Raw genomic sequence first — 56,121 nt, forward strand, 5'->3', positions numbered from 1 at the left:
CAAACTAAAGGGCAATCAGAGCGCGCAACGGGTGTTGACCCTGATGCTGTTGTGGCGGCATGGGGTGATCAATTTCAACGTTAAGCAGGATGCCGTGAAAACGGCGATGCCTTGGCTCATTACACAAACGGCGCCAAGCGGGATCGGTTGGGAAGACTGTCAGGATGCGTTTCGCTGAGAACGACGAAAGCCCGTAAACATTGGGTCGAGGGCAATTTTGGAAGAGAATTCGGTGCAGGCGGACTTCCGACTTTAACGGCACATTGCCTGCACGCCAAGGGCTATTCGTCACTCTGAAAAATAAACTTCAAAAAAACGTCAAAGTACTTTTTTCTGTCATGGGTTTTGGAGTATTACGAAGACAGACCGCCGAAACCTGCAACACAGGTGGCGTCTTCCAAGACCCAGCTTGATGCAGTTCACTTGAGTCCCCGCAGGTGAATTCGGTGGCCACTTCGAGGCGCAGCACTGTCACGGTATTGCGTCGACTGGCTCCCACAAAGGTGACCGAGTATGGATGATCACGGACGTAGTTCTTCCTCCAACCAGCCAATCCTTTATGTACTCGATACCAACGTATTGATTCACGATCCAAACGCCCTGCTTAACTTCGAAGAACACCACGTCGCCATCCCGATGACCGTGCTTGAGGAGCTCGACAAGCTCAAGAGCGGGCATCACAGTGTGGCTGCAGAATGCCGCCAGGCGATTCGCCTGATCGACAAAACCTTGGGCGATGCCAGCCCCGAAGATGTCGAACTCGGTGTGCCGATCCAGCGCGGCAAGAGTGGGCCCAAGGGTTTGCTGTCAATTTTGATGAGCAAACGTGCCGAACCAAACATCATTCTGCCCGAGCACCTGAACGACAACATCATCATCAACCAGTTGATCGACCTGCACGCGCGCGAACCAAAACTGCCCGTGGTGCTGGTTACCAAAGACATCAACATGCGCCTCAAGGCCCGGGCTTGCGGGATTGCGGCCGAGGACTACAGCACCGACCAACTGGTCGATGACGTGTCGCTGCTGCCCAACGGTTATCACAACATGACCGGCTCCTTCTGGGATCGTGTGAGGAATGTCGACACCCGTCAGGATCATGGCCGCACCTGGCACCAGGTGCAGTTGATCGACAACCTGCCGGCGGTGCACATCAACGAGTTCATCATCGACGAACAGGGTTTTGTCGGCTGGATCAAGGAGATCGAGGAAGACAAGCTGCTGATTCTCGACCTGCATCAGGAACCTCTGTTGCACCAGGAAGCCTGGGGCCTGAAACCGCGTGACATCTATCAAAGCCTGGCGCTGTACGCCTTGCTCGACCCGGATATCCACCTGGTCAACCTGACCGGGGCAGCAGGTTCCGGTAAAACCATCCTCGCACTGGCGGCGGCGATCGAGCAGACCATGGTCAGCAAACGCTATCGCCGGATCATCGCGACCCGTAGCGTGCAGGGCCTGGACCAGGAGATCGGTTTCCTGCCCGGCACTGAAGCGGAAAAAATGGAGCCTTGGCTGGGCGCCATCACCGACAACCTCGAAGCCTTGCACATGGATGACGAAAACACCCATGGCAGTGTCGATTACATCCTCAGCAAAGTGCCGTTGCAGTTCAAATCCCTCAACTACATTCGAGGCCGCAGCTTCCAGCAGAGTCTGATCCTGATCGATGAATGCCAGAACCTCACGCCGCACCAGATGAAAACCATCATCACCCGTGCCGGCGCCGGTTCCAAAGTGGTGTGCCTGGGTAACCTGGCGCAGATCGACACCCCTTACCTGTCCGCGACCAGTTCCGGGCTGACGTACCTGACAGAACGCTTCAAGGATTTCCCCAACGGTGTGCACATCACCCTGCAAGGGGTGCCACGTTCGATTCTGGCCGAATACGCCGAATCGCATTTGTAACTGCTTCATCCGAACCGGGCGGCCGCAAAGTCGCCCGGTTTTTTATGCCCCACACATAACCCTTGTGGGAGCGGGCTTGCTCGCGAAAGCGGTGTGTCAGCCACATTAATATTGACTGAAACGACGCATTCGCGAGCAAGCCCGCTCCCACAAGGGGTTGTGGTGGTCTGATAATCAAGCGTGCGGAATTTTGACCCGCAGGTTTACAATCGGTGCTCCTGATCAGGAGTATCCCTGTGCTGACTCATCTCGATTCCCAAGGTCGCGCCAATATGGTCGACGTCACTGAAAAAGCCGTGACGTTCCGTGAAGCAACGGCCCAAGCCCTCGTGCGAATGCTGCCCGAAACCCTGCAGATGATAGTCAGCGGCGGTCACCCCAAGGGTGATGTGTTCGCCGTGGCGCGTATCGCCGGCATTCAGGCCGCGAAGAAAACCAGCGATCTGATCCCTCTGTGCCATCCGCTACTGCTCACCGGCGTCAAGGTCGAGCTCAGTGCCGAAGGCGACGACACCGTGCGCATCGTCGCGCGCTGCAAGTTGTCTGGGCAGACCGGCGTAGAGATGGAAGCCCTGACCGCCGCCAGCGTCGCGGCGCTGACTATCTACGACATGTGCAAAGCCGTGGATCGCGGCATGACTATTGAAAGCGTGCGGCTGCTGGAGAAGCTCGGCGGCAAGAGCGGCCATTTCCAGGCGGATCAACCATGAACGTCACCGTGAAATTTTTTGCCCGTTACCGTGAAGCGCTCGGCGTGGACTCGGTGAAGGTCGAAGGCAACTTCGCCACCGTCGACGATGTGCGCGCGCTGCTGGCCCAGCGTGACGGTGCCGAAGTGTTGAGCGAGCAAAACCTGATGTGCGCCCGCAACGAAGACCTGTGCCAGCTCGATGAGCCGGTGAGCGATGGCGATGAAGTGGCATTTTTCCCGACCGTGACCGGAGGCTGAGCCATGGCGATTCGTGTGCAGTCCACGGCGTTCGATCCGGGTGCTGAAGTCAACGCCATGCACGCCGCCAATGTGGGCGTCGGTGCGGTGGTGAGTTTTGTCGGCTATGTTCGCGACTTCAATGACGGGCTCGACGTCGCCGGGATGTTCCTTGAGCACTACCCGGGCATGACCGAAAAAGCCCTCGCCAAGATCGCCACAGAGGCCGAGCAGCGCTGGCCGCTGCTCAAGCTTGAAGTGCTGCATCGCATTGGCGCCCTGGAGCCGGGTGAACCGATCGTCTTCGTCGGCGCCGCCAGCGCCCACCGACAGGCCGCGTTCGATGCCTGCGCCTTTGTCATGGACTACCTGAAAACCCGTGCTCCGTTCTGGAAGAAGGAAAACACCCCTGACGGGTCGCGTTGGGTTGAAGGGCGTGACAGCGATCATGCGGCGGCGGATCGCTGGAAGCAGTAGTTCCTGCGGTGTCTGCAAGAGGCCATCAGCAACACCAAAAATCCCAATGACCCACCGCCCGACCACCGCCCCACACATCCTCGATCGCCCTGATTGACGGCCTATACATAAAAGTCCAGTATGGAATTATAAGTACAAAAAGCGCTTCCCCGTTTTTGCTCTTTCTTCTGTCTTGCCAAACCAACAACAACCCGCGAGAGAACGAACATGAAGAAATTCCCCCTCATCACCGGTCTGGCTCTGAGCCTGTTGGCGTGCAGCAGCCTGTTCGCCGCCGATAAAACCCTGCGCATCGGCATCGAAGCGGCTTATCCACCGTTCGCGTCCAAAACCGACAAAGGCGAGATCGTCGGTTTCGACTACGACATCGGCAATGCCCTGTGCGCGCAGATGAAGGTCAAGTGCGTTTGGGTCGAAGGTGAGTTCGACGGTCTGATTCCTTCCCTTAAAGTGAAGAAAATCGACATGGCGCTGTCTTCCATGACCATCAACGAAGACCGCAAGAAGTCGGTGGATTTCACCCACAAGTACTACTTCACCTCATCGCGTCTGGTGATGAAGGACGGCGCAGTCGTGGATGACCAGTACGCCAGCCTCAAGGGCAAGACGGTCGGTGTGCAGCGCGCAACCACTACCGACCGCTACGCGACTGAGGTGTTTGAACCGAAGGGTGTCAACGTCAAGCGTTACGGCAACAACGAAGAGATCTACATGGATCTGGCTGCCGGTCGCCTCGATGCCATTTTTGCCGACACCATCCCGCTGAATGACTTCCTGACGATGCCTCGTGGCAAAGGTTATGCCTTTGTCGGGCCGGAGCTCAAAGATCCGAAATACGTGGGCGAGGGCGCCGGGATTGCGGTGCGCAAGGGCAACACCGAGTTGGTCTCCGAGCTGAACACGGCCATCGACGGCATTCGCGCCAGTGGCGAATACCAGAAGATTTCAGAGAAATACTTCAAGTCTGATATCTATGGCGACTGATCAATCGCTAGCGGGGGCTTTCTTTTGAAAGCCCCCGCGCGGTGCCGATTTTTGAAAAATGCTTCAAAGTTAATCCCTTCTTAACCGGCTCGTCGTCTATTCCCCGATACCCAGCTGTGCGCGCCGGACTCTCAAAGGTCAGGGCCAGCGTGTAGACTTCTGGGCAATCGAAATTTAGAAGGGAAACGCAATGAGCGAGGAAACGATGCGGTTGGGCCGCGAACGGCGCTATCTGGTGTTGCTGGGCATCATCTGCCTGGGGCTGATCGGTGGCGCGCTGTACATGCAAATTGTTCTGGGCGAGGCGCCATGTCCGCTGTGCATCCTGCAACGTTATGCGTTGCTGCTGATCGCGCTCTTCGCGTTCATCGGCGCGGCCATGCGCAGCCGCCGCAGCATCACGGTATTTGAAACCCTGGTGGTGATCTGCGCCCTTGCAGGCGTCGGAGTGGCCGGGCATCACGTCTATACCCAGTTCTATCCGGCGGTCAGCTGCGGCGTCGATGTACTGCAACCGATTGTCGACGGTTTGCCACTGGCGAAGATCTTCCCGCTGGGCTTCCAGGTCGACGGTTTCTGCTCCACGCCGTACCCGCCGATCCTCGGTCTGTCGCTTGCACAGTGGGCGCTGCTAGCCTTTGTGCTGGTCGTGGTGCTGGTGCCGCTGCTCACGTCGCGTAACCGCAAAGCCCTGCGCTGAAGTCATCCGCCGCATCGCTGCCATACAAAAAAACGCCCCGGCCCTCGTTGAGGGGGCCGGGGCGTTTTGCATTTCAGGGCGCAGGCAAAATGACCTTGATGCGCGACAAGTATGGGTGCGGCACGTGTGCGACATGTTGTCACAGCGGGAGTGTCGCAAGGCATTTCCAGGCGCCGAATTGGTACACCGTCGCGCAACAAAATTGGCCTTTTTTAGTGTCTGGCGACTTCAGCCCCAAAAATCCGGAACAGGCAGTTTTAACAGGCCCTGGCGAATTGCCAGAGCCCTTGTCATATGGGGGCTAGGGCAGAGTCGAAGGAAGGCGCAGAGCCTTCGATACTGTCTGAACTGCCTGAGGTAGACCTACAATTTTTGGTGTTTTTGTTGAGAATGAATTTCGATACCATGGCGCACTTTTGCAAATACCGTTAATGATTGTTGCTGGAATGGATAAAAATTATTTCGGGATGAGACATGGTTTATAAAACGTTACATATCTACAATCGCCCGCACTGAATTCCCGGCACTGCTCATCCCTGAGCAGGAATAGGGCGTCGAGAGGCCCGTTGGCTTCATGCGACTCCCAGGTGTCGGTGCCTTCCAATTATCCGCACCAAATGGAATTGGTCTGTAACAAGGCCTTTGACCACGAATTCGAATAAGAACTCAACGCTGGCCCAGGATTTGTCGAACTGCGTCTGACGCGCGACGGGCAGCCACTTATTCAATCCAAGAAAAATGCCAACCCTTGGCAGGGTGAAGTGTTGGCGATCAAAACCCAACTGCATTGCGCAAGCTGCTTTAGAGGTCGTGAGATGAGTAAAAACAGGTACCCCAGACTACTAGGCTTATTGCCGCTGATCGGCACGTTGTTGCTGTCAGGCTGCAACATGACCTTGCTCGATCCCAAGGGCCAGGTCGGCCTGGACGAGCGAAACCTGATCATCACCGCAACGCTGCTGATGCTGTTGGTCGTGGTTCCGGTCATCGTCATGACCTTCCTGTTCGCCTGGAAATACCGCGCGTCCAACACCGACGCCGTCTACACGCCGAAATGGTCGCACTCCACCAAGATTGAAATCGCAGTGTGGGCTGTTCCAGTGCTGATCATCATTGCCCTGGGTTATGTCACCTACAAGTCGACCCACGCGCTGGATCCTTACAAGCCGCTGGAATCCAACGTCAAGCCGATCACCATTGAAGTGGTCGCGCTGGACTGGAAGTGGATGTTCATCTATCCGGAGCAAGGCATCGCCACCGTCAACAAGATCGTGTTCCCGGCGCACACGCCGATCAACTTCAAGGTGACTTCGGACTCCGTGATGAACTCGTTCTTCATCCCGGCCCTGGGCGGCCAGATCTACGCGATGGCCGGCATGCAGACCAAACTGCACCTGATCGCCAACCAGAACGCTGAAATGGACGGTATCTCCGCCAACTACAGCGGCGCTGGTTTCACCGGCATGAAATTCAAAGCTATCGCCACCTCTCAGGAAGATTTCGACGCCTGGGTCAGCGAAGTCAAAAAGGCACCTAAACAGCTTGAAAAAGCTGAATACGAAGCCCTTTCCAAGCCAAGCCAGAACAACCCAGTCGAGCTCTACTCCTCGGTCACGCCGAACCTGTTCCAGATCATCGTCGACAAGTACGAAGGCATGAATCCGGGCAAGCCAATGCACCACGAGAAGAAAGAGCACGAAATGGCCGCCATGGAAGGGATGGACATGAGTTCGCATTCAGCTGCCGGGGCAGAGGAGTAAACGATGTTTGGTAAATTAAGTTGGGAAGCGGTCCCGTTCCACGAACCGATCGTGATGATAACCATCGCCATGATCGCGCTCGGTGGTCTGACGCTGTTCGCTGCAATCACCTATTTCAAGAAGTGGACCTACCTGTGGTCCGAGTGGCTGACCTCGGTCGACCACAAGAAAATCGGCGTGATGTACATCATCGTGGCCATGGTCATGCTGCTGCGCGGTTTTGCCGACGCCATCATGATGCGTACCCAGTTGGCCATGGCCACCGAGGGTTCGCCTGGCTACCTGCCGCCTGAACACTATGACCAGATCTTCACCGCTCACGGTGTGATCATGATCATCTTCATGGCGATGCCATTCTTCACCGGCCTGATGAACCTTGCCGTGCCGCTGCAGATCGGCGCGCGTGACGTTGCCTTCCCGTTCCTGAACTCCCTGAGCTTCTGGCTGCTGGTGTCTGGCGTGGTGCTGATCAACCTGTCCCTGGGCGTCGGCGAATTCGCCAAGACCGGTTGGGTTGCCTATCCGCCGCTGTCGGGCCTGCAATACAGCCCGGGCGTGGGGATGGATTACTACATCTGGGCGCTACAGCTATCCGGGTTGGGTACGACGCTGACGGGGGTCAACTTCCTGGCCACCGTGCTGAAAATGCGTACCCCGGGCATGAAGCTGATGGACATGCCGATCTTCACCTGGACCTGCACCTGGGCCAACGTCCTGATCGTGGCCTCGTTCCCGATCCTGACCGCCACCCTGGCACTGCTGACGCTTGACCGTTACATGGATTTCCACATTTTCACCAATGAACTTGGTGGCAATCCGATGATGTACGTCAACCTGTTCTGGGCCTGGGGTCACCCCGAGGTTTACATCCTGATTCTGCCGGCGTTCGGGATCTTCTCCGAAGTCATCTCGACCTTCACCGGCAAGCGTCTGTTCGGCCACCACTCGATGGTCTACGCATCGGGCGCGATCTCGATCCTGGGCTTCATGGTCTGGCTGCACCACTTCTTCACCATGGGTTCGGGTGCCAGCGTCAACGCCTTCTTCGGTCTGGCGACGATGCTGATTTCGATCCCGACGGGGGTGAAGCTATTCAACTGGCTGTTCACCATTTACCAAGGGCGTCTGCGTTTCACCAGCCAGGTTCTGTGGACCCTGGGCTTCATGGTGACCTTCGCCATCGGCGGCATGACCGGCGTACTGCTGGCCATTCCGGGTGCGGACTTCGTCCTGCACAACAGCCTGTTCGTGATCGCTCACTTCCACAACGTGATCATCGGCGGCGCGGTATTCGGCTACATCGCAGGCTTCGGCTTCTACTTCCCTAAAGCGTTCGGCTTCAAGCTGCACGAAGGTTGGGGCAAGGCAGCGTTCTGGTTCTGGATTTCGGGCTTCTTCGTCGCGTTCATGCCGCTCTATGCACTGGGCTTCATGGGCATGACCCGTCGTCTGAACGCCACCACCAACCCTGAGTGGGTGCCGTACCTGTACGTTGCCATGTTCGGTGCGGTGATGATCGCGGTCGGTATCGCCTGCCAGCTGATTCAGCTGTACGTCAGCGTGCGTGATCGCAACAAGCCGGAAAACATGTGCGAACACGGTGACCCGTGGAATGCGCACACGCTGGAATGGTCGACCTCGTCGCCACCACCGTTCTACAACTTTGCCGTGCTGCCAAAAGCGGAAACCATCGATCCGTTCACCGAAGCCAAGGAAAACGGTACCGCGTACAAGGCTCCGGCCCGTTACGAACCGATCCACATGCCAAACAACACCGCGACCGGTGTGGTCATGGGTGCTCTGTTGACCGTGTTCGGTTTCGCGATGATCTGGCACATCTGGTGGTTGGCCATCGTTGGCCTGGTTGGCACCGTGGGCTACTTCGTGATCCACGCTGCCCGCGATGATCAGGGCTATATGGTGCCGGTCGACGTGATCGAGCGCATCGAAGCCGAGCAGCACAAGCGTCTGGTAGCGGCCGGAAAAGTTCCAGCCACCGCCACCCGTGTTGAAACCTCGTTGGAACAGGCTTAAACCATGTCGAACTTAGTGACCACTGCTGGACACGCCCATGGCACGGACCATGGGCACGACGACCATCACCACGACTCGGGCGAGATGACCGTATTCGGTTTCTGGCTCTACCTGATGACCGACTGCATTCTGTTTGCGTCGATCTTCGCGGCGTACGCGGTACTGGTTAACAACGTAGCGGGTGGCCCGTCGGGCCACGACATCTTCGAACTGCCATACGTACTGGGCGAAACCGCTCTGCTGCTGTTCAGTTCGATCACCTACGGCTTCGCCATGCTGGCGTTGTTCAAGGGCAAGAAGAACCAGGTCCTGGGCTGGCTGGGCATGACCTTCCTGTTCGGTGCCGGCTTCATCGGCATGGAGATCAACGAGTTCCACATGCTGATCTCCGAGGGCTTCGGTCCAAGCCGCAGCGGCTTCCTGTCCGGGTTCTTCACCCTGGTCGGCACCCACGGTCTGCACGTGACCAGCGGTCTGATCTGGATGGCGATCATGATGTATCAGGTGCAGAAAAACGGCCTGACGGCGACCAACAAGACGCGTCTGAGCTGCCTGAGCCTGTTCTGGCACTTCCTGGACGTGGTGTGGATCTGCGTATTCACCGTTGTTTATCTGATGGGGACTATGTAAATGGCTAACGCTCATTCCCACGATAGCCACGACGCCAGCCACGGCAGCGTCAAGTCTTACGCTATCGGCTTCATTCTGTCGGTGATCCTGACGGTCATTCCTTTCGGCCTGGTGATGTACCCATCGCTGCCGAAAGCCCTGACCCTGTGGATCGTACTGGCCTTCGCAGTGATCCAGGTGCTCGTGCACCTGGTGTACTTCCTCCACCTGGACCGCTCCGCTGCCCAGCGTAACAACGTGATCGCGTTTGTCTTCGCTGCACTGGTAATCGTTCTGTTGGTAGGCCTGTCGCTGTGGATCATGTTCAGCATCCACTCCAACATGATGGCGCACTGAGGAAAGTCCGGATGTCCTTTAAGCACTTTATCCAAATCACCAAACCGGGGATCATTTTCGGTAACGTGCTTTCTGTGGCGGGCGGATTTTTCCTGGCCTCGAAAGGGCATGTCGATCTGGCCATTTTCCTGGCCGCCATGATCGGCACGTCGCTGGTGGTGGCTTCCGGTTGCGTGTTCAACAACTGCATCGACCGCGACATCGACCTGAAGATGGAACGCACCAAAAACCGGGCGCTGGTCCAGGGCTTGATCTCCCTGAAACTGGCCCTGGCTTTTGCGACCGTCCTGGGTGTTTTCGGCGTTGCACTGTTGTACAAAGTGGCCAACCCGTTGGCCGCGTTGTTCGCGGTGATCGGCTTTGTCATCTACGTCGGTTTCTACAGCCTGTACCTCAAGCGTAAGTCGGTTCACGGCACGCTGGTGGGCAGTCTGTCGGGCGCCATGCCGCCGGTGATTGGCTACGTTGCTGTGACGAACAGCTTCGACATGGCCGCACTGACGTTGCTGGTGATGTTCAGCCTGTGGCAGATGCCGCATTCCTACGCCATCGCGATCTTCCGCTTCAACGATTACCTGGCTGCATCGATTCCGGTGTTGCCGGTGAAGCGCGGGATTCAAGTGGCGAAGAAGCACATCCTGCTCTACATCCTGGCGTTCCTCGTGGCGACCTTGATGCTGACCTTCAGCGGCTACGCCGGCATGAGCTACCTCGCCGTCGCCGCGGCCATGGGCATGTACTGGTTGTACATGGCCTGGACCGGCTACAAGGCAGTGGATGACACGGTCTGGGCACGCAAGCTGTTCGTGTTCTCGATCTTCACCATTACCGCGTTGAGCGTGATGATGTCGCTGGACTTTAAAGTGCCGAGTGAGCTGTTGCTGACGTACGCACCTTAAGATCCGGATGCTGCACAAAAAGCCCCGCCCTCGAGAGAAGCGCGGGGTTTTTTGTTGGGGGGGCTCTGGTGGACCGAGTTGCCCCATTCGCGAGCAGGCTCGCTCCCACACTGGATCTGCGTTGCCGCTAGTTATGGGTACGATGCTGAGCCCCTGTGGGAGCGAGCCTGCTCGCGAAGGCCGCACCGCGGTGTATCAAGAGATGGCGTTTCAGGGATATTGCTCAGCTATCGAGCAATCGAAAAAACCGCTCCCGCACCTGGCTGTTATCGCTGTGCTCCACGTTGAAACGCAGGAAGTGGCTAGCGCTCGGCGCTTTGCTGAGCAGGGTGCCGGGCGCCAGCACGAGGTCGATTTCAAAGCCGATCCACCGTGCGCCGGGTATTTTTGGCATAGCTGCCATCACTGAGCATCGTGCAGATAATCTGCTCTGCCAGTTTCGAGGTCATGCCGCCGGTGGCCATTTTGAGCGAAACCAGCCGTGCGGCCAGTTGCGGTGACAGTACCGCGTAGCTGACGCGGCTGTTAGCCGTCAGGGTCATGTAGAGCACGGGACGATGGGCAATCAGCAGTCGCTCGAAGGCCTCAAGGTCCATGCGGTCGCTCCCGCGGGGGATGGTGATGTCCCTGACACCATGCAAGGCCAGATTGGTGTGCATGGTGAAGTAACACGGATCGTCGAGCAGCACCGTGTCGCCGGGCTTGACCAGCAGGCGCATCAGCATGTCGATGGCCTGCACGGTACTCAATTTGATCCAAGCTGATTTTCATAGGCCAGCCCCCGAGTCGAGATCTTTGGGCTAATCTGTCAAAAAAATGGATCCAATTTTTTATCGGGGAGGAGAGATGACTGAACACATGACCTGCGATGAACGATTCATCGCACTGGCAAAAGAGCTCGGCTACGATATCTACGGCGAGAATACGGCCGGCGGGCATTACTCGCTGTTAGTGCGGCATCACGATGAGCTTTACATCAGCGGTCTGGTGCCGCGGATGAATGGTGAAATTCAGTATCCGGGCAGGGTAGGCCTGGATCTGACGCTGGCAGATGCACAGAGCGCTGCCAGCATCAGTGCGTTGCGCGGTCTGGCATTGATTGTTGATGCCATCGGTTCGCTGGACAAGATCAAGTTGCTATTGCGCATCACGGTTTACATAAAGTCCACCGCGGATTTTGTCGATTTGAGCGAAGTGGCCAACGGTGCGTCGGACGTTTTCAGTCATGTACTGGGCGATGCCGGTAAACATACACGAACCACGATCGGCGTTTATCAACTGCCGAAAGACGCAGCCATTGAAGTTGACATGATCGTGGCGATACGGCCAACAACGCTCTAACGATGAAGCTGCAGGCAATAGAAAGGCCCGCGCTGAATCTCAGTGCGGGCCTTTTCAGTCATCGATGGCGTGTGTTACTGCGCGGCGATGCTGTAGCCATCGAACGCAGTTTGCTGCTGAAGCGCGGTGATGATGTTCTTGCGGTTAACCGCTTGTTCGGCCCCGGCATTGTCCAGGAAGGTCTCGCTTTCCAGCTCCGCTTCTTCGCCTTCGCCGACGAAGGTGAAGCCCAGGAACTCCAGCGCTTCACGGTCAACGTTCAGTCGCGAACGCGGGGTGCGCAGTGGCAGCGTCACGCTGATGCCATCTTTGCTGATGGTGAACACTTCGACATCTTTCTTGGCGCGAGCCGCTTTGCTTTTGCCACTGCTCGGGTTGCTGATGGCCTGGTGGGTCTGGTTCAGCACTTTCAGTGCGAGGCCATAGACCAATTCCTGAAATGCCGGGTCGTCCTTGAAACTGGAGAGAATCCGGCTGATCGGGAATTTGCTGCTCAAGTCTTCCAGAGCAGCAATGTCGGCAGCCTCGGCGTCCTTGAGCTGCTTGAGTTCGCCCATCAATTCGTAGGCTTTATCGTCGTCGAAGCTGTCGTGAGCGTGGCGAATCGCGGCGCGCAGCTCGCGGATCTGGTCGCTTTCCCGGGTGGACTGGAAAGCGTCCAGGACCATCTCGCTGATGGTCTTGGCCTGGGGCACGTGCTGTGAAAGATTGATGGAGTTTTCGTATTCCGCTTTGGACGACAAGGTGACTACGGATTCAGCGGTATTGGAATCGGACATTGAAATTTCACTACTTCTTTTAACTTGGGTTGAGGCGAGAAAGCTCTAGGCCTTTTCAAACCGCCTAATCTATTGGACCGAGGCGGCGTTGTCACGGATGAACAGGCGGCTGGTCATCATTTTTGGTACAGCGGCTTTTAACTGGCGACTATCGGGGGGCGTTTTGCCTGAAGTGTCAGCAGCCGATAAAACTTCAACGCCCGACCGCTGATCAGTCCACAGACAAAACCCGAAGCCGACGCCTTGAGCAGCAACATATCAAGGGTGGCGGCCAATTCCGGGTGAACGTCATCCTGGTAGCCGAAGTAATAGTTCACCGCAAAAAACAGCAGGTAGAGCGCCAGGATTTTTGCTGTGCCCGGCACGATCAGGTCGGTTTGCGGACCATCAAGCTCAATGCCCTTGCGTGGGAAAATCAGCAGCGCCGCGAGGCTGCCCAGGATGACGGCGGCCAACCAGCAACTGACCGACAGCTGGGGATTCAGCGTCAGGTTCAGCGAATACAGTGACCAGCTCAGTAATATCGGCGCTGTGACGAGCAATGAAGTTTTGCTTTCACGGGTCGGGGACAGGGCTTTGACACCGTAGTAGCACAGCAGCAGAAATATCGCGTAAACCCACAGCGGGGTGTTTTGCAGGGTGTTGAGCATCGCGCAGCGTCCTTGCCGAAATGGGAGCCGGGATATTAGCCGTTGCTGTGGCCCAGGCTGTCGACTATTTCCCCAGCGTATTCAGATTCATCGACCGAACCGACAATTGCTCGGCCGTTTGCTGATCCACCGGTAACGAAAAGCGGAAGGTCGCGCCGCGTCCGGGAACATCAATCAGCTGGATCTCGCGGCCATGCAATTGCAGGATCCGGTGCACGATCCGCAACCCCAGTCCGCCGTCACGGCGTGCGCCGCCAATGTTGAACGGGCGCAGGAACAGACCTTCGCGCAGTTCGGCAGTGATGCCGGGGCCGGTGTCGCTGACGGTGACTTCAATAAAAGGTCCTTGAGGGCGCAGGCTGAGCTCGATTTCCCCCCCTTGAGGAGTATGGCGCAGGGCATTGTCGAACAGGTTGGTGAGCACCCGCTCGATCAATCCAAGGTCGGCGCAGGCCGCTGAAACATTGGGTGCGAAGGTGGCCTTCAGTTCGACGTGACGTGCCTCGGCCGTCAGTTCGAACTTCTGGAAAATGTCCTGCACCAGATCGGTCAGCGAGAAGCGCTCCAGCACCGGTTGCACGAAACCATGTTCCAGGCGCACCAGCTCCAGCAGCGATTGCGCCAGTCCACCGACCTTGCGGCTTTGATCCAGCGCGATGCCCAGGTAACGGCGGCGGTCGGCGGGTGACAACGTGGCGTCCTTGAGCGACAAGGTTTCCAGGTAACCGTGCAGCGAGGCCAGAGGCGTGCGCAGGTCGTGGGAGATGTTTGCCACCAGTTCACGGCGTTCCTGATCCTGGCGGGTCAACGAACGCCATTGCTCGCCGAGGCGCGCCTGCATCTGCCGGAAGGTCGCGTCGAGTATGGCAATTTCATCGTGGCTGGCGGCTTTTTCCACCGGGACGGATGCCGGCGGCGTTACCGGAGCGCCATCAATGTCGAACTGGCTGACGGTTTCGGTCAAACGGCGCAAAGGTCGGGTGATGAGGGCGAATGCCGTGAGACCGGCAATCAGGCACAGCAGCGCCACCAGCCCGATGGACAACAGCGCGGTATTCAGGGCGGCGCTGGTGGCGCCGCGTTCGGCGAAGCGGTCGTGCTCTTCGCTCAGCAGCACCACATAGAGATAGCCCACCGGTTTTCCATTGACCTGCAATGGCGCGGCGCTGAACACTTTGCGGCCATCGACGCTGCGCGGATCGTCACCGAGAACCGGCAGGGCATCGCCATTGAGCAGACGCTGGATCGGCGCCAGATCGACCCGCTCCCGGCGGATCCGACCCTCGGGCGCAGCACTGCCGACAATCCGGCCCTCGGGGTCGAGCAGATAGACCTCGACACTGGGATTGACCAGCATCAGTTGGCTGAACAGGTCGCGCACGGCGTCGGGCATCAGGCCTTTGGTGTCCATCAGCACGGTGTCGTGGGCGATGTGCCGGGCCAGATCCCGCGACAGTCCTTGCACCACTTCCAGCTCATGCATCTTGTTGGAGCGCACCTGCATCCATGCCGACGTGCCGCAGCACACCAGCAGCAACACGGCGAATACCAGTGACAGGCGCTGAGTCAGGGTCAGTCTCACGGTTGCTCCTCCCTGGCCGCGAATTTGTAGCCTCGTCCCCACACCGTGAGGATACGCGCCGGTTGCGCTGGATCGGCTTCGATCTTTGCCCGCAGGCGGTTGATGTGAGTGTTGACGGTGTGCTCGTAGCCTTCATGGCTGTAACCCCAGACGGCGTTGAGCAGGTCCATGCGCGAGAACACTTTGCCGGGCTGACGGGCGAAGAAATACAACAGGTCGAACTCCCGTGGCGTGAGGTCGAGGCGTCGACCGTCAAGGGACACATCGCGCGTGATCGGGTCGATGGAGAGGCCGTCCGTGATCAGGCTGCCGGCGTCCATTTTCAGGTTGCGGGCCATGGCGTCGACCCGTCGCAACAGCGCTTTGACCCGGGCCACCAGTTCGAGCATGGAAAAGGGTTTGGCCAGGTAATCGTCGGCGCCGAGTTCGAGCCCGAGAATCCGGTGCACTTCGCTGGAGCGCGCACTGGTAATGATGATCGGTGTGTAGCGGGCCATGGCGCGGGCACGGCGGCAGATTTCCAGGCCGTCGACGCCGGGCAGCATCAGGTCGAGGATCAGTGCGTCCCAGCTTCCTTGCTGCAGCAGTCGCATGCCTTCATCGCCGTCGGCGCAGTGCACCACCTCGAATTGCTCATCGCGTAGATGCAGGCAGATAAGGTCGGCGATATGCAGGTCGTCCTCGACCACGAGGACGCGTTTGGTCTGTTCCATCAAGCTCAATCCTTCGGCGCAATGAGCGCATTGTGCGGGTTTTCCGGGGCCTGAGTTATCACGAATTGTTTAACTTCTCGTGAGGATTTGGCGATCAACCCAAGCCTAGGCTGTGTTCCATGACAGGCACCTGGATTTTTCGGAGACGACCATGTTTTCACGGCGACAGTTTCTCGTAGCAAGCGGCGGGCTAGGCGCTGCAGCCCTGGTCATCGGTGTATTGCCAAAATTTGCCGCGCGTTCTGCGCTGGTCAGTGACGCCAGCGCGGCGGAGGTATTCGAGGTGACTCACAGCGACAGCGAATGGCGCGCCATGCTCAGCGCCGAGCAGTACGAAATCCTGCGCGAAGAGGGCACCGAACGGGCCTACAGCAGCCCGCTGAACAACGAGCACCGTGAAGGTACTTTTGCCTGTGCCGGTTGCGACCTTCCGCTGTTTTCTTCCGCGACCAAGTTCGACAGCCGCACCGGTTGGCCGAGCTTCTGGGCACCGCTGGACAAGGCTGTGGCCACTCGTCAGGACCGCTCCTTCGGGGTGCTGCGCGAAGAAGTCCACTGCCGGCGTTGTGGCGGTCATCTGGGCCATGTCTTCGACGATGGGCCCAAACCCACCGGCTTGCGCTACTGCATGAACGGCCTGGCGATGACTTTTGTGCCGCAGGCGGCTTGATCCGCGGGTACTTCCTTTCATTCATTCAGGAATCAGCCTTATGAAAACCCTATTCACCTGGCGCCGCACCCTGTTGGGCGTGGCCGCTGCCGGCGTCATCGGCCAATGCCTGGCGTTCTCCTTCGGTGCGGCGGAAGACGCGGTCATTATTCCTCCACCCACCCTCGACGAAACCACCCAGGCCGACAGCGAAAGGGCGGTCTTTGCCGGCGGTTGCTTCTGGGGCGTCCAAGGCGTGTTCCAGCATGTCAAAGGGGTGAAGAAAGCGGTCTCTGGTTACGCCGGCGGTGCAGCCAACACTGCTCAGTACGAGCGGGTCAGCAGTGGCGATACCGGTCATGCGGAATCCGTCGAAGTTACGTTCGACCCCCGTCAGGTCAGCTACGGCACCTTGCTGCAAATCTACTTTTCGGTGGCTCACAACCCTACCGAACTCAACCGTCAGGGACCTGACAGCGGCACTCAATATCGCTCGGCGCTTTTCCCGGAAAACAGCGAACAGCAGCGCGTCGCTCAGGCCTACATCGCCCAGCTCGGCGCCGCCCATTCGTTCAACAAACCGATAGTCACAAAACTGGAAACCTATAACGGTTTCTACCCGGCGGAGGAGGAACATCAGGACTTTCTGACCGAGCACCCGACCTATCCGTACATCGTGATCAACGATCTGCCGAAGGTCGCGCAATTGAAGCAGCTGTATCCGGATCGGTATCAGGAGAAACCGGTTTTGGTGAAGGCGGGGATGTGAGAAGTGAAGGGCATAGCCCTTACCCCGATATCACATTCTTGCCCGCGATCTTCGACCGATACAGCGCCTGATCAGCCCTGGCCAGCAGTCCGGTCTGTTGTTCTTCGTCAAAGCGCTGAACCACGCCAAAACTCATGGTCACTTGAAAGTCCCCCACTGGCAGCAGGCTTGCAAGGCCATGGCGGATACGTTCGGCGAGGGCCCGGGCATCGGCGAGGGCTGTGTTGGGTAGGATCAGGATGAACTCGTCGCCACCCCAACGCGCGAGAAGATCGCCTTCACGCACGCAGTGCTTCACGCAATCGACCACCTGCACCAATGCCGCATCGCCCAGCGCGTGGCCATAGTGATCGTTGATGTTCTTGAAGTCGTCGATGTCCATGGCGATCAGCGACAGCGGTTGTCGAAAGCGCTGGGCGCGGTCGCATTCCTGGGGCAGGGCTTTTTCCAGGCGATAGCGGTTAGCGATCGATGTCAGTGCGTCGGTTTCCGCCAGTTTGCGGTTTTCTTCAAGTTGGATTTGCAGTTGCTGATTGACGCGAGACAACTCTCGGGTGCGTTCTTCAACGATTGCTTCAAGGGATTGGTTGCGCCGCTCAAGCGCTTCGTACAGACGCTTCTTGTCTTCGATGCTGCGGTGCGCGCCGACCATCCGCGCCACCGAGCCGTCGGCATTGCGTGCCAGTACGTAGCCACGGTCTTCGATCCAGGTATAGCTGCCATCCTGCATGCGGCAGCGATACTCGGCCTGATAGCCGGGGGCGCGCTGATTCAGGTAGTCATCGAACAGTGCCATGACCTGCTGGTAATCGTCGGGATGGATCACGTTTTCCCAGGTCAACACGTTGTTATCCAGGGAATGATGCGGGTAGCCGAGCATCTCGTACCACCCGGGGTTGCGATAGACGAACCCGGTGTTGGCGTTCCAGTCCCAGATGCCGTCGCTGACCAGTTCCAGAATGGTGTGCAGCATGTCTTCGTTCAAATCCGACAGATTGAACTTCAACGGCTCAATATTCGACGCTTCACCCATCTCCGCACTCCCTGCCGCCCTGATATCTAAGTGACCCGCCTGTCGAGGAGATTAGTCGATGGCGTATTGAGCCGGCTAGTGCTTACCCCATCTCTGCAAGGCAAAGTCGACGAAACTACGCAGTTTTGGCAAACGGTAGCGATCCTGGGCATACATCAGGTTCATCGGTCGGCTCGGCGGCAGGTAATTCTGCATCAATGCCACCAGTTTTCCGTCCTTGAGATCTTGCTCCATCAACGCATCAGGCAACACCACGATGCCCATACCGGTTCGCGCCGCTTGATGCAGTCCTGCCGAACTGTTGATCAACATCGGTCCATTGACCGCTACTGCCACTTCTCCCTCGGGACCGGTCAGGCGCCAATGTTTTTCCACCGACTGCCAATCATCCCCGGCTGGATAGGCAAAGGATAGACAGTCGTGGTGTTGCAGATCATCAGGTTTCTCCGGTGTGCCTTTGCGCGCCAGGTACTCCGGTGATGCGCACATGGTCAGGCTGTAGTCGAGGAGTGGACGGGCGATCAAGTTGGTCTCCACGGTATTTCCCAGGCGAAACGCCACGTCGAAACCGTTTTCGAGCAGGTCCGGACGGCGATTGGTGAGGACTACATCCAATTTGACGTGTGGACACAGCAGGGCGAATTCACTCAGGGCAGGTGCCAGTTTTTCTGTGCCGAACGTCAGCGGTGCGGTGATGCGCAAGGTGCCGCTCGGCTCGTCGAGGGCCTGTTCGGCGAGGCGCTCGGAGTCGGCCACCAACCCCAGGACTTCGCGGCAACGTTGATAGTAGGCCGTGCCGAATTCCGTTAACCGCTGGCGACGCGTTGTTCGGTTGAGCAGGCGCACGCCCAAGCGTTGCTCCAGGGCCCGCAGGTGATTGCCGACCATGGTGGTGGACATTTCGCACTGCAACGCGGCGGCGGTCATGCTGCCGGTTTCCACCACCCGGACGTAAACAGTCATTGCCTGGAACAAATCCATTATCAAGCTCAGCTTTAAAATGATTGAAGTGTTGCAGCGTTTATCTAGCTCAGGTGGCTAACCATACTGCAAAAACACCGACTATTGATGGAGCTTGATGTCATGACTGCCGCCTGCCTGATGAGCACTTACCAACCCTTGGCCTTGAGTTTCACCAAGGGCCTGGGCACGCGCCTGTGGGATCAGGCCGGTCGTGAATACCTGGACGCGGTGGCGGGCGTGGCAGTGACCAACGTCGGTCACTCCCATCCGAAAATAGTCTCAGCCATCAGCGAACAGGCCGGGTTGCTGTTGCACACTTCCAACCTCTACAGCATCGATTGGCAACAGCGGCTGGCGCAGCAACTGACGCAATTGGCGGGCATGGAGCGAGCCTTCTTCAACAACTCTGGTGCTGAAGCCAACGAGACCGCGCTGAAATTGGCGCGGCTGTATGGCTGGCACAAAGGCATCGAACAACCGCTGGTGGTGGTCATGGAGAACGCCTTTCACGGCCGGACCCTCGGCACTTTGTCCGCCAGTGATGGCCCGGCCGTGCGCCTGGGCTTCAACGAGTTGCCGGGGGACTTCGTCAAAGTGCCATTCGGTGACCTCAAGGCGCTGGACAAGGTGCAGCAAGCCCACGGCCCGCGCATCGTGGCGATCCTGATGGAGCCGATTCAGGGTGAAAGCGGTGTCCAAATGGCCCCGCCTGGTTACCTGAAAGCCATTCGCGAACTCTGCACCCGGCGCTCGTGGCTGCTGATGCTCGACGAAATCCAGACTGGGATCGGCCGCACCGGCCATTGGTTTGCCTTTCAGCACGAAGGCATCGTTCCGGACGTCATGACCCTCGCCAAAGGCCTGGGCAACGGCATCCCCATCGGCGCCTGCCTGGCCCGAGGCAAAGCCGCCGACCTCTTCACCCCCGGCAGTCACGGCAGCACCTTCGGCGGCAATCCACTGGCCTGCCGCGTGGGTTGCACTGTTCTGGAGATCATCGAAGAACAAGGGCTGCTGGAAAACGCCAAGCTTCAGGGCGAGCGTTTGCTGGCCAGATTGCGCATCGAGTTGGCGGACGACCCGAACGTATTGGCGATCCGTGGACAGGGATTGATGATTGGCATCGAACTCAAACAGCCGATTCGCGACCTGACCCTGATCGCCGCACGGGATCACGGCTTGCTGATCAACGTGACACGGGGCAAAACCATTCGCTTGCTGCCACCGCTGACGATTGATGAGCGGGAAGTTGAGATGATCGTGAGAGGGGTTTGCCGGGCACTGAGAGTGGCCTGACATCCCTAGGCATCACGCAAACCTCTCGTAGGAGCTGCCGAAGGTTCGGGCCGCGTTCGGACGATCTTTTGATCTTGATTTCGGCCGGAACTGAAATCGCTGAAGATCAAAAGATCGCAGCCTTCGGCAGCTCCTACATGATCGGCGTTTCCGTCGGTGTAATTGGCTTGCCGATACTGGTTGTTCCTGTCCTCAAAGTAGCGATCGACTCGAGCAAACGTTTCGCATTGGCTTTCGAACTCAAAAGGTAAGCGGTTTCATCACTTGCTTTGAAGTTGGCAGCACAGCCTTTTCCAAAGTGATTGCTATCTGATTGTTGGGTGGTTTGCATCGTTTTTTCCGCATTTGACAGACGCTCAGTATCCATCGACTTACCAAAAGACGTTTCCGTGATCGATGTAATCCCGATCCGAATAACAAGCCATCTCTTGGCTCAGTGGCTTACGGACGTAAACGGCCGCTCCCCCAAACTCTCCACCAGGCGAACCAGATAACCGTCTGGGTCCTGCACCAGAAATTCGCGCTGGCCGACTTCTACCGCATCGGCGCGATACCAGACATCGGCGCTTGGACGAAACAGCGGCCATTCAACGTTGGCCAGGCGCTGGAGTATCGGCTCGACGACATCGACCGTGATTTGAAAGTTTATGCCTCGACCGAACGGCGCTTGCAGTGCGCCGGTCATCCACTGGCCTTCGGCCGGGTCGTATTGCTCCAACATGATCTGAACGCCGTTTTGATCGAGGTAGGCAAAACCGACTTCGGGACGTTCATAGGCGATTTGAAAACCGATCAGGGATGTCCAGAAGTGAAGGCTTTTCTTGATGTCCGTGACCATTAATTCGGGGACTAATTTGCTCCGTGCAAACATACGTATCCTTGGTAAACAGCGTGAGTTAGTTGGCTTGTAACACGGTGTTCGTGAATGTTGTGATTTCGGTTCGATCCCTGAGTTTGAGTTTCGAACCGCCAAACCCTTCGAACAGACGCTGATGCGCGGCAAATCCACTGGACTCTTCGCGCGTACGATAGCTGCCGGCCCAGTCGAGCAATGCAATCAACAACTCGTCATTCTTGTCCCGCTGCGCCTCTCGCTGACGAACATTGGCAACACATTCCTCATCTTCAACACACAGCCAGATCAGTGCTGTCGCCCGGGGCAAGAGTTCGCTGATGATCCAGCCGTAAACGCCTTCGATCACCCAGCGCTCTTCACTGGCCACCACCCGTGCCATGCCCAACGCCTCGGCACGGGGGCGGGCGATGCTGTGTTCGTCGGACAACCAGTGAATCGAGTCGAGATCGACCCATGGCACTTGCAGGTGCTTGGCCAGTCGTTCGGCCAGCCAGCTTTTGCCGGAACCGGAGTTGCCGATGATCAGGGTTCGGGTGAGGTTCATGAGCGACACCGATCATGTAAGGGAGCCGTAATCCGATCGCATGCCTTCAGTCGTCATTCTCAGGCGCAACCATCCGCGTCTTCGGCGAACCGTTCGAGTTGTGCTGATAGATCTCCTGCGGCTGTCCTTTTTCATTAAAGAACACTTGCCCGATCCCCGCCGAATTCCACAGCCGTTCACCCGCTTCAGCATGTTCTGGGACATGCGGAACAATGCGCATACGTCGGCGTTTGGTCAGCCAGTTGAGCGGCGAGCGGGGCGAGTAGAGCCAGCGGTTGAGGCGGTCGAACCACTCGAGCAGCGCGGGAGGGAATTCGTTTTTGATGCCGCTGCTGGTGATCTGCCAGATTCGCGGGCCGGCCTTGCGGTGTCGGATCAGTACTTCGTAGACGAAGGAATAATGCACATCGCCCGACAGCACCACGTAATTACCGGGTGTGCGCGAGTGTCGGAAAATGTTCAGGATCACCTGGGCCGCACCGCGATGGGCCATCCAGTTTTCGGCGTCCACCAGCAGGGGATAACCGCACCAGCTGAAGACGCGCTGCACGGTTTCGATCAGTTTGACGCCGAAGATCGGCGCCGGCGAAACGATGATGGCTGATGGGTGATCGAGCAGTTCCTGTTGCAGTTCGCTGAGGGCTTCCCAGTCAAGCAAACCCGAAGGCTGCTTGAGGTTCATCTCGCTGCGCCAGCGCCGGGTGCGGGTGTCGAGTACTACGATGGCCGGGCTGGTGGGCAGCACGTAATGCCAGTTCTGAAATCTCAGCAGTTCGTCAATCAACGCGTCCTGAATGTCACTGTCGAGGTAGCGGTCATGCCCGGTCGCGCTCAATCCACCGGTCTTCTTCAGCACTGCGCCGAACGCATCCGGGTTGTTGCCCCAGCCTTGGCACAGCATATAAGCAATCAGCGCGTTGCCGATGATGCGCCTGGAGAACGGATGGCCGTAGGCCGTTTCCTCCCATTGCGCGGAAAGATTCCAGTCATCGGTAATATCGTGGTCGTCGAAAATCATCAGGCACGGCAGGTGCGCGAGTGCTCGGGCGACGCCTCCCAGACCGGCCTTGAAGCCATCGATGCGCGTCTGCTCAAGCGCATAACGCTCGCGTCTTGCAGGCGTCAGTGCCGGCGGTTGCGGGGCGATCAATGTCCAGGGTGTCGGCGACCAGACCAGCAGATACATGGCCATGACTTCGGCGAACGTCACCAGATGGTTGTCGGCACTGCTGCTGGTGAAAATCGGCTTACGCGCCCCACCGAAAAATCGCTCGCGCAGGGTTTTGTTGCTCTCCAGCGCCGGTAACAAATCCGCACGATGGTAGTAGCTGGCGGGGTGCTCGTAGAGCTTGGCGCTGTCGCTGACCACCGCGCCTTCGAGGTGCTCTTCGAACAGCCCAAGCCGCTTGATCAAGGCATGGATGGCTCGCAGCATCGGCCCCGCGACATCGTCCGCGTAGACCTGATCGCCGCTCATCATCAACAGCGCCGGGCGTTTGTGTGCGTCCGGCTCCGCCTCCAGCAAACGATCGACGCACAGCAAACCGTCCGGGGCCGGATGGTGAGGTTTGCGGCAGGAACCGTGCAACAGATGATCGGCCCGTTTACGCAGGACGAAGTTTGGGCAACGGGCGTCTCCGTACAGCAAGTGCGGGGCCCAATCGGCGATGCCTGTGCCAGCGTCGTCAATCAGCAGGTCGTATTCGATTAACGTGTCGCAGGGCAGGACGGCGTCCAGCGACACATCGATCAAATGAACAAAAGCCTGGGTGCCCACCGCAATGACCGTGCACTGACTCGCGTCGAGGTGGATAGCGTCGCGATCTTGCAGACGCAACGTCAGCGACAGCGCCCGCGACCCCACCAGCCACATCACCAATCGCGTGGGCTCCAGACGCCGTAACAGCGGCCCGACCAGGACTGGGGGCAGGGATTGATGATCGTCAGGCAGTGGCAAAGACATGGACATCCGGGTTTTTGGAACAGAGAAGCGCGGAATGATAACGCAGCTGATGTCAATGAAATGCAACGGGCTTGAATCCGACAGTCAAGGCAAAAACAGGCTGCCCGCCCGCCAAGCGCAGCACAATTGAAAGCCCCGAAAACTCGGGGCTAATCCCAAGGGATCGTATGTGAACTTAAGCCTCCCAGCCCGCCCCACTGACCGCCGCCTGCGCCAGTGGGTGCAAGTCTGCCCCCTGATGCTCCGTCTGCCAGGCCAACAACTCCTTGCGCATACCGGGCGTCCAGTACATCTGCAGGTGATTACGCACGCCGAGCACGGCCTGTTGCTGGTCCGGTTGGCTGGCGAAGTACTGGGCGATCTGGTTGGCCATTTTGATCAGATTGGCGGTGCTCATCGGCGTACCTCGGCTTTAGTGCCACGCGCCTGACGACGATCTTTGAGCAAACGGTCCTGTTCGTCGCTGAATTCCTGATAGCGTTTTTGCCACTCGGAAGGGTGGTAAACGCGGCTGACTTCCACGGCGGTGACCTTGTACTCCGGACAGTTGGTGGCCCAGTCGGAGTTGTCGGTGGTGATCACGTTGGCCCCCGATTCAGGGAAGTGGAACGTGGTGTACACCACGCCCGGGGCGACCCGTTCGGTGACCCGCGCACGCAGTACGGTCTGGCCGGCGCGGCTGCCGATGCCGACCCAGTCACCTTCGTTGATGCCACGGCTCTCGGCGTCGGTCGGGTGGATTTCCAGACGGTCTTCGTCGTGCCAGGCGACGTTTTCGGTACGTCGGGTCTGGGCGCCGACGTTGTACTGGCTGAGGATGCGCCCGGTGGTCAGCAGCAGCGGATAGCGATTGTTGACCTTTTCGTCGGTGGGCACGTAGCCGGTGAGCATGAAACGCCCCTTGCCGCGCACGAATTCCTCGATGTGCATGGTCGGCGTGCCGTCCGGTGCCGCGGCGTTGCACGGCCATTGCAGGCTGCCGTGGCGATCCAGTTCGGCGTAGCTGACGTTGGTGAAGGTCGGCGTCAGACTGGCGATTTCATCCATGATTTCTGATGGGTGCTGGTAGTTCATCGGGTAGCCCAGAGCGTTGGCCAGGGCCACGGTGCCTTCCCAGTCGGCCTTGCCGCCCAGAGGGTCCATGACCTTGCGCACTCGGGAGATGCGTCGCTCGGCGTTGGTGAAGGTGCCGTCTTTTTCCAGGAACGAGCAGCCCGGCAGGAACACATGGGCGAACTTGGCGGTTTCGTTGAGGAAAATATCCTGCACCACGATGCATTCCATGGCCGACAGGGCTGCGGTGACGTGCTGGGTATTCGGGTCGCTTTGGGCGATGTCCTCGCCCTGGCAATACAGGCCCTTGAAGCTGCCGCTGAGGGCGGCTTCGAACATGTTGGGAATGCGCAGGCCCGGATCGGGTTGCAGGGTGACGTTCCAGGCCTGTTCGAATTGTGCGCGAACGACCTCGTTGGAGATGTGTCGGTAACCGGGCAGCTCGTGGGGGAAGGAGCCCATGTCGCAGGAACCCTGAACGTTGTTCTGACCACGCAGCGGGTTCACGCCCACGCCTTCGCGGCCGATGTTGCCAGTGGCCATGGCCAGGTTGGCGATGCCCATGACGGCGGTGCTGCCCTGGCTGTGCTCGGTGACGCCCAGGCCGTAGTAGATCGCCGCGTTGCCGCCGGTGGCATACAGACGCGCGGCGGCACGGATGTCGGCTGGGGCCACGCCGCAGATCTCACCAAGCACTTCCGGCGAGTTTTCCGCGCGGCTGACGAACTCGCGCCAGTGAGCGAAATCAATGTCCTCGCAACGGGCGTCGATAAAGGCCTGGTTGAGCAGGCCTTCGGTGACGATGACGTGGGCCAGGGCGTTGAGCATGGCGACGTTGGTGCCCGGGCGCAGGGCCAGGTGCAGTTCGGCGCGGGCATGCACCGAGTCCACCAGATCAATGCGTCGTGGGTCGATGACGATCAGTCGCGCGCCTTCACGCAAGCGGCGTTTGAGCTGGGAGGCGAACACCGGGTGGGCGTCGCTGGGGTTGGCGCCCATCACCAGAATCACGTCGGCCTGCATCACCGAGTCGAAACTCTGGGTGCCGGCGGACTCGCCGAGGGTTTGTTTCAGGCCATAGCCGGTCGGCGAGTGGCAGACCCGCGCGCAGGTGTCGACGTTGTTGTTGCCGAAGGCGGCGCGCACCAGTTTTTGCACCAGGTAGGTTTCTTCGTTGGTGCAGCGGCTGGAGGTGATGCCACCAATGGAATCGCGGCCGTATTTCTGTTGCAGTCGGCGGAATTCGCTGGCGGCGTAGGTCACCGCTTCATCCCAGCTGACTTCCTGCCAAGGGTCGTTGATGTGCTGGCGGATCATCGGCTTGGTGATGCGATCCGGGTGGGTGGCGTAGCCCCAGGCAAAGCGCCCTTTGACGCAGGAGTGGCCGTGGTTGGCCTGCCCGTTTTTGTCTGGAACCATGCGCACCAGTTTGTCGCCTTTCATCTCGGCGCGGAACGAGCAGCCCACGCCGCAATAGGCACAGGTGGTGATCACGCTGCGTTCAGGCTGGCCGAGTTCGACCACGCTTTTTTCCATCAAGGTCGCGGTGGGGCAGGCTTGCACACAGGCCCCGCAGGACACGCATTCCGAGTCGAGGAAGTTCTCGCCACCGGCGGCCGCGACCCGGGATTCGAAACCGCGCCCGGTAATGGTCAGGGCAAATGTGCCCTGGGTTTCTTCGCAGGCACGGACGCAACGGTTGCAGACGATGCATTTGCTCGGGTCGAAGTCGAAGTAGGGGTTGGACGTGTCCTTCACTTCGGCCAGATGGTTGTCGCCTTCATAGCCGTAACGCACCTCCCGCAGGCCGACCTGGCCGGCGACGGTTTGCAGTTCGCAATTGCCGTTGGCCGAGCAGGTCAGGCAGTCCAGCGGGTGATCGGAGATGTACAGCTCCATGACATTGCGGCGCAGGGTCGCGAGCTTCGGGGTCTGGGTGTGCACGGTCATGCCTTCAGTGACCGGCGTGGTGCAGGATGCCGGGTAGCCGCGCATGCCGTCGATCTCCACCAGGCACATGCGGCACGAGCCGAAGGCTTCGAGGCTGTCGGTGGCGCACAGTTTGGGAATGGTGGTGCCGAGCAGCGCAGCGGCGCGCATCACCGAGGTGCCTTCGGGCACGCTGATGCTGCGACCGTCGATGTTCAGGGTTATCTGCACGTCGCTGTCGCGGGCCGGCGTTCCAAGATCGATATCGGTGTTCGGGTCGAAGAGAGTGATCATTGGTCGGCCTCCGAGGATTGCAGACCGAAGTCGGCGGGGAAGTGCTTGAGGGCGCTGGCGACCGGAAAGGAGACCATGCCGCCCAATGCGCACAGCGAACCGTATTGAAGGGTGTCGCACAGGTCCTTGAGGATGATCACCTGCTCATCGCGACCGCTCTGGTCAGGCGCAGCCAGCAGGCGGTCGATCACCTCCACGCCGCGGGTCGAGCCGATGCGGCAGGGGGTGCATTTGCCACAGGATTCCTCGGCGCAGAACTGCATGGCGAAGCGCGCCATGTGAGCCATGTCCAGGCTGTCGTCAGCCACCACCACACCACCGTGACCGAGCATCGCGCCGATGGCGGCGAACGCTTCGTAATCCAGCGGCGTGTCGAATTGCGACGGCGGCACCCAGGCACCGAGCGGGCCGCCGACCTGAGCGGCTTTCAGTGGTCGGCCACTCGCGGTGCCACCGCCGTAGTCTTCCACCAGTTCGCGCAAGGTCAGGCCAAAGGCCCGTTCCACCAGGCCGCCGTGACGAATATTGCCCGCCAGCTGGAAAGGCATGGTGCCGAGGGAGCGGCCCATGCCGTAATCGCGATAGAACTGCGCGCCCTTGGCCAGAATCAGCGGCACCGAGGCCAGGGTCAGCACGTTGTGCACCAGCGTCGGCAGGCCGAACAGGCCCTTCAAGGCCGGGATCGGCGGCTTGGCGCGGACGATCCCGCGCTTGCCTTCGAGCGAGTCCAGCAGCGCGGTTTCCTCACCGCAGATGTAAGCGCCGGCACCGACTCGCACTTCCATATCAAAGGCCTGGCCGCTGCCGCCGACATTGGCGCCGAGATAACCGTTGGACCGGGCAATCTCCAGCGCTGCGCGCAGTGTCGCCACGGCAGCCGGGTATTCCGAGCGCACATAGATGTAGCCGTAAGTCGCCCCAACGCACAGACCGGCAATCGCCATGCCTTCGATCAGGAGGAACGGGTCGCCTTCCATCAGCATGCGGTCGGCGAAGGTGCCGGAGTCGCCTTCGTCCGCGTTGCACACAATGTATTTCTGCGTCGCCTGGGTGGCGCGCACCGTGCGCCATTTGATCCCGGCGGGGAAGGCTGCGCCGCCACGGCCACGCAGGCCTGAGTCGAATACCTCCGTCGCGGTCTGTTCGCCACCGATCGTGACCGCTCTTTTCAAACCCTCGAAACCACCATGATCCCGATATTCATCAAGGTACAGCGGCTGGGTGATGCCGGCGCGGGCAAACAGCAGGCGTTGTTGCGTCTTCAGATAGGGCAACTCTTCCACCAGGCCCAAGGCCAGCGGATGAGCAGACGGATCGCCACGCAGGGCTTCGAGCACCGACGGCACATCGGCCGCGGTCAGCGGGCCGAAGCCGATACGGCCTCGCGGGCTGTCCACTTCCAGCAGCGGTTCCAGCCAGTACAGGCCACGGGAACTGGTGCGTTGCAACTCCAGAGGCACAAAGCGTCCCCGGGCATGGGTGATAAGGGCTACCGCAACCTCTTCGGCACCCACGGCACGGGCCAGCGAATCACCGGACAGATAGAAAACTGGCATCAAGCGTCCTCCCGGCAAGCATCAAGCAAGGCGTCCAGACGCTCGGCACTGAGCCGCGCATGCACCTGACCATCCAGCTCCAGGGCGGGCGAGCAGGCGCAGGCGCCGAGGCAATACACCGGCCGCAAACTGATGCTGCCGTCGGCGCTGCTGCCGTGGTCGTCCAGTTGCAGACGTTCGCGTAACTGCGCCGCGAGCTGCTCAGCGCCGCGACTCTTGCACGACTCGGCGCGGCACAGACGAAGGATATGCCGGGCCGGAGGCGCGGTACGGAAGTCATGGTAAAAGCTGATCACCCCGCGAACCTCGGCCTGACTCTGATTGAGGGCGTGGGCAATCTCGGGAATGGCCGCATCGGGGATGTAACCGATGCGTTCCTGAATATCATGAAGGATGGGCAACAGTGCGCCCGGGGAGCCCTTGTGGCGCTCCAGCAGGCTGTTGACCATAGGCAGGTGCAACATCTCATCAGGCATTCAGCAATCCTCACGGTCACGGACAAACCAGATGGTTGTCGGTCGTCCGAAAGTGTCGGCTGCGGCACTCACACCACGTCACGGTATCGTGGCAATTTCAGGCCGTTGGCCAGGGCACCCTGAGCGGGCATCTTGTTGTGCCCGGCGCGGTCTTTGCCGCACCTCTTAAAGGGCATAAAAGGCAGATTGCCACGCTGCCTTTGATTTAACTGCACCAAAGCGACGTGTTCGGTTCTGTCTACGACTACCTATTAAGTCTAGAAGAGCGCAGCCCGAGGCGTTCGCTCACTGAGTATTTTTCAGGTAATCCTTGAGTGCGATGAGCGGGGCATCGAGCTCGCTTGTGCCAAGCTGAAGGGGTGTTGGAACGCCGTGCATTCAATTGCCGGTCAGGCTAACCCCCAAGGGGTCCATGACATGAACACCACTCATGCATCGCACGTCCGTCGAGAGTTCTACAAAGCAGTCAGGTTCTACTTTCACGTTGTCTGGCCAATTTTTTCCATCCTGCTGTTTTTGATTGTGCTGTTCGGCCTGATCATCAGCTATCTGGAGGGATGGGATCCTTTTGACGGGATCTACTTCGCGTTCGTGACCGGCCTGACCATCGGTTATGGAGAACTCGTCCCCAAGCTGGCCGTCTCGCGGGTGCTGGCGATTTTGCTGGGATTTAACGGGGTGCTGATGACGGCGATATTTGCGGCGATTAGTATTAGGGCGATTGAGATTGCTGTGCGGGCGACGGGGCAGGGGGAATAGCGGAAGCCGTTGGCTTGGTCGGTTGTGCTGGAGCATGGTTGAGAACTGATCAGTGCAATTGATCGAAGGTGACGGTGTGGCCTGGCGGGTGAGTGGGGTGAGGCGGAGGATCCATGTTCACATCAAAGGAGCGTAACTGATCCATAAACCCCGCCAATCCAAGCAGACGGCGCGTGAGATTGGAGTGAAATCAAATCATGCTGGCGGTTCGTGGCGCAGTTACTTCATTTTTTGTGGCCTGATATCCACCACCATCTCCACCTGTACGTTTTTGATCGGTGAAAGCAAGTGCGGCGAAATATTCCAGCGCTGGCCGTTGTCGGTTGCCACAGTGACGGTTTTGCGGTTGAACTTCATGACCGTGCCAGACAGGCGCTCACCACTGGGTGAGTCGAAGCTTACCCGTGCTCCTGGATGGAATTGCATCATCGATAATTGATGATTCGACGTCAGTAACTCATCGACACTCAGATGATCAATATTGATACTCATGATGCCCTCCAATTCCAGGGTAGCAGCGCCTCAAAGTCTTCAACCAACACAGCCTGCGGTAATCGCTCCAGTACGTGGCGCAGTCACGTATAGGGCTCCTGACCGTTTGCCTTGGCAGTCTCGACCAAACTGTAGATCTGCGCACTGGCGGTGGCACTCTTGGGCGTGTCACTGAATAACCATGCTTGCGACCGATAACAAACGGCTTGATTGCTCTTTCGGCGGCATTGTTGTCTATCGGTAAAAAGCCGGCCTCGATGTAACGCTCCAGCCGGGATGGCCCCGCGAGACAATGGCCTCACGGGGGAATGGGTAAATTATTTAGAGAACAGCACACTATGGAAGTTGGGCAGTCATGATAACGTCAGATCACATTTAACAATACTGGCTGAGCGATTCGTCCCGGTCCTGCTTCACTTAGCATCTGGCGTAACTTAGCGACGTTGCTTTGGAATCCCGCCTTGTTGGTTGCCAATTGATCAAGCAATGAAGTCGTCATCATGATTGAGTCAGCATTGGTTGCGGCAGGGTTCCTGATATTGACACCGGGCTTGAACAGCTCCCCGATGTGAGCCCCCATCAAATTACTCGAGCGATCAACAAATTCCCGGCCTTTGGACAGGTTCATAAGTTCCCTGACGTCGACATCACCCGGTTTGGTCCTGTTCTCCAGTTGCCTGCCGGCATAAGCGTAATCGAAGGTGTGCGGCTTGCCGTGAGAGATTTCATGGAGCAGCGCATCGGACATGGCTGAAGTACTAAAGCCAGTTTCCTTGTGGTAGCCACAGATTCGAGAGGTGTACATATTTATGAACTTTTCGTTGTTCGACGGCGCCCCCGCCCATACCTTGTAGTTAGCCTGCGACAGTGATGCCATCGCCATGTCGTCAGGAAGGCTGGACTTGATATTGATATTGTCAATGGATACTTTTTTCAAGTCGTTGCTCATGTTTTCGAGCGCAGTTCTGTATGACTTTAAACCGTCGGCTGTGTCAGTACCCAGAAAAGTCTTGGTAATAAACTTAACATCCGATGCCTCTTCGAGGTTGTCGAGCATGCTCAACGCGCTCTTCGCCTTGTTTCTCGCGCCTGGCAGCGCATGGATCATCACTGATCGTACGTAGCTTGTGGGGAACAGTCTCGCTTTCAAAGGCAAATGGGCAGCGTCACTAGACAGGAAGTTACTTAGTTTCTTGCCCCAAGGCTTGCCGGTGGCGAGATTGAGTGCATACCAACTGTCCTGACGCTTGATGGCCAGAAGGCTGATCGACTCGGAACCGTTCTCAATTGACTTCCACATTCCGGGCACAACATCGCTACGGTTGGCTGCTTTAATTAAGTCATAACTTTGCGGACTGCCTGTCAGTCGCCGAATTTGGTAAGTGGCTAAGTCAATCGTATTGGCCCCGTTTTTGCTCAGCTGTATGACACCTTTTTTGAAAAGGCGTGCACCGCCGTGTACTAGCGACGGCACGCCGTCGAGCGGATTGAACATCGACACAGCAAAGCTGCTGCTGACTTTGACGATACTCAACACCTTAGAGGTCAGAGGTCCGCTTTTGGCCGCGATACTGGCGATCTTGCCACTGACGCCAATCAGCCCCCCTATGAGACCCAATCCATCAAGTATGCAGCCTTTCACACCGTCGACAATACGCTCGTCTTCGCCAGAGGAAATATCTTCGATGCACTTTTTGAACGGTACGATCATATCGATCACTGCCGTTTCTAATGCTTCATCTCGCGCTCGGTCTTCCTCCATTTTAGTTACACCTTTCGCCGAGGCATAGAGTTCTGGACGTGTGGCTATCGGGTTGTACTTCAAGAGCGAGTAAGCGACTTCACCCACTTGCGGCATAAAAAATGTAACAGTCTGGCTCGTTGGAATTGGGTTGATGTACTGCTGGTCCGGGAACACATCACAGAGTTTTTCAACCACCACCCATGAGTGCTGATCGGAGCGTGCCGATCCACCATCCATATAGGCCTCGATATCTAGCGGCCATTGCAAGACTTCAACTTTTTCATGAGAGGCTGTAGACGTCACGCTGGGTGTGGCATTGATGAGATTGTTGGCGATCAGTAATCTAACCAAGTCTGGTCGATAACGACATTCGCCCCTTAGTGTGAATAACTCATAGGCGCGGATTTGTCCTTTGTATTCACTTGAGATAATAACGCCGTAGCGGCCTCTGATGGCATTTCGGTCATTTAGTGTTTCATATTTCCAATAACTCTTTCTGACGGTGTAGCATTTCAACTGGCCTTGAGTGATGAACAGTCGGTCCTGCTCCGGCAAGTTCGACAAGGCGAGCTTTATGCTGGTCGCCAGACCTGTTATCAAGTGCGTGTAATATTGATCGAACGCCTGTTCAAATTGAGGCGCTATGGGTTTTAAGTTGTGAAGGTATTTCAGTGCCCTGGACGCCTCTGGCTGTTTGCCGTTGAGCTTAAGTTTTGGAGAGAGTTTCCCATTAATTACCAATTCGCCGGACATGTGCAAGTCGACGATTGAATAGTTAATATATTTTGTATCGGTGAACATCCCCTCTAAGAAGTTTGTGTCAACTTCCATGCTGAGCGTATCTTTTCCTAAATAATCGCCCTTAGGAAGTTCTCGATGCAACTCGTTGAGGGTTATCTCTCGCCGACTGGGCAATGGGCTGGCGAGCGCGTCTATAGATTGAGCCAGTGCCTCGGCATAAGCGTTATAACGAGAGAGCGCCCACTTGAGCTGGTCTTCGCCGTATTCTCCTTGCGCGTTATACTTCAGAAAGTCATTCATGACAGCCCAATCGATAATCGGATACATTGCCAGGCTATCAAGGAGCAGTGCATGGGACTGGTTCAGCGGTGCAATAGCAGACACCTCCAACAATTCGGAGTAGGTCATCGAGCGCGAAGCCCCGGGTTCGTTTATCTCCACAATGCTTACCGCGCGACACAGCGTAATCCAACCCGGTGTACCAACAAGTACGACAGACGAAAGGTTTTTTATCAATAGTTCAGGTGCCGTACCCGCGAGTAAAACATGTGCTGCAAGCGGGGCTGCGAAAGGAGGGACCCCTGCATGGACAATCAGGTGATCCTCAATATCGCAGAGCACGTCTTCGGTCGTGCGCCCCAGGTTGGAGGGCTGATAAAGATCGTACCCAGCGACCATGTTTCTCTGTCCCCCGGCCGAAGGGTCGAAGTCGATAATGAGGGCGGCCAGGACAGATAGTGCGAGGTGTTCATCATTAGCGGCTTCATCATCAGTAATCATTTGCCAACCAAGGCGCTCATGTATTTTTCGCCCCAATGCCTTTGCAGATGCTCGTCGCAACACGCTCTGCAATATTGCCTCGGCATTTTCTCTCATCTGTTCACGAGTAATCAGCGATATATTTGTGTAGCTGATGTATTCCAGTAGGCTTCTCTTGCCCGCGGTCAGTTCCTTAATCAACTCTGCGATGACACTTTTGTCCTCGGAGGTTAACTGTAGTGCCGATTCGGTGGGGGACATCAAGGGCGCCCAATAGTTTCCCGACGGGGGGCTGGGAGGAAGTTGCAACTTTAGAAATGCAATCAGATTTTCTGTCTGGGCGATGCTTGCTGGTAGTGGGTATCCGTGAAATTCGAGCCACTGCTCAACGAAGAAGAAGTTATCCCAGCATACGCGGTCGCCCGTCAATTTCGCGCCTTCAGCGATTACTGACAAATCATCCAGAAGTGTCGGTTTGTTTTTGACGTAGCTTGTAATGTCAATAAAATCGACTGCACGTGCAACAAAGATGCTGCCCGCGGCGTCAACAAAGACGGGGTTGTAGTCGGGAACGCTAACCTGTTGCAAGATTGCTGTGAATTCTTCTTTCTTCTTCATTTTTGCCAATATGTGGAAGAAGGGGGCTTGGGTCTCGCAAAGGCTGGAGCCTTCGACAGGTAAAATGGACTGTTCCCGCCAAATTACGGTTATGTTTCTTTTTTGGTCGGCAAGTGCCGAGTACAATACGTTAATGATTTGTAGTTTTTCACGATCATCGCCTTCTTTGGAGGTTTTAGAGTGATGCAGGTGGTTAGTTGATTGCAAGTTTAATTGGGTCATAAATAAGGTCTGCCTGTTCAGTAATTTGGAAGTGTGAATATTGTTGTGTTGTGTGTGGTGATTTGCTGAGGTAGTGCTGCTGAAGAATGCGGGTGTTTAATTCAATAAGGAAGTCAGAATGCTTGTCGTGTTGTTTCGTGGTGTTGGTGTTGGTGTTGGTGTTGGTATTGTGTTGTGGGGTTTATATAGCTAGGACGCTGAAGTTGCTTTGTGACAGAGATTAGTGTGTGACGTTGTGTTTGAGGCTGGCTTGCAGCGTATCTTCTACCCAGTTCCTCACATGAAAGGGCTGCTGGCTGTTCATGCAAACTTTGGGCAATACGTTATTCGATGAGTGGTATGTAAAAAAAGGCGATGTCAGACGCGTTACCAGTCATTCCTGGCCGGTTCCTCTGATCGGACTTATTGCTGAGTTATTCACTGCCGATAATTGAACGTCAGTTGCAGGCTGCGTGTTAGAGCATGCAAGCTCATGTTCGGAGGCAGCAGTGATGCGTTGCAAACCTACCAGGTTCTAGTGGCGCAAGGGGGAGTGTTAGCGATCTGAGATTATGAGCGATTTAAATCAAGCGCTTGGTGGTGTACGGGATTGCCCGTCCACGCAGGCGATGAAGATGCCTTTTACTCTGCGTGTTTGAAGCTCTGTGACTACTTTCAGCCAGAATTTGGAATCTTCAGTCCATGCGATCCACAATTCTAGTGCTTCTTTTCGATCGTCCATATTGACGCCAATGGCCAAGTAAACCGCCTTGGTTCTGACCGCGCCGCTGTCGCGCACTTTGCCGTGAATGCAATCGAGGGCTCGAACATTCCCTGGCGATCACGGGGAATTTTCAGCGGTAGCTCGCCAAAGTCGCCCTTGAGCGTTTTGCTGCTATGGCCGTTGCGAGCATTTCCTTCGGCATTGGTAACCGCTGCGCTTTTGTCATGACCCAGGTGCTCGGTCATTTCAGCTTCCAGGGCTCGTTCGACGAGCATCTTGGTGAGCTGTTTGAGCAGTTCGCGCTTTATAGGCCGCCTGCCTTCATTCATTGAATTTCTTTCAGATAATCCTTGAGCGCGATGAGCGGTGCATCAAGCTGCTGCATCGTCCGCGCATTGCTGAAATCAGCTGACAACTTGTGTAGTTCGCGCCCCAACGGCGTCCCCATACCACCCAAAGCCTCCATCGCCAAACCCACACAATGCGCCACTCTAAACTGGATCGCGTCAACATCCCCCCGACGCACCAACAACCCAAACACCTCCCGCTCATAATCACTCATGATCGGATCGTCCCGCAAAATCGGACTTTCACCTTCCGACTCATAAGCCAGCTTGAGGGCGAAAAGGGCAACGGTTTCCAGTGGCAATTCCATTGTGTGAATCCTTGATTCGTTAGCCGAGCGGTTTGGGTTGTTGCGCCTCAAAGCAAGATCAAAAGATCGCAGCCTTCGGCAGCTCCTACGGGGTGGCGGGGTGGGCTCACTTTCCTGCAGACGAAAAAAAAGGCCTTGCAAAGCAAGACCTTTCTTAATTTTGGTGCCCCGAGGGAGACTCGAACTCCCACTTCTTGCGAAAACGGATTTTGAATCCGCCGCGTCTACCAATTCCGCCATCAGGGCTCAATGGCGGCGAAGTATAGAGATGAGATAACCGTCGGTCAATCAGGTACATGGAGAATTTTTGATATTTCCGCTAGACTTCCCGGCCCTGCTAGACGAACCCCATCATGCGCGTTGCTGACTTTACCTTCGAGCTCCCTGATTCGCTGATCGCCCGCCATCCTTTGGCCGAGCGTCGCAACAGTCGCCTGTTGACCCTTGATGGGGTCAGCGGCGCCCTGGCACACCGTCAATTCACTGATTTGCTCGAGCATTTGCGCCCGGGCGATTTGATGGTGTTCAACAATACCCGGGTGATTCCGGCGCGGCTGTTTGGCCAGAAGGCTTCCGGCGGCAAGCTGGAAATCCTGGTGGAGCGGGTGCTCGACAGTCATCGCGTGCTGGCCCATGTGCGGTCGAGCAAGTCGCCGAAGCCGGGGTCGAAGATCCTGATTGATGGCGGTGGCGAAGCCGAAATGCTGGCGCGCCATGACGCGTTGTTTGAGTTGGGGTTCGCCGAAGAGGTGTTGCCGCTGCTCGATCGCGTCGGGCACATGCCGTTGCCTCCTTATATAGACCGCCCGGATGAAGGTTCGGACCGCGAGCGTTATCAGACGGTCTACGCCGAGCGTTTGGGCGCGGTAGCGGCGCCGACGGCGGGGCTGCATTTCGATCAGCCGCTGATGGAAGCGATTGCCGCCAAGGGCGTCGAGACTGCGTTCGTGACCTTGCACGTCGGCGCTGGCACCTTCCAGCCGGTGCGCGTCGAGAAGATCGAAGACCACCACATGCACAGCGAATGGCTAGAAGTCGGCCAGGATGTGGTCGATGCCGTCGCAGCCTGCCGCGCTCGCGGTGGTCGCGTGGTGGCCGTGGGGACCACCAGCGTGCGTTCTCTGGAAAGCGCCGCGCGCGATGGCGTGCTCAAGCCGTTCAGTGGCGACACCGACATCTTTATCTACCCGGGCCGGCCGTTCCATGTGGTCGATGCCCTGGTCACCAACTTCCATTTGCCCGAATCCACGCTGTTGATGCTGGTTTCGGCGTTCGCCGGTTATCCCGAAGCCATGGCTGCCTATAAAGCAGCGGTGGAGCATGGTTACCGCTTTTTCAGCTACGGTGATGCGATGTTTATCACCCGTAATCCGGCGCCACGCGGCCCTGAGGAAACAGTATGAGTCGTATGTCGTTTGAGTTACTTGCTACTGACGGCAAGGCTCGTCGCGGTCGTTTGACCTTCCCGCGCGGTACCGTCGAGACCCCGGCGTTCATGCCGGTGGGCACGTACGGCACGGTCAAGGGCATGTTGCCGCGGGATATCACCGCCACGGGCGCGGAAATCATTCTGGGCAACACCTTCCACTTGTGGCTGCGTCCTGGCACCGAAGTGATCAAGAAGCACGGCGACCTGCACGATTTCATGCAGTGGAAAGGCCCGATTCTGACCGACTCCGGCGGTTTCCAGGTGTTCAGCCTGGGCGCCATGCGCAAGATCAAGGAGGAGGGCGTGACCTTCGCCTCTCCGGTCGACGGCGCCAAAGTGTTCATGGGCCCGGAAGAGTCGATGCAGGTCCAGCGTGATCTGGGCTCGGACATCGTGATGATCTTTGACGAATGCACCCCGTACCCGGCTGACGAAGACGTCGCGCGGGTATCGATGGAGCTGTCGTTGCGTTGGGCCAAGCGTTCGAAAGAAGCCCATGGCGACAACACGGCGGCACTGTTCGGCATCGTTCAGGGCGGTATGCACCAGGATTTGCGCATGCGCTCCCTGGAAGGTCTCGACAATATCGGCTTCGATGGTCTGGCCATTGGCGGTCTGTCAGTGGGCGAGCCGAAACACGAGATGATCAAGGTCCTGGATTACCTGCCGGGTCAGATGCCGGCTGACAAACCTCGTTACCTTATGGGCGTTGGCAAACCGGAAGATCTGGTTGAGGGTGTGCGCCGCGGTGTGGACATGTTCGATTGCGTGATGCCAACCCGTAATGCCCGCAATGGGCATCTGTTCATTGATACAGGCGTGCTGAAGATCCGTAACGCGTTCCATCGCCATGATGATACGCCGCTGGATCCGACGTGCGATTGCTACACCTGCCAGAACTTCTCCCGTGCTTATCTGCACCATCTGGACAAGTGTGGCGAAATGCTGGGTAGCATGTTGAATACCATCCACAATTTGCGCCATTACCAGGTGCTTATGGCTGGTTTGCGCGAGGCTATTCAACAGGGTACATTGGCCGCCTTTGTCGATGCCTTCTACGCCAAACGCGGGCTTCCTGTTCCGCCTTTGGACTGAGTTTTCTGACCCCAAGATTCAACATTTGCAACTGGAGTGCTAAATGAGCTTTTTTATCTCTAATGCCATGGCTGACGCGGCTGCACCTGCTGCAGGCCCAATGGGTGGCGGCTTTGAGTGGATTTTCCTGGTCGGTTTCCTGGTCATCTTCTACCTGATGATCTGGCGTCCACAGGCCAAGCGCGCCAAAGAGCAGAAGAACCTGCTGAGCAGCCTGCAGAAAGGCGACGAAGTTGTGACCACCGGTGGTATCGCCGGCAAGATCACTAAAGTGGCAGACGACTTCGTTGTTCTGGAAGTTTCCGACACCATCGAAATGAAGTTCCAGAAAGGCGCCATCGCCGCCACGCTGCCAAAAGGCACGCTGAAAGCGATCTAAGTTTCAACTTCTACTCAATCGACGGGGCGCGCAAGGCGCCCCGCGTCATAAGCGGGCGGCGTGATGCTGAACAAATACCCTCTGTGGAAATACATTCTGATCCTGGCGGTGCTGGCGGTCGGTCTGATTTATTCCGCTCCCAATCTATATCCTGATGACCCGGCCATTCAGGTCAGCGGTGCAAGCACTGCGCTGCAAGTCAATCAGGCTGATCTGGATCGTGTGAGCGCAGCGCTCAAGGAATCCGGTATCAACGTCAAGGCTGCCACCCTGGCAGCAAACGGCAAGGGCGGTCTGATTCGTCTGACCAAGGCTGAAGATCAGCTACCTGCCAAAGACGTCGTGCGCAAGGCATTGGGTGATGACTACGTCGTTGCACTGAACCTGGCACAAACCACCCCGCAATGGCTGCGTAGCCTGGCCGCGCACCCGATGAAGCTGGGTCTGGACTTGTCCGGTGGTGTGCACTTCCTGCTGGAAGTGGACATGGACAAAGCCCTCGACGCTCGCTTGAAAGTGTACGAAGGCGATGTGAAGAGCCTGTTGCGTAAAGAGAAACTGCGCTATCGCAGCCTGCCGCAACTCAACGGTGCCATTCAGCTGGGCTTCACTGATGAAGCAGCCCGCGAACAAGCCCGTACGCTGATCCGCAAGAGCTTCAACGATTTCGACATTGTTCCGGCCGACCTCAATGGCCAACCGGTACTGCGTCTGGCGATGACCCCGGCCAAGCTGGCGGAAATCCGCGAATACTCCATCAAGCAGAACTTGACCACGGTACGTAACCGCGTCAACGAGCTGGGTGTTGCCGAGCCAATCGTTCAGCGTCAGGGCGCCAACCGCATCGTGGTTGAGCTGCCGGGCGTGCAGGACACCGCCGAAGCCAAGCGTATCCTCGGCAAGACGGCCAACCTTGAGTTCCGTCTGGCTGCTGAGCCGGGTGCTTCGAAAGCTACCTCCGAAACCTTCGAGTTCCGTGAAGGCAATCGTCCGTCAGCACAGATCGAGCGTGGCTTGATCATCACCGGTGACCAGGTGACTGACGCCAAGGCTGGCTTCGGCGAGCACGGCACGCCAGAAGTGAACATCCGTCTGGATGGCCACGGTGGCGAGCTGATGAGTCGTGCGACCCGCAGCAACGTCGGTCGCAGCATGGCGGTGATCTTTATCGAGCAACGTCCGGTTACCACTTACGTCAAGCAAGTGGTTAATGGCGTCGAGAAAGACGTGCCGGTCCAGACGTTCAAGGAAGAGAAAAAGATCATCAGCCTGGCGACCATCCAGTCGCCGCTGGGTGCTCAGTTCCGCATCACTGGCCTGAACGGCCAGGGCGAGTCGTCCGAACTGGCGCTGCTGCTGCGTGCCGGTGGTCTGGCTGCCCCGATGTACTTCGCTGAAGAGCGCACCATTGGCCCGAGCCTGGGTGCCGACAACATCGTCAAAGGTATTGATGCATCGCTGTGGGGCATGCTGTTTGTCTCGCTGTTTATCATGGCCATCTACCGCTTCTTCGGCATCATCGCCACCGTCGCTCTGGCGGTGAACATGGTGCTGCTGCTGGCCCTGATGTCGCTACTGGGTGCAACGCTGACCCTGCCGGGTATCGCCGGTATCGTGTTGACCATGGGTATGGCCGTCGACGCCAACGTTCTGATCTTCTCGCGGATACGTGAAGAGATTGCGGCGGGTATGACCGTACAACGGGCAATCAACGAAGGCTTCGGCCGGGCATTCACCGCGATTCTCGACGCCAACCTGACAACCTTGTTGGTCGGCGGGATTCTCTTTGCGATGGGCACCGGTCCAGTCAAAGGTTTCGCAGTGACCATGTCCCTCGGGATCTTTACCTCGATGTTCACGGCCATCATGGTGACCCGCGCGATGGTCAACCTGATTTTTGGCGGTCGTGACTTCAAGAAGTTGTGGATTTAAGGGGCTGCCATGTTACGTACAATCAACTTCATGGGCGTTCGCAACTTTGCGTTCGGCGTCACATTGTTCCTTACCGCACTGGCGTTGTTCAGTGTTGCCACCAAGGGCATGAACTGGGGGCTGGACTTCACCGGCGGTACGCTCATCGAGCTGACCTACGAGCGTCCGGCCGATGTCACCAAGGTGCGTGAGCAGCTGGCTACATCGGGCTATCACGAGGCGATCGTACAGAGCTTCGGTGCGACTACCGATTTGCTGGTGCGTATGCCTGGCGAAGACCCGCAACTGGGTCATCAGGTAGCTGAAGCGCTGCTGAAGGTCGGCGGCGATAACCCGGCGACGGTCAAGCGCGTCGAATTCGTCGGCCCGCAGGTCGGTGAAGAGCTGCGCGACCAGGGTGGCCTCGGCATGCTGATGGCGCTCGGCGGCATCCTGATCTACCTGGCTTTCCGCTTTCAGTGGAAGTTCGCGATCGGTGCCATCGTTTCGTTGATTCACGACGTGATCGTGACCATCGGTATCCTGTCGTTCTTCCAGATCACCTTCGACCTGACGGTGCTGGCGGCGGTGCTGGCGATTATCGGTTACTCGCTCAACGACACCATCGTGGTATTCGACCGGGTTCGTGAGAACTTCCGCGTACTGCGCAAGGCGACCCTGATCGAGAACATCAACATCTCGACCACGCAAACCCTGCTGCGGACCATGGCAACGTCGATCTCCACTTTGTTGGCGATCGCGGCCCTGTTGTTCTTCGGTGGCGACAACCTGTTCGGCTTCTCTATCGCGCTGTTTGTCGGTGTGTTGGCGGGTACCTACTCGTCGATCTACATCGCCAACGTCGTGCTGATCTGGCTGAACCTGAGCACCGAGGATCTGATTCCTACAGTGGCTACCGATAAGGAAGTCGACGACCGCCCATAACGGCTATCGTTTTCCAGCTGTCGGCCGAAAAGGCGCGAGTATTGAACTCGCGCCTTTTTTTATGCTCCAAGGCTGGGAGAAGCGCGGGCTTGTCCCGTATGTGATGGTCAGGAGGTTCATGTGAACAAGTCGTTGCTGGTTGGTGCGGTATTGGGTGCTGTCGGTGTAACTGCCGGGGGTGCTGTTGCCACCTACAGCCTGGTTAAAAGCGGCCCTGAGTATGCGCAAGTTCTAGCCGTTGAGCCGGTCAAGACACAAATCAAAACGCCACGTGAAGTGTGCAAGGACGTTGCAGTAACCCGGCAAGCGCCGGTGAAAGATCAACACCAGATCGCCGGTACCGTATTGGGTGCCGTGGCGGGTGGTTTACTGGGTAACCAGATCGGTGGCGGTACGGGCAAGAAGATTGCCACCGTTGCAGGTGCGGTCGGCGGCGGTTACGCCGGCAACAAGGTTCAGGAAGGCATGCAGAATCGTGATACCTACACCACGACTCAAACGCGCTGTAACACGGTGAATGACATCAGCGACAAGGTTGTAGGTTACGACGTCCGTTATTCGCTGGATGGCAAGGAAGGCAAAGTGCGGATGGATCGCGATCCGGGCAACCAGATTCCGGTCGACAAGGAAGGCAAGCTGGTTCTGGGGCAGAATGAGCCGGCTCAGTAAATAGCTGAAATTCAGATTCAAAAAGAAGCACCCTGCGGGGTGCTTTTTTTGTGCTCGCTATTTTCGCTGCACCACTAACCCCTGTGGGAGCGGGCTTGCCCGCGATGGCGTCATCATCTGCACCATTAATGGTGGCTGACACTCCGCCTTCGCGGGCAAGCCCGCTCCCACAGGGATCTACGGTGTTCTTGTGGGCAAATTTCAGGCATAAAAAAAGCACCCCGAAGAGTGCTTTTTTTGTGGCTGCTCGCTTAGCGCTTCAGCGAGGCCGGCAGGTGCGGCTGGATGGCCGTCAATACTGCTTTGAAGCACTTGGTGTTACCGGCAACGACGTGGCCTTTCTCAAGGAAGTCGTGGCCGCCGGTGAAGTCGCTCACCAAACCGCCGGCTTCCTGGATCAGCAGGGCGCCTGCAGCCATGTCCCATTCGGACAGGCCCGACTCCCAGAAGGCGTCGAAACGGCCGGCCGCAACGTAAGCCAGGTCCAGGCTCGCCGAGCCAGCGCGGCGGATGCCGGCGGTCTGGCCAACCAGGGCGCGGAACATGCCCAGGTAGTTGTCGAGGTTGTCCATTTGGTCATCGCGGAACGGGAAGCCGGTACCCAGCAGGGCGCCGTCCAGGCTGGTGCGGCCGCTGACGCGCAGGCGACGACCGTTCAGTTGGGCGCCGCGACCACGGCTGGCGGTGAATTCTTCCTGGCGAACCGGGTCCAGAACAACAGCGTGTTCCAGGCGACCGCGGTATTTGCAGGCGATGCTGACAGCAAAGTGAGGAATGCCGCGCAGGAAGTTGGTGGTGCCGTCCAGTGGGTCGATGATCCACAGGTAGTCTTCGCCTTCGCCGCTACCCGGGTGCATGCCGGTTTCTTCACCGAGAATGCCGTGGGTAGGGTAGGCCTTGCGCAGCGCGTCGATGATTTTCTGCTCGGCGGCGCGATCCACCTCGGATACGTAATCCTTGGCGTCTTTTTCGTCGACCTTGATGGTATCCAGGCGCTCGATGGAGCGGAAGATCAATTCACTGGCGCTGCGGGCGGCGCGCAGCGCGATATTCAGCATGGGCTGCATGGATGTGTCACCTAAGGTTGTTAAAGAAAGCCGGGCATTCTATCAGAAAGTTTCTACAGGTGAAGGTCAGTGTTCGCTTTCATAGCTTAACGGTAGGTTGAGCTGTAAGATTCTGCTCCCCATTAAAGTGTTCGAGAGCGCCTCCCTTGCTGCAAAACATTCGTGTCGTCCTGGTCAATACCAGCCACCCCGGGAATATCGGCGGTGCTGCGCGTGCCATGAAGAACATGGGCCTGTCGCGGCTGGTGCTGGTCGAACCGCGGTTGTTCCCGCATCACGAAGCCGATGCTCGTGCTTCCGGTGCCGGTGACATCCTTGAAAACGCGCAAGTCGTCGCCACCTTGGAAGATGCCTTGGTCGGCTGCAATCTGGTGCTCGGCACCAGCGCCCGTGACCGTCGCATTCCCTGGCCATTGCTCGATCCCCGCGAATGCGGTGTGAAAGTGGTCGAGGAAGCAACGCAGGGCGCTGAAATCGCCTTGGTCTTTGGTCGTGAAGATTCCGGTCTGACCAATGAAGAGCTGCAGCGATGTCATTATCACGTGCACATCCCATCAGACCCTGAGTTCAGTTCGCTGAACCTTGGGGCGGCGGTGCAGGTGTTGAGCTATGAAGTGCGTATGTCCTGGCTCGCGGCCCAAGGTCAGCCGAGCAAAGTCGAGAAGGATGAAGTGGCGTCCACCAAAAGTGGTGAGCTGGCGACCATGGATGAGCTGGAGCGATTCTATGAGCACCTGGAACAAACCCTAGTGGCCATTGAGTTCCTCGATCCGGAAAAGCCACGGCACTTGATGGCGCGCCTGCGCCGGTTGTACGGACGCAGCTCGGTCAGCCGGGCGGAAATGAATATATTGCGTGGCATCCTCACGGAAACCCAGAAAGCGGCCCGTGGTGAGCTTCTTAAGCGGAAGGATTAAAAATGTTCGAGCGTTTGCGTGAAGATATCCAGAGTGTTTTCCATCGTGATCCGGCAGCGCGTAACGCTTTTGAAGTACTGACTTGCTACCCCGGCATGCACGCCATCTGGATCCACCGCCTGTCGTCGGCCCTGTGGGGCATGGGCTGGAAGTGGCTGGCGCGACTGGTGTCGAACTTCGGTCGCTGGTTGACCGGGATCGAGATCCATCCGGGCGCCAAGGTCGGTCGTCGTTTCTTTATCGACCATGGCATGGGCATCGTCATCGGTGAAACCGCTGAGATTGGCAATGATGTCACTCTTTATCAGGGCGTGACCCTGGGTGGCACCAGCTGGAACAAGGGCAAGCGTCACCCGACGCTTGAAGATGGCGTGGTGGTCGGGGCGGGGGCAAAGGTGCTTGGTCCGTTCACGGTCGGCGCCGGCGCCAAGGTCGGTTCCAACGCCGTGGTCACCAAGGCGGTTCCGGCAGGAGCGACGGTGGTCGGCATTCCTGGTCGGATCATCGTCAAGTCTGACGATGAGCAGGACGCCAAGCGTAAGGCCATGGCCGAGAAGATCGGTTTCGATGCCTATGGGGTCGGCGAAGACATGCCTGATCCGGTGGCTCGTGCCATTGGTCAGCTGCTTGATCACCTGCAAGCCGTCGACGGCCGTCTGGAAGGGATGTGCGGTGCGTTGAAGGATCTGGGCAGTAACTACTGTGCCAAGGATCTGCCTGAGTTGCGTGAAGAAGACTTCGCCTGTGTGAAGGACAAGGATCAGAGCCAGGCCAGTTAAACCGCGCCGACCCCTTCGCGAGCAAGCCCGCTCCCACATTAGATCTTCAGCGGGCACGGATTTGTGTTCGACACAGACCAAGTGTGGGAGCGGGCTTGCTCGCGAAGAACGATAACGCGCAATTGCTGGCTGTAACCGGCCAGCCTTTGCTATGATGCGCGCGCTCTTTTGCGGGTAATCCTGACTAAAGTACTAGGTCTTATAGTTGACTTAAATACTCGGGAATTGCATACTCGCCCCATTCTGAACTCCGTGGTAATTGTCCATGCGACTGACTACAAAAGGCCGATACGCCGTGACCGCCATGCTTGACCTGGCGTTGCATGCGCAGCACGGGCCGGTGTCCCTGGCCGATATCTCCGAGCGCCAAGGTATCTCCCTGTCCTACCTCGAACAGCTCTTCGCCAAATTGCGCCGTAGCAATCTGGTGTCCAGCGTCCGTGGTCCAGGCGGCGGCTATCAGCTGTCGCGCGACATGCAGGGCATCCAGGTCGCCCAGGTGATCGATGCGGTGAACGAATCGGTCGATGCCACCAAATGCCAGGGCCAAGGTGATTGCCATCAAGGCGATACCTGTCTGACCCACCACTTGTGGTGCGATCTGAGCCTGCAGATTCACGAATTTCTCAGCGGTATCAGCTTGGCTGACCTTGTCACTCGCCGTGAGGTACAAGAAGTAGCCCAGCGTCAGGATCAGCGCCGTTGCAACAGCAAGGCGCCACGCCTGGACAAGATTGAAGCGTCCGCCGTCGAATGACAGCCAAAGAGCTAGCGGCACGCCAGCCAGCCTGATTTAGGAGATAGTCCATGAAATTGCCGATTTACCTTGATTACTCTGCGACCACCCCGGTTGATCCGCGTGTAGCGCAAAAAATGAGTGAATGCCTGCTGGTCGACGGAAACTTCGGTAACCCGGCGTCCCGTTCCCACGTGTTCGGCTGGAAAGCTGAAGAGTCCGTCGAAAACGCTCGTCGTCAGGTCGCTGACCTGGTCAACGCCGACCCGCGTGAAATCGTCTGGACCTCCGGTGCCACCGAGTCCGACAACCTGGCAATCAAGGGTGCGGCGCATTTCTATGCCACCAAAGGCAAACACCTGATCACCACCAAGATTGAGCACAAGGCTGTCCTCGACACCATGCGCCAACTGGAGCGTGAAGGCTTCGAAGTCACCTACCTCGAGCCTCGCACTGATGGTCTGGTCACTCCGGAGATGATCGAAGCCGCCCTGCGCGACGACACCATCCTGGTTTCGGTCATGCACGTGAACAACGAAATCGGCACCATCAACGACATCGAGGCCATCGGCGAACTGACCCGTTCGAAGGGCATTCTGTTCCACGTCGATGCTGCTCAGTCCACCGGCAAGGTCGATATCGACCTGTCGAAGCTGAAAGTCGACATGATGTCGTTCTCTGCCCACAAAACCTACGGCCCTAAAGGCATCGGCGCACTGTACGTGAGCCGCAAGCCGCGTGTTCGCATCGAAGCGACCATGCACGGCGGCGGTCACGAACGCGGTATGCGTTCGGGCACCCTGGCGACCCACCAGATCGTCGGCATGGGCGAAGCCTTCCGCGTAGCCAAGGAAGACATGGTTGCCGAGAACGTGCGTATCAAAGCCCTGAGCGACCGTTTCTTCAAACAGGTCGAAGGCCTGGAAGAGCTGTACATCAACGGCAGCATGACCGCTCGTGTTCCGCACAACCTGAACCTGAGCTTCAACTACGTTGAAGGCGAGTCGCTGATCATGGCGCTCAAGGATCTGGCGGTTTCGTCCGGTTCGGCCTGCACCTCGGCTTCCCTTGAGCCTTCGTACGTGCTGCGCGCCCTGGGCCGCAACGACGAACTGGCACACAGCTCGATTCGCTTCACCTTCGGCCGTTTCACCACCGAAGAAGAAATCGACTACGCCGCGCAGAAAGTCTGCGAGGCCGTTACCAAGCTGCGCACTCTGTCGCCGCTGTGGGACATGTACAAAGACGGTGTCGACATTTCGAAAATCGAGTGGGCGGCACACTGATTTCAAGTCGCCGCAAACCGGCCCTGTGAACCCTCGGGTGCAGGGCTTCAAGAGCGACTCTCTGATGAGTGAGGATTAAGAATCATGGCTTACAGCGAAAAGGTCATCGACCACTACGAGAACCCGCGCAACGTCGGCAAGATGGACGCGGAAGACCCTGATGTCGGCACCGGCATGGTCGGCGCCCCGGCGTGCGGCGACGTGATGCGTCTGCAGATCAAGGTCAACGAGCAAGGCATCATCGAAGACGCCAAGTTCAAGACCTACGGTTGCGGTTCGGCTATCGCCTCCAGCTCCCTGGCGACCGAGTGGATGAAAGGCAAGACTCTGGATGAAGCAGAGACCATCAAAAACACTCAGCTGGCTGAAGAACTGGCTCTGCCGCCAGTAAAAATTCACTGCTCCGTACTTGCTGAAGACGCTATCAAAGCGGCCGTTCGCGACTACAAGCAGAAGAAAGGCTTGATCTGACTTTCAAGTTTTGGCGACGAGTAAGGAGTCACCGATGGCTATCAGCATGACAGAAGCGGCTGCTCAACACGTGCGACGCTCCCTCAACGGGCGCGGCAAAGGTGAAGGGATTCGTCTGGGTGTTCGCACCACAGGCTGTTCCGGCCTTGCCTACGTGCTGGAGTTTGTCGACGAGGTGGTTGCAGAGGATCAGGTGTTCGAAAGTCACGGCGAGAAAGTGATCATCGACCCAAAAAGCCTGGCCTACCTGGACGGCACCGAACTCGATTTCGTCAAGGAAGGGTTGAACGAAGGCTTCAAGTTCAACAATCCCAACGTACGCGGTGAATGTGGCTGCGGCGAAAGCTTCAACATCTGAGGCTGCGCGTGGGTACTCCTTGTCATTTCGCTTTATTTGAGCTGAAACCGAGCTTCCGTCTGGATCTCGATCAGTTGGCCACGCGCTACCGTGAGTTGGCGCGCGGTGTTCATCCGGACCGCTTTGCAGACGCTTCCGAGCGCGAGCAGCGGCTGGCGCTAGAGCAATCCGCGAGCCTCAACGAGGCCTACCAGACGCTCAAAAGTCCCCCAAAGCGCGCGCGTTACTTGCTCGCCATGGGCGGTCGCGAGCTGCCGCTGGAGGTCACGGTGCATGATCCGGAGTTTCTTCTGCAGCAGATGGAGCTGCGTGAAGAGCTCGAAGACCTGCAAGACAGCGCCGACCTGGCGGGTGTTGCAGTGTTCAAGCGTCGCCTGAAGACTGCGCAGGATGAACTGAACGAAAGCTTCGCAGCCTGTTGGGATGATGCAGCGCAACGTGAACAGGCCGAACGCCTGATGCGGCGCATGCAGTTCCTCGACAAGCTCACCTACGAAGTGCGCCAGTTAGAAGAGCGCCTCGACGATTAACCCAGTGCCGCTCCGGTCGCACGCCTGATATACAGATAAGTCCTGATAACGATGGCCCTACTGCAGATCGCCGAACCCGGCCAAAGTCCTCAACCGCACCAGCGTCGTCTGGCTGTGGGGATCGACTTGGGCACTACCAATTCGCTGGTCGCTGCATTGCGCAGTGGTCTTTCCGAACCTCTGGCTGACGCTGACGGGCAGGTCATCCTGCCGTCTGCCGTGCGCTACCACGCCGATCGTGTCGAGGTCGGCGAGTCGGCCAAACTGGCTGCCGCCACCGACCCTTTGAACACTGTGCTGTCGGTCAAGCGCTTGATGGGTCGTGGTCTGTCCGACGTCAAGCAATTGGGCGATCAACTGCCGTACCGCTTCGTCGGCGGCGAGTCGCACATGCCGTTCATTGACACCATTCAGGGCCCGAAAAGCCCGGTCGAAGTTTCCGCCGATATCCTGAAAGTGCTGCGTCAGCGCGCCGAAGCGACGTTGGGTGGTGAACTTGTGGGCGCGGTGATCACCGTTCCGGCCTATTTCGACGATGCTCAGCGTCAAGCCACCAAGGATGCAGCCAAACTGGCTGGTCTGAATGTGCTGCGACTGCTCAACGAGCCGACCGCCGCTGCTGTGGCTTACGGCCTGGACCAACATGCTGAAGGCCTGGTCGCGATTTATGACCTGGGTGGCGGCACCTTCGATATTTCGATTCTGCGCCTGACCGGCGGTGTGTTTGAGGTTTTGGCTACCGGCGGCGACAGCGCGCTGGGCGGCGATGACTTCGACCATGCAATCGCTGGCTGGATCATCGAGAGCGCCGGTCTGTCCGCCGACCTCGATCCGGGTGCGCAGCGCAATCTGCTGCAAGCCGCTTGTGCGGCCAAAGAAGCCCTGACCAATGCCTCGTCCGTTGAAGTCGCTTATGGCGACTGGAAAGCCGAGCTGACCCGTGAAGTCTTTAATGCGTTGATCGAGCCAATGGTTGCCCGCAGCCTGAAAGCCTGTCGCCGCGCTGTGCGTGATTCCGGCATCGAGCTGGACGAAGTGCACGCGGTGGTCATGGTGGGCGGTTCGACACGCGTGCCTCGTGTCCGCGAAGCCGTCGCTGAAGCCTTCGGCCGCGAACCGTTGACCGAAATCGATCCGGATCAAGTGGTGGCCATCGGTGCCGCGATCCAGGCCGATACGCTGGCTGGCAACAAGCGCGATGGCGATGAGTTGCTGTTGCTTGACGTGATTCCGTTGTCCCTGGGGCTGGAAACCATGGGTGGATTGATGGAGAAGGTGATTCCTCGCAACACCACCATCCCTGTCGCCCGTGCTCAGGACTTCACGACTTATAAAGATGGCCAGTCGGCCATGGCGATCCACGTATTGCAGGGTGAGCGCGAGCTGATCAGCGACTGTCGTTCCCTGGCACGTTTCGAATTGCGCGGCATTCCGGCGATGGTGGCTGGTGCGGCGAAGATTCGCGTGACCTTCCAGGTCGATGCCGACGGTCTGCTCAGCGTCGCGGCACGCGAACTGGGTTCGGGCGTTGAGGCCAGCATCCAGGTCAAACCGTCCTACGGTCTGACGGATGGCGAAATTGCCAAGATGCTCAAGGATTCGTTCCAGCACGCCGGCGACGACAAAGTTGCCCGTGTTCTGCGTGAGCAGCAAGTCGATGCCCAGCGCCTGATCGAAGCGGTGCAGGGCGCCCTCGATGTCGACGGCGAGCGCCTGCTCGACGCTGAAGAGCGCATGGTTATCGAGTTGCAGATGCAGGAACTGACCGAACTGATGAAAGGTACCGATGGTTATGCCATCGAGCAGCAGACCAAGCGTCTGTCGCAAGTGACCGACGCCTTTGCTGCCCGCCGCCTGGACTCGACGGTGAAAGCCGCTCTGGCGGGGCGCAACCTGAATGAGATTGAGGAATAACGATGCCGCAGGTCATTTTTCTGCCACACGATAAGTTTTGCCCGGACGGCATGGTTGTGGAGGCTGAGCCTGGCACTTCCATTCTCGAGCTGGCCCACGAACACCATATCGAGATGGAAAGCGCCTGTGGCGGCGTCTGCGCCTGCACCACCTGCCACTGCATCATCCGCGAGGGTTTCGACTCGCTGGAAGAGGCGGATGAGCTGGAAGAAGACTTTCTTGATCGGGCCTGGGGTTTAGAGGCGCAATCGCGTCTAGGCTGTCAGGCGATCGTCGGAAATGAAGACCTGACCGTCGAAATTCCGAAATACTCGCTCAACCATGCGGCCGAAGCAGCGCACTGATTCAAGGAACTGAAATGAGTCTGAAATGGGTTGATGTGCTGGAAATCGCGATCCAGCTGGCTGAATCCAAGCCGGATACGGACCCGCGTTACGTGAACTTCGTCGATCTGCACAAGTGGGTGCTGGCATTGCCGGAGTTCAGTGATGATCCGACCCGCGGTGGCGAGAAGGTGCTTGAAGCCATTCAGGCTGCCTGGATCGAAGAAGCAGACTGAGTCTGCGCCGTACGCAGTTAGGCAATACCAAAGAACCCGCGTATAATTCGCGGGTTTAATTTTTCACAAATTACCGTTTCTGGAGTTACACCATGGCTGTTCAACGTACTTTCTCCATCATCAAGCCTGACGCTGTTGCAAAAAACGTTATCGGCGAGATCACCACTCGTTTCGAAAAAGCTGGCCTGCGCGTTGTAGCTTCGAAACTGAAGCAACTGTCCAAAGCTGAAGCTGAAGGCTTCTACGCTGAGCACAGCGCTCGTGGTTTCTTCGGCGACCTGGTTGCTTTCATGATCTCCGGTCCGGTTGTCGTTCAGGTTCTGGAAGGCGAAAACGCTATCGCTCTGAACCGTGAGCTGATGGGCGCTACCAACCCTAAAGAAGCTGCTGCCGGTACCATCCGCGCTGACTTCGCTGATTCCATCGACGCCAACGCTGTACACGGTTCGGACTCCGAAGCCGCTGCTGCTCGCGAAATCTCGTACTTCTTCGCAGCTACTGAAGTAACCACTCGCTAAGCATTGGCTTAAGAGTGAAGGTGAATCCATGACTACATCGACTGTAAAAACCAACCTGCTGGGTCTGACTCAGCTGGAAATGGAAAAATTCTTCGACTCAATCGGGGAGAAGCGTTTCCGTGCCGGTCAGGTAATGAAATGGATTCACCACCTTGGCGTCGATGATTTCGACGCCATGACGAACGTCAGCAAGGCCTTGCGCGACAAGCTCAAGGTTATTGCCGAGGTTCGCGGTCCTGAAGTTGTCAGCGAGGACATCTCCACCGACGGCACCCGTAAATGGGTGGTGCGCGTGGCGTCCGGCAGCTGCGTCGAGACCGTGTACATTCCCCAGGGCAAACGCGGCACTTTGTGCGTTTCGTCCCAGGCAGGCTGTGCCCTGGATTGCAGTTTCTGCTCCACCGGCAAGCAAGGATTCAACAGCAACCTCACTGCCGCCGAAGTCATCGGCCAGGTGTGGATTGCCAATAAATCGTTCGGCAGCATCCCGGCGACCGCCGACCGTGCCATCACCAACGTGGTGATGATGGGCATGGGTGAGCCGCTGCTGAACTTCGACAACGTCGTGGCCGCCATGCATCTGATGATGGATGACCTGGGCTACGGGATCTCCAAGCGCCGCGTAACCCTGTCTACATCGGGTGTGGTGCCGATGATCGATGAGCTGTCCAAGCACATCGACGTTTCCCTGGCGTTGTCCCTGCACGCACCGAACGACGCATTGCGTAACCAATTGGTGCCGATCAACAAGAAGTATCCGCTTAAGATGCTTCTCGAGTCGTGCCAGCGCTACATGTCGTCCCTGGGCGAGAAGCGCGTACTGACCATTGAGTACACCTTGCTCAAGGACATCAACGACAAGGTCGAACACGCGGTCGAAATGATCGAGTTGCTCAAGAACATCCCGTGCAAGATCAACCTGATTCCGTTCAACCCGTTCCCGCATTCCGGTTACGAGCGTCCGAGCAATAACGCGATTCGTCGTTTCCAGGATCAGCTTCACCATGCCGGCTTCAATGTCACCGTACGCACCACCCGCGGTGAAGACATCGATGCTGCGTGTGGCCAATTGGTAGGGCAGGTGCTGGATCGCACCCGTCGCAGCGAACGTTATATCGCCGTGCGCGAGTTAAGCGCCGAAAACGATATCGCACAGAACGCTGCGAACAATAATTAAGAGAGGATCTCTATGTCCCTGCGCTTCGCGCTGCTTTTGCTGTTGGCCAGCCTGTGTGCTGGCTGCGTCCTGTCGGGCGATTTCAACCCGATGAAGACCAGCAAGGGCCGCGATGAAGCGCGCGTTGCCTATGTGCAGCTGGGCTTGGGGTACTTGCAGCAGGGCATGACCGAACGGGCGAAAGTACCGTTGAAGAAAGCGCTGGATCTGGATGACTCGGATCCGGATGCCAACGCTGCGCTGGGTCTGGTATTCCAGGCTGAGATGGAGCCGGAGCTGGCGGATCAGCATTTTCGCAAGGCGCTGTCTTCCCGCCCCAACGATGCGCGAATCCTGAACAACTACGGCAGTTTTCTTTTCGAAGAGAAACGGTACAAAGAAGCTTACGAGCGCTTTGAACAGGCCGCCGCCGATACCTTGTATCCCGAGCGTTCGCGGGTGTTCGAGAGCCTCGGAATGACCGCTTCGAAGCTGGGGCAGCGCGATCTGGCGCAGCAGCAGCTGGAAAAAGCCCTGCGTTTGAATCGCCAACAGCCACGTGCATTGCTGGAAATGGCTGAGTTGTCCTTCGAAGACAGGCATTATGTGCCCGCGCGTGACTATTACGATCGTTTTAGCCTGCTCACCGAGCAAAATGCACGTAGTCTATTGCTCGGCGTTCGGCTGGCAAAAGTGTTTGATGATCGCGACAAGGCCGCCAGTTTTGGCCTGCAACTAAAACGACTCTATCCCGGTACGCCGGAATATCAGCAATACCTGTCGGAGCAATGATGAAAGCGGCGCATCCCGAAGTTGTAGCAGCGAATCGCGTTAATCCCGGTGAGACTTTGCGCCAGGCCCGCGAAAGCAATGGCTGGTCGCTGGCCGAAGTGGCCCTCAAGCTCAACCTCACCGTCAATTCCCTGAGCAATCTGGAAGCCGGCGCTTTCGACAAGCTGCCTGGGCATACCTTTGCTCGCGGTTATATTCGCGCCTACGCGAAACTGCTCGGCATGGATCAAACCGTACTGGTCCAACAGTTCGACCAATCCACCGGCACCGACTCCCAGGGCAGCAACGTTCATAGCCTGGGACGTATCGAAGAACCGGTTCGGGTTTCCCACACCATTTTGCGAATTGTCAGCCTGCTGTTGCTGTTCGCAGTGATTGGTGGTGGATTTGTCTGGTGGCAGGATCAAACCTCATTGCGCACCAAAGACCTGACCAGCCTGAGCCCGGAACACGTTGAAGTCGAAGGCGCTGACGGCACCACCCAGATCCATCCGCTGGACGAGCCGGAAGACCAGGCCGTCGCGGAAGGTCAGGCTGAAGGCACAACCTCTCTTGCGTTGCCGCAAGCCGAGACATCGGCAGAAGCGCCGGCCGAAACTGAAGCGACTGCGCCTGCTGCACCGGTTGTACCAGCGCCAACGCCTGTTGCACCTGCCCACAGCACCGCTACAGTTGTCGCGACTCCAGTCGCGCCAGCCCCGACTGCCCCTGTTGTATCGAACCCGCCTGCGAGCGCTTCGGTTACTCCGACCATTCCCCCTCCTGCAGCGTCTGCTTCGGTTGCCGGCCAAGGTTCGGTTCAACTGCAATTCACTGCTGATTGCTGGACGCAAGTGACCGATGGCACCGGCAAGGTGCTGTTGAGCGGTCTCAAGCGCAAAGGCGAAAACGTTTCCGTGAGCGGCAAGCCACCGTTTTCCGTGCGTCTGGGCTTCGCCCGTGGCGCGCAGGTCAGCTACAACGGGCAGGTGGTTGATGTCGCTCCGTTCACCAGTGGCGAGACTGCTCGCCTGAAGTTGGGTCAATAAGTCATGCACGGCGAATCTCCAATCAAACGTCGCGAATCCCGCAAGATCTGGGTCGGTAACGTGCCTGTTGGCGGCGATGCGCCTATCGCTGTGCAGAGCATGACCAACAGCGACACCAATGACGTAGCCGCTACCGTGGCCCAGATCAATCGTCTGGAAGCGGCTGGCGTCGATATCGTGCGAATTTCCGTGCCCGACATGGATGCCGCTGAAGCCTTCGGCAAGATCAAGAAGCTGGTCAAAGTACCTTTGGTTGCCGACATCCATTTCGACTACAAGATCGCTCTGCGCGTAGCCGAACTGGGCGTTGACTGCCTGCGAATCAACCCGGGCAACATCGGTCGCGAAGACCGCGTGCGTGCGGTAGTCGATGCCGCTCGTGATCGCGGGATTCCGATCCGCATCGGCGTGAACGCCGGTTCCCTGGAAAAAGACCTGCAAAAGAAATACGGCGAGCCGACCCCGGCTGCACTGGTTGAATCTGCCCTGCGTCACGTCGAGCACCTTGAACGCCTGAATTTCCAGGACTTCAAGGTCAGCGTGAAAGCTTCTGACGTGTTCATGGCCGTCGCCGCTTACCGCTTGCTGGCCAAGGAAATCGTCCAGCCGCTACACCTGGGCATCACCGAAGCCGGTGGTTTGCGTTCAGGCACGGTGAAATCCGCCGTGGGCCTCGGTATGCTGCTCGCCGAAGGGATTGGCGATACTATTCGCATCTCGTTGGCGGCCGACCCGGTCGAGGAAGTGAAAGTCGGCTACGACATTCTCAAATCCCTGCATCTGCGTTCCCGTGGCATCAACTTCATCGCCTGCCCGAGTTGCTCGCGGCAGAACTTCGATGTGGTCAAAACCATGAACGAGCTGGAAGGGCGCCTCGAAGACCTGCTGGTGCCATTGGATGTCGCGGTCATCGGTTGCGTGGTCAACGGACCGGGCGAAGCCAAGGAAGCCCATATCGGCTTGACCGGCGGCACGCCAAACCTGATTTACATCGACGGCAAGCCGTCGCAGAAGCTGACGAATGACAATCTGGTGGATGAGCTTGAACGCTTGATCCGCCAGAAAGCGGCCGAAAAGGTCGAAGCCGACGCGGCAGTAATCGCCCGCGGCTAAGTCGAACGAATTTAAGGATTTATAGTGAGCAAGTCTCTGCAAGCCATACGTGGCATGAACGACATCCTGCCCGAGCAGACTCCCCTGTGGCGTCATTTCGAAGGCACCGTCTCGCGTTTGCTGGATAACTACGGTTACAAGCAGATCCGCATGCCGATCGTCGAGTTCACCGAGCTGTTCAAGCGCTCCATCGGTGAAGTGACCGACATCGTCGAAAAAGAGATGTACACCTTCGACGACCGCAACGGCGACTCCCTGACCCTGCGCCCCGAAGGCACAGCGGCCTGCGTGCGTGCGGTGCTCGAGCACGGCATCACCGGCGGTGGCCAGGTGCAGAAACTCTGGTACATCGGCCCGATGTTCCGCCACGAACGTCCGCAGAAAGGCCGTTATCGCCAGTTCCACCAGATTGGTTGCGAAGTCTTCAACCTCGACGGTCCGGACATCGATGCCGAGCTGATCGTGCTGACCTGGCGCCTGTGGGGCGAGCTGGGCATCCGTGATGCGGTCAAGCTCGAACTCAACAGCCTCGGCACTGCCGAGTCCCGCGGTCGTTATCGCGAAGCGCTGGTCGAGTTCCTTTCGGCCCGCCTGGACAAGCTGGACGAAGACAGCCAGCGTCGCCTGAAGACCAACCCTTTGCGGGTTCTGGATACCAAGAACGCCGACACTCA

General features: G+C 57.8%; 57 protein-coding genes, 1 tRNA gene and 3 pseudogenes (2 of these 61 only partly in view). 39 read left to right on the forward strand and 22 right to left on the reverse strand.

The window, feature by feature from the left end; translation table 11 throughout:
* From ACA059_RS05080 to cyoE, 12 genes are all read left to right on the forward strand, one after another.
* A protein-coding gene (locus ACA059_RS05080) for a polysaccharide deacetylase family protein (protein WP_497632964.1) crosses the window boundary here: on the forward strand, positions 1 to 178 show its final stretch. The gene continues 947 nt to the left of window position 1, outside the view; 178 of the gene's 1,125 nt are visible here — the last part of the coding sequence; the start codon falls outside the window, past its left edge; it ends in the stop codon at positions 176 to 178.
* Positions 179 to 513: 335 nt separating this feature from the next.
* A complete protein-coding gene (locus ACA059_RS05085; RefSeq protein WP_129438280.1) occupies positions 514 to 1,908 on the forward strand; it encodes a PhoH family protein in 1,395 nt (464 codons plus the stop codon).
* Between the two features lie 236 nt (positions 1,909 to 2,144).
* Positions 2,145 to 2,618: a cyclic pyranopterin monophosphate synthase MoaC gene (gene moaC / locus ACA059_RS05090; protein ID WP_033061025.1), complete on the forward strand. Its 474-nt coding sequence runs from the start codon at positions 2,145 to 2,147 to the stop codon at positions 2,616 to 2,618.
* Positions 2,615 to 2,857, forward strand: coding sequence for a molybdopterin converting factor subunit 1 (gene moaD / locus ACA059_RS05095; protein WP_461961263.1), 243 nt, complete (start codon positions 2,615 to 2,617; stop codon positions 2,855 to 2,857). Before moaC ends, moaD begins: the two co-directional genes overlap by 4 nt.
* Before the next feature lie 3 nt (positions 2,858 to 2,860).
* Positions 2,861 to 3,313 (forward strand): molybdopterin synthase catalytic subunit MoaE, encoded by a 453-nt coding sequence (gene moaE, locus ACA059_RS05100; protein WP_046045949.1) that lies wholly within the window; start codon positions 2,861 to 2,863, stop codon positions 3,311 to 3,313.
* A 207-nt stretch (positions 3,314 to 3,520) separates the two neighbouring features.
* Positions 3,521 to 4,297, forward strand: coding sequence for an ABC transporter substrate-binding protein (locus tag ACA059_RS05105; protein ID WP_497632965.1), 777 nt, complete (start codon positions 3,521 to 3,523; stop codon positions 4,295 to 4,297).
* A 190-nt stretch (positions 4,298 to 4,487) separates the two neighbouring features.
* Positions 4,488 to 4,997: a disulfide bond formation protein B gene (locus tag ACA059_RS05110; RefSeq protein ID WP_497632966.1), complete on the forward strand. Its 510-nt coding sequence runs from the start codon at positions 4,488 to 4,490 to the stop codon at positions 4,995 to 4,997.
* A gap of 815 nt (positions 4,998 to 5,812) precedes the next feature.
* Positions 5,813 to 6,757 carry a ubiquinol oxidase subunit II gene (gene cyoA / locus ACA059_RS05115; protein ID WP_497632967.1) on the forward strand — a complete coding sequence of 315 codons (945 nt, stop codon included), beginning with the start codon at positions 5,813 to 5,815 and terminating at the stop codon, positions 6,755 to 6,757.
* Between the two features lie 3 nt (positions 6,758 to 6,760).
* On the forward strand, positions 6,761 to 8,791 hold the full coding sequence (gene cyoB, locus ACA059_RS05120) for a cytochrome o ubiquinol oxidase subunit I (protein WP_497632968.1): 2,031 nt from the start codon (positions 6,761 to 6,763) through the stop codon (positions 8,789 to 8,791).
* 3 nt (positions 8,792 to 8,794) lie between these two features.
* Positions 8,795 to 9,421, forward strand: coding sequence for a cytochrome o ubiquinol oxidase subunit III (locus tag ACA059_RS05125; protein WP_008147627.1), 627 nt, complete (start codon positions 8,795 to 8,797; stop codon positions 9,419 to 9,421).
* On the forward strand, positions 9,422 to 9,757 hold the full coding sequence (gene cyoD, locus ACA059_RS05130) for a cytochrome o ubiquinol oxidase subunit IV (RefSeq protein WP_008147629.1): 336 nt from the start codon (positions 9,422 to 9,424) through the stop codon (positions 9,755 to 9,757).
* An 11-nt stretch (positions 9,758 to 9,768) separates the two neighbouring features.
* Positions 9,769 to 10,656, forward strand: coding sequence for a heme o synthase (cyoE, locus tag ACA059_RS05135; RefSeq protein WP_095132943.1), 888 nt, complete (start codon positions 9,769 to 9,771; stop codon positions 10,654 to 10,656).
* A gap of 223 nt (positions 10,657 to 10,879) precedes the next feature.
* On the opposite strand, the pseudogene ACA059_RS05140 reads toward cyoE, so the two are convergent.
* A pseudogene (locus tag ACA059_RS05140) lies at positions 10,880 to 11,402 on the reverse strand (PLP-dependent aminotransferase family protein); the annotation flags it as partial.
* Between the two features lie 100 nt (positions 11,403 to 11,502).
* On the opposite strand from ACA059_RS05140, the gene ACA059_RS05145 reads away from it, so the two are divergent.
* Positions 11,503 to 11,997, forward strand: coding sequence for a RidA family protein (locus ACA059_RS05145; RefSeq protein ID WP_497632969.1), 495 nt, complete (start codon positions 11,503 to 11,505; stop codon positions 11,995 to 11,997).
* A gap of 74 nt (positions 11,998 to 12,071) precedes the next feature.
* Here the strand turns inward: ACA059_RS05145 and ACA059_RS05150 are convergent, their stop codons facing one another.
* From ACA059_RS05150 to ACA059_RS05165, 4 genes are all read right to left on the reverse strand, one after another.
* Positions 12,072 to 12,776 (reverse strand): hypothetical protein, encoded by a 705-nt coding sequence (locus tag ACA059_RS05150; RefSeq protein WP_497632970.1) that lies wholly within the window; start codon positions 12,774 to 12,776, stop codon positions 12,072 to 12,074.
* Between the two features lie 137 nt (positions 12,777 to 12,913).
* Positions 12,914 to 13,426, reverse strand: coding sequence for a hypothetical protein (locus tag ACA059_RS05155; protein ID WP_497632971.1), 513 nt, complete (start codon positions 13,424 to 13,426; stop codon positions 12,914 to 12,916).
* Positions 13,427 to 13,490: 64 nt separating this feature from the next.
* Entirely contained in the window at positions 13,491 to 15,008 is a 1,518-nt protein-coding gene (locus ACA059_RS05160; RefSeq protein ID WP_497632972.1) for a sensor histidine kinase, read from the reverse strand.
* Entirely contained in the window at positions 15,005 to 15,721 is a 717-nt protein-coding gene (locus tag ACA059_RS05165; protein ID WP_123365373.1) for a response regulator transcription factor, read from the reverse strand. The genes ACA059_RS05160 and ACA059_RS05165 overlap by 4 nt, the downstream gene beginning before the upstream one ends.
* Before the next feature lie 151 nt (positions 15,722 to 15,872).
* Here ACA059_RS05165 and msrB point away from each other — a divergent pair, with 151 nt between their 5' ends.
* Positions 15,873 to 16,391: a peptide-methionine (R)-S-oxide reductase MsrB gene (gene msrB, locus ACA059_RS05170; RefSeq protein ID WP_497632973.1), complete on the forward strand. Its 519-nt coding sequence runs from the start codon at positions 15,873 to 15,875 to the stop codon at positions 16,389 to 16,391.
* 40 nt (positions 16,392 to 16,431) lie between these two features.
* The gene (gene msrA, locus ACA059_RS05175; RefSeq protein WP_497632974.1) at positions 16,432 to 17,139 is read left to right on the forward strand and encodes a peptide-methionine (S)-S-oxide reductase MsrA; all 708 of its coding nucleotides are present in this window, start codon (positions 16,432 to 16,434) and stop codon (positions 17,137 to 17,139) included.
* Positions 17,140 to 17,158: 19 nt separating this feature from the next.
* Here msrA and ACA059_RS05180 read toward each other — a convergent pair whose 3' ends face one another.
* Together ACA059_RS05180 and ACA059_RS05185 are read right to left on the reverse strand one after the other, a co-directional pair.
* Positions 17,159 to 18,172 (reverse strand): sensor domain-containing diguanylate cyclase, encoded by a 1,014-nt coding sequence (locus ACA059_RS05180; protein WP_497632975.1) that lies wholly within the window; start codon positions 18,170 to 18,172, stop codon positions 17,159 to 17,161.
* 75 nt (positions 18,173 to 18,247) lie between these two features.
* Positions 18,248 to 19,153 carry a LysR family transcriptional regulator gene (locus ACA059_RS05185; RefSeq protein WP_497632976.1) on the reverse strand — a complete coding sequence of 302 codons (906 nt, stop codon included), beginning with the start codon at positions 19,151 to 19,153 and terminating at the stop codon, positions 18,248 to 18,250.
* Between the two features lie 102 nt (positions 19,154 to 19,255).
* Between ACA059_RS05185 and ACA059_RS05190 the strand changes: the two genes are divergently transcribed.
* On the forward strand, positions 19,256 to 20,431 hold the full coding sequence (locus ACA059_RS05190; protein ID WP_497632977.1) for an aspartate aminotransferase family protein: 1,176 nt from the start codon (positions 19,256 to 19,258) through the stop codon (positions 20,429 to 20,431).
* Between the two features lie 133 nt (positions 20,432 to 20,564).
* On the opposite strand, the gene ACA059_RS05195 is transcribed toward ACA059_RS05190, so the two are convergent.
* The 8 genes from ACA059_RS05195 to ACA059_RS05230 all read right to left on the reverse strand — a co-directional run bounded on the left by ACA059_RS05195 (position 20,565) and on the right by ACA059_RS05230 (position 29,102).
* On the reverse strand, positions 20,565 to 20,798 hold the full coding sequence (locus tag ACA059_RS05195) for a hypothetical protein (protein WP_497632978.1): 234 nt from the start codon (positions 20,796 to 20,798) through the stop codon (positions 20,565 to 20,567).
* A gap of 66 nt (positions 20,799 to 20,864) precedes the next feature.
* Positions 20,865 to 21,302 (reverse strand): bleomycin resistance protein, encoded by a 438-nt coding sequence (locus ACA059_RS05200; protein ID WP_497632979.1) that lies wholly within the window; start codon positions 21,300 to 21,302, stop codon positions 20,865 to 20,867.
* 25 nt (positions 21,303 to 21,327) lie between these two features.
* Positions 21,328 to 21,831, reverse strand: a complete 504-nt coding sequence (locus ACA059_RS05205; RefSeq protein WP_497632980.1) for a P-loop NTPase family protein — start codon at positions 21,829 to 21,831, stop codon at positions 21,328 to 21,330.
* A 46-nt stretch (positions 21,832 to 21,877) separates the two neighbouring features.
* A complete protein-coding gene (locus tag ACA059_RS05210; RefSeq protein ID WP_497632981.1) occupies positions 21,878 to 23,800 on the reverse strand; it encodes an alkaline phosphatase D family protein in 1,923 nt (640 codons plus the stop codon).
* A 169-nt stretch (positions 23,801 to 23,969) separates the two neighbouring features.
* Positions 23,970 to 24,191 carry a formate dehydrogenase subunit delta gene (locus ACA059_RS05215; RefSeq protein WP_283189968.1) on the reverse strand — a complete coding sequence of 74 codons (222 nt, stop codon included), beginning with the start codon at positions 24,189 to 24,191 and terminating at the stop codon, positions 23,970 to 23,972.
* Positions 24,188 to 27,070: a formate dehydrogenase subunit alpha gene (gene fdhF, locus ACA059_RS05220; RefSeq protein ID WP_497632982.1), complete on the reverse strand. Its 2,883-nt coding sequence runs from the start codon at positions 27,068 to 27,070 to the stop codon at positions 24,188 to 24,190. Before fdhF ends, ACA059_RS05215 begins: the two co-directional genes overlap by 4 nt.
* Positions 27,067 to 28,626, reverse strand: coding sequence for a formate dehydrogenase beta subunit (locus tag ACA059_RS05225; protein WP_497632983.1), 1,560 nt, complete (start codon positions 28,624 to 28,626; stop codon positions 27,067 to 27,069). Before ACA059_RS05225 ends, fdhF begins: the two co-directional genes overlap by 4 nt.
* The gene (locus ACA059_RS05230) at positions 28,626 to 29,102 is read right to left on the reverse strand and encodes a formate dehydrogenase subunit gamma (protein ID WP_497632984.1); all 477 of its coding nucleotides are present in this window, start codon (positions 29,100 to 29,102) and stop codon (positions 28,626 to 28,628) included. The genes ACA059_RS05225 and ACA059_RS05230 overlap by 1 nt, the downstream gene beginning before the upstream one ends.
* Positions 29,103 to 29,519: 417 nt before the next feature.
* Between ACA059_RS05230 and ACA059_RS05235 the strand changes: the two genes are divergently transcribed.
* A complete protein-coding gene (locus ACA059_RS05235) occupies positions 29,520 to 29,861 on the forward strand; it encodes a potassium channel family protein (RefSeq protein ID WP_497632985.1) in 342 nt (113 codons plus the stop codon).
* Positions 29,862 to 30,080: 219 nt separating this feature from the next.
* Here the strand turns inward: ACA059_RS05235 and ACA059_RS05240 are convergent, their stop codons facing one another.
* From ACA059_RS05240 to ACA059_RS05265, 6 genes and pseudogenes are all read right to left on the reverse strand, one after another.
* The gene (locus ACA059_RS05240; RefSeq protein WP_497632986.1) at positions 30,081 to 30,353 is read right to left on the reverse strand and encodes a hypothetical protein; all 273 of its coding nucleotides are present in this window, start codon (positions 30,351 to 30,353) and stop codon (positions 30,081 to 30,083) included.
* A pseudogene (locus tag ACA059_RS05245) lies at positions 30,350 to 30,630 on the reverse strand (transposase domain-containing protein); the annotation flags it as partial. The pseudogene ACA059_RS05245 and the gene ACA059_RS05240, both read right to left, overlap by 4 nt.
* 87 nt (positions 30,631 to 30,717) lie before the next feature.
* Positions 30,718 to 34,437 carry a hypothetical protein gene (locus tag ACA059_RS05250; protein WP_497632987.1) on the reverse strand — a complete coding sequence of 1,240 codons (3,720 nt, stop codon included), beginning with the start codon at positions 34,435 to 34,437 and terminating at the stop codon, positions 30,718 to 30,720.
* A 577-nt stretch (positions 34,438 to 35,014) separates the two neighbouring features.
* A pseudogene (locus tag ACA059_RS05255) lies at positions 35,015 to 35,436 on the reverse strand (transposase); the annotation flags it as partial.
* A 29-nt stretch (positions 35,437 to 35,465) separates the two neighbouring features.
* Entirely contained in the window at positions 35,466 to 35,795 is a 330-nt protein-coding gene (locus ACA059_RS05260; protein ID WP_497632988.1) for a hypothetical protein, read from the reverse strand.
* 161 nt (positions 35,796 to 35,956) lie between these two features.
* Positions 35,957 to 36,041 (reverse strand) — tRNA-Leu (locus ACA059_RS05265).
* 107 nt (positions 36,042 to 36,148) lie between these two features.
* Here ACA059_RS05265 and queA point away from each other — a divergent pair.
* The 6 genes from queA (at position 36,149) to ACA059_RS05295 (ending at position 42,223) form a co-directional block, all read left to right on the forward strand.
* The gene (gene queA / locus ACA059_RS05270) at positions 36,149 to 37,198 is read left to right on the forward strand and encodes a tRNA preQ1(34) S-adenosylmethionine ribosyltransferase-isomerase QueA (protein WP_064679573.1); all 1,050 of its coding nucleotides are present in this window, start codon (positions 36,149 to 36,151) and stop codon (positions 37,196 to 37,198) included.
* A 5-nt stretch (positions 37,199 to 37,203) separates the two neighbouring features.
* Complete coding sequence (gene tgt / locus ACA059_RS05275; RefSeq protein WP_497634626.1) at positions 37,204 to 38,319, forward strand: tRNA guanosine(34) transglycosylase Tgt; 1,116 nt, start codon at positions 37,204 to 37,206, stop codon at positions 38,317 to 38,319.
* 43 nt (positions 38,320 to 38,362) lie between these two features.
* Positions 38,363 to 38,698 (forward strand): preprotein translocase subunit YajC, encoded by a 336-nt coding sequence (gene yajC, locus ACA059_RS05280; RefSeq protein ID WP_008147715.1) that lies wholly within the window; start codon positions 38,363 to 38,365, stop codon positions 38,696 to 38,698.
* A 63-nt stretch (positions 38,699 to 38,761) separates the two neighbouring features.
* The gene (gene secD / locus ACA059_RS05285; protein WP_497632989.1) at positions 38,762 to 40,630 is read left to right on the forward strand and encodes a protein translocase subunit SecD; all 1,869 of its coding nucleotides are present in this window, start codon (positions 38,762 to 38,764) and stop codon (positions 40,628 to 40,630) included.
* 9 nt (positions 40,631 to 40,639) lie between these two features.
* Positions 40,640 to 41,554, forward strand: coding sequence for a protein translocase subunit SecF (secF, locus tag ACA059_RS05290; RefSeq protein ID WP_497632990.1), 915 nt, complete (start codon positions 40,640 to 40,642; stop codon positions 41,552 to 41,554).
* Between the two features lie 120 nt (positions 41,555 to 41,674).
* The gene (locus ACA059_RS05295) at positions 41,675 to 42,223 is read left to right on the forward strand and encodes a glycine zipper 2TM domain-containing protein (RefSeq protein WP_497632991.1); all 549 of its coding nucleotides are present in this window, start codon (positions 41,675 to 41,677) and stop codon (positions 42,221 to 42,223) included.
* A 251-nt stretch (positions 42,224 to 42,474) separates the two neighbouring features.
* Here ACA059_RS05295 and suhB read toward each other — a convergent pair whose 3' ends face one another.
* Entirely contained in the window at positions 42,475 to 43,290 is an 816-nt protein-coding gene (suhB, locus tag ACA059_RS05300) for a type III secretion system regulator SuhB (RefSeq protein ID WP_033061458.1), read from the reverse strand.
* 146 nt (positions 43,291 to 43,436) lie between these two features.
* Between suhB and trmJ the strand changes: the two genes are divergently transcribed.
* The 16 genes from trmJ to hisS form a co-directional block, all read left to right on the forward strand.
* A complete protein-coding gene (gene trmJ, locus ACA059_RS05305) occupies positions 43,437 to 44,207 on the forward strand; it encodes a tRNA (cytosine(32)/uridine(32)-2'-O)-methyltransferase TrmJ (RefSeq protein ID WP_046046028.1) in 771 nt (256 codons plus the stop codon).
* Positions 44,208 to 44,209: 2 nt separating this feature from the next.
* On the forward strand, positions 44,210 to 44,986 hold the full coding sequence (gene cysE, locus ACA059_RS05310; protein ID WP_134417297.1) for a serine O-acetyltransferase: 777 nt from the start codon (positions 44,210 to 44,212) through the stop codon (positions 44,984 to 44,986).
* A gap of 265 nt (positions 44,987 to 45,251) precedes the next feature.
* Positions 45,252 to 45,743, forward strand: coding sequence for a Fe-S cluster assembly transcriptional regulator IscR (gene iscR, locus ACA059_RS05315; RefSeq protein ID WP_007903581.1), 492 nt, complete (start codon positions 45,252 to 45,254; stop codon positions 45,741 to 45,743).
* A gap of 50 nt (positions 45,744 to 45,793) precedes the next feature.
* On the forward strand, positions 45,794 to 47,008 hold the full coding sequence (locus tag ACA059_RS05320; protein ID WP_497632992.1) for an IscS subfamily cysteine desulfurase: 1,215 nt from the start codon (positions 45,794 to 45,796) through the stop codon (positions 47,006 to 47,008).
* Positions 47,009 to 47,092: 84 nt separating this feature from the next.
* Positions 47,093 to 47,479, forward strand: a complete 387-nt coding sequence (gene iscU / locus ACA059_RS05325) for a Fe-S cluster assembly scaffold IscU (RefSeq protein WP_003443374.1) — start codon at positions 47,093 to 47,095, stop codon at positions 47,477 to 47,479.
* Between the two features lie 34 nt (positions 47,480 to 47,513).
* Positions 47,514 to 47,837 (forward strand): iron-sulfur cluster assembly protein IscA, encoded by a 324-nt coding sequence (iscA, locus tag ACA059_RS05330; RefSeq protein ID WP_007903589.1) that lies wholly within the window; start codon positions 47,514 to 47,516, stop codon positions 47,835 to 47,837.
* A gap of 8 nt (positions 47,838 to 47,845) precedes the next feature.
* Positions 47,846 to 48,367, forward strand: a complete 522-nt coding sequence (gene hscB / locus ACA059_RS05335) for a co-chaperone HscB (protein ID WP_008070981.1) — start codon at positions 47,846 to 47,848, stop codon at positions 48,365 to 48,367.
* A gap of 51 nt (positions 48,368 to 48,418) precedes the next feature.
* On the forward strand, positions 48,419 to 50,281 hold the full coding sequence (hscA, locus tag ACA059_RS05340; RefSeq protein ID WP_497632993.1) for a Fe-S protein assembly chaperone HscA: 1,863 nt from the start codon (positions 48,419 to 48,421) through the stop codon (positions 50,279 to 50,281).
* Between the two features lie 2 nt (positions 50,282 to 50,283).
* Positions 50,284 to 50,625, forward strand: coding sequence for an ISC system 2Fe-2S type ferredoxin (gene fdx, locus ACA059_RS05345; protein WP_347803671.1), 342 nt, complete (start codon positions 50,284 to 50,286; stop codon positions 50,623 to 50,625).
* Between the two features lie 14 nt (positions 50,626 to 50,639).
* Complete coding sequence (iscX, locus tag ACA059_RS05350) at positions 50,640 to 50,840, forward strand: Fe-S cluster assembly protein IscX (protein ID WP_282375258.1); 201 nt, start codon at positions 50,640 to 50,642, stop codon at positions 50,838 to 50,840.
* 92 nt (positions 50,841 to 50,932) lie between these two features.
* The gene (ndk, locus tag ACA059_RS05355; protein ID WP_007916882.1) at positions 50,933 to 51,358 is read left to right on the forward strand and encodes a nucleoside-diphosphate kinase; all 426 of its coding nucleotides are present in this window, start codon (positions 50,933 to 50,935) and stop codon (positions 51,356 to 51,358) included.
* Positions 51,359 to 51,386: 28 nt separating this feature from the next.
* Positions 51,387 to 52,535: a dual-specificity RNA methyltransferase RlmN gene (gene rlmN / locus ACA059_RS05360; RefSeq protein ID WP_033061468.1), complete on the forward strand. Its 1,149-nt coding sequence runs from the start codon at positions 51,387 to 51,389 to the stop codon at positions 52,533 to 52,535.
* A 12-nt stretch (positions 52,536 to 52,547) separates the two neighbouring features.
* Complete coding sequence (pilW, locus tag ACA059_RS05365; protein WP_497632994.1) at positions 52,548 to 53,306, forward strand: type IV pilus biogenesis/stability protein PilW; 759 nt, start codon at positions 52,548 to 52,550, stop codon at positions 53,304 to 53,306.
* Entirely contained in the window at positions 53,306 to 54,334 is a 1,029-nt protein-coding gene (locus ACA059_RS05370) for a RodZ domain-containing protein (protein ID WP_497632995.1), read from the forward strand. The genes pilW and ACA059_RS05370 overlap by 1 nt, the downstream gene beginning before the upstream one ends.
* Positions 54,335 to 54,337: 3 nt before the next feature.
* Positions 54,338 to 55,447, forward strand: a complete 1,110-nt coding sequence (ispG, locus tag ACA059_RS05375) for a flavodoxin-dependent (E)-4-hydroxy-3-methylbut-2-enyl-diphosphate synthase (protein ID WP_008147751.1) — start codon at positions 54,338 to 54,340, stop codon at positions 55,445 to 55,447.
* A gap of 24 nt (positions 55,448 to 55,471) precedes the next feature.
* Positions 55,472 to 56,121, forward strand: the 5' portion of a protein-coding gene (gene hisS / locus ACA059_RS05380) for a histidine--tRNA ligase (protein WP_497632996.1). The gene runs 640 nt beyond the window's last position; only the first 650 of its 1,290 coding nucleotides appear in the window; its start codon is at positions 55,472 to 55,474; the stop codon falls past the right edge of the window.

Source organism: Pseudomonas sp. LBUM1647 (assembly GCF_059716175.1).

Bases quoted from the DNA above. Each gene is read 5' to 3' on its own strand.
- cysE (WP_134417297.1), top strand. From the start codon at position 44,210: ATGTTCGAGCGTTTGCGTGAAGATATCCAGAGTGTTTTCCATCGTGAT.
- ACA059_RS05195 (WP_497632978.1), bottom strand. From the start codon at position 20,798: ATGGATACTGAGCGTCTGTCAAATGCGGAAAAAACGATGCAAACCACC.
- ndk (WP_007916882.1), top strand. From the start codon at position 50,933: ATGGCTGTTCAACGTACTTTCTCCATCATCAAGCCTGACGCTGTTGCA.
- ACA059_RS05110 (WP_497632966.1), top strand. From the start codon at position 4,488: ATGAGCGAGGAAACGATGCGGTTGGGCCGCGAACGGCGCTATCTGGTG.
- cyoE (WP_095132943.1), top strand. From the start codon at position 9,769: ATGTCCTTTAAGCACTTTATCCAAATCACCAAACCGGGGATCATTTTC.
- fdx (WP_347803671.1), top strand. From the start codon at position 50,284: ATGCCGCAGGTCATTTTTCTGCCACACGATAAGTTTTGCCCGGACGGC.
- ACA059_RS05370 (WP_497632995.1), top strand. From the start codon at position 53,306: ATGAAAGCGGCGCATCCCGAAGTTGTAGCAGCGAATCGCGTTAATCCC.
- ACA059_RS05105 (WP_497632965.1), top strand. From the start codon at position 3,521: ATGAAGAAATTCCCCCTCATCACCGGTCTGGCTCTGAGCCTGTTGGCG.
- ACA059_RS05260 (WP_497632988.1), bottom strand. From the start codon at position 35,795: ATGGAATTGCCACTGGAAACCGTTGCCCTTTTCGCCCTCAAGCTGGCT.
- pilW (WP_497632994.1), top strand. From the start codon at position 52,548: ATGTCCCTGCGCTTCGCGCTGCTTTTGCTGTTGGCCAGCCTGTGTGCT.
- ACA059_RS05205 (WP_497632980.1), bottom strand. From the start codon at position 21,831: ATGAACCTCACCCGAACCCTGATCATCGGCAACTCCGGTTCCGGCAAA.
- ACA059_RS05150 (WP_497632970.1), bottom strand. From the start codon at position 12,776: ATGTCCGATTCCAATACCGCTGAATCCGTAGTCACCTTGTCGTCCAAA.
- ispG (WP_008147751.1), top strand. From the start codon at position 54,338: ATGCACGGCGAATCTCCAATCAAACGTCGCGAATCCCGCAAGATCTGG.
- ACA059_RS05190 (WP_497632977.1), top strand. From the start codon at position 19,256: ATGACTGCCGCCTGCCTGATGAGCACTTACCAACCCTTGGCCTTGAGT.
- yajC (WP_008147715.1), top strand. From the start codon at position 38,363: ATGAGCTTTTTTATCTCTAATGCCATGGCTGACGCGGCTGCACCTGCT.
- hscA (WP_497632993.1), top strand. From the start codon at position 48,419: ATGGCCCTACTGCAGATCGCCGAACCCGGCCAAAGTCCTCAACCGCAC.
- cyoB (WP_497632968.1), top strand. From the start codon at position 6,761: ATGTTTGGTAAATTAAGTTGGGAAGCGGTCCCGTTCCACGAACCGATC.
- ACA059_RS05215 (WP_283189968.1), bottom strand. From the start codon at position 24,191: ATGAGCACCGCCAATCTGATCAAAATGGCCAACCAGATCGCCCAGTAC.
- ACA059_RS05165 (WP_123365373.1), bottom strand. From the start codon at position 15,721: ATGGAACAGACCAAACGCGTCCTCGTGGTCGAGGACGACCTGCATATC.
- ACA059_RS05320 (WP_497632992.1), top strand. From the start codon at position 45,794: ATGAAATTGCCGATTTACCTTGATTACTCTGCGACCACCCCGGTTGAT.
- ACA059_RS05085 (WP_129438280.1), top strand. From the start codon at position 514: ATGGATGATCACGGACGTAGTTCTTCCTCCAACCAGCCAATCCTTTAT.
- cyoD (WP_008147629.1), top strand. From the start codon at position 9,422: ATGGCTAACGCTCATTCCCACGATAGCCACGACGCCAGCCACGGCAGC.
- iscA (WP_007903589.1), top strand. From the start codon at position 47,514: ATGGCTATCAGCATGACAGAAGCGGCTGCTCAACACGTGCGACGCTCC.
- msrB (WP_497632973.1), top strand. From the start codon at position 15,873: ATGTTTTCACGGCGACAGTTTCTCGTAGCAAGCGGCGGGCTAGGCGCT.
- tgt (WP_497634626.1), top strand. From the start codon at position 37,204: ATGTCGTTTGAGTTACTTGCTACTGACGGCAAGGCTCGTCGCGGTCGT.
- fdhF (WP_497632982.1), bottom strand. From the start codon at position 27,070: ATGATCACTCTCTTCGACCCGAACACCGATATCGATCTTGGAACGCCG.
- ACA059_RS05125 (WP_008147627.1), top strand. From the start codon at position 8,795: ATGTCGAACTTAGTGACCACTGCTGGACACGCCCATGGCACGGACCAT.
- ACA059_RS05235 (WP_497632985.1), top strand. From the start codon at position 29,520: ATGAACACCACTCATGCATCGCACGTCCGTCGAGAGTTCTACAAAGCA.
- ACA059_RS05180 (WP_497632975.1), bottom strand. From the start codon at position 18,172: ATGGGTGAAGCGTCGAATATTGAGCCGTTGAAGTTCAATCTGTCGGAT.
- ACA059_RS05200 (WP_497632979.1), bottom strand. From the start codon at position 21,302: ATGTTTGCACGGAGCAAATTAGTCCCCGAATTAATGGTCACGGACATC.
- ACA059_RS05155 (WP_497632971.1), bottom strand. From the start codon at position 13,426: ATGCTCAACACCCTGCAAAACACCCCGCTGTGGGTTTACGCGATATTT.
- ACA059_RS05240 (WP_497632986.1), bottom strand. From the start codon at position 30,353: ATGAGTATCAATATTGATCATCTGAGTGTCGATGAGTTACTGACGTCG.
- ACA059_RS05250 (WP_497632987.1), bottom strand. From the start codon at position 34,437: ATGACCCAATTAAACTTGCAATCAACTAACCACCTGCATCACTCTAAA.
- rlmN (WP_033061468.1), top strand. From the start codon at position 51,387: ATGACTACATCGACTGTAAAAACCAACCTGCTGGGTCTGACTCAGCTG.
- cyoA (WP_497632967.1), top strand. From the start codon at position 5,813: ATGAGTAAAAACAGGTACCCCAGACTACTAGGCTTATTGCCGCTGATC.
- iscR (WP_007903581.1), top strand. From the start codon at position 45,252: ATGCGACTGACTACAAAAGGCCGATACGCCGTGACCGCCATGCTTGAC.
- moaE (WP_046045949.1), top strand. From the start codon at position 2,861: ATGGCGATTCGTGTGCAGTCCACGGCGTTCGATCCGGGTGCTGAAGTC.
- iscU (WP_003443374.1), top strand. From the start codon at position 47,093: ATGGCTTACAGCGAAAAGGTCATCGACCACTACGAGAACCCGCGCAAC.
- secD (WP_497632989.1), top strand. From the start codon at position 38,762: ATGCTGAACAAATACCCTCTGTGGAAATACATTCTGATCCTGGCGGTG.
- queA (WP_064679573.1), top strand. From the start codon at position 36,149: ATGCGCGTTGCTGACTTTACCTTCGAGCTCCCTGATTCGCTGATCGCC.
- suhB (WP_033061458.1), bottom strand. From the start codon at position 43,290: ATGCAGCCCATGCTGAATATCGCGCTGCGCGCCGCCCGCAGCGCCAGT.
- ACA059_RS05210 (WP_497632981.1), bottom strand. From the start codon at position 23,800: ATGTCCATGTCTTTGCCACTGCCTGACGATCATCAATCCCTGCCCCCA.
- ACA059_RS05185 (WP_497632976.1), bottom strand. From the start codon at position 19,153: ATGGATTTGTTCCAGGCAATGACTGTTTACGTCCGGGTGGTGGAAACC.
- iscX (WP_282375258.1), top strand. From the start codon at position 50,640: ATGAGTCTGAAATGGGTTGATGTGCTGGAAATCGCGATCCAGCTGGCT.
- ACA059_RS05230 (WP_497632984.1), bottom strand. From the start codon at position 29,102: ATGCCTGATGAGATGTTGCACCTGCCTATGGTCAACAGCCTGCTGGAG.
- moaD (WP_461961263.1), top strand. From the start codon at position 2,615: ATGAACGTCACCGTGAAATTTTTTGCCCGTTACCGTGAAGCGCTCGGC.
- secF (WP_497632990.1), top strand. From the start codon at position 40,640: ATGTTACGTACAATCAACTTCATGGGCGTTCGCAACTTTGCGTTCGGC.
- ACA059_RS05225 (WP_497632983.1), bottom strand. From the start codon at position 28,626: ATGCCAGTTTTCTATCTGTCCGGTGATTCGCTGGCCCGTGCCGTGGGT.
- msrA (WP_497632974.1), top strand. From the start codon at position 16,432: ATGAAAACCCTATTCACCTGGCGCCGCACCCTGTTGGGCGTGGCCGCT.
- ACA059_RS05145 (WP_497632969.1), top strand. From the start codon at position 11,503: ATGACTGAACACATGACCTGCGATGAACGATTCATCGCACTGGCAAAA.